General features: G+C 74.3%; 50 protein-coding genes, 1 pseudogene and 1 riboswitch. Of the genes and pseudogenes, 23 read left to right on the forward strand and 28 right to left on the reverse strand.

Features of this window, described 5'->3' with window-relative positions; genetic code table 11:
- A partial coding sequence (locus MNZ39_RS10695; protein WP_242338219.1) for an efflux RND transporter periplasmic adaptor subunit occupies positions 1 to 1,514 on the reverse strand: 1,514 nt, incomplete at its 3' end.
- Positions 1,515 to 1,528: 14 nt separating this feature from the next.
- Entirely contained in the window at positions 1,529 to 2,935 is a 1,407-nt protein-coding gene (locus tag MNZ39_RS10700) for a TolC family protein (protein WP_242338221.1), read from the reverse strand.
- 422 nt (positions 2,936 to 3,357) lie between these two features.
- On the opposite strand from MNZ39_RS10700, the gene MNZ39_RS10705 reads away from it, so the two are divergent.
- Positions 3,358 to 3,708, forward strand: coding sequence for a hypothetical protein (locus tag MNZ39_RS10705; protein WP_242338223.1), 351 nt, complete (start codon positions 3,358 to 3,360; stop codon positions 3,706 to 3,708).
- A 95-nt stretch (positions 3,709 to 3,803) separates the two neighbouring features.
- On the opposite strand, the gene MNZ39_RS10710 is transcribed toward MNZ39_RS10705, so the two are convergent.
- The 4 genes from MNZ39_RS10710 to MNZ39_RS10725 form a co-directional block, all read right to left on the reverse strand.
- Positions 3,804 to 4,232 (reverse strand): cupredoxin domain-containing protein, encoded by a 429-nt coding sequence (locus MNZ39_RS10710; RefSeq protein WP_242338225.1) that lies wholly within the window; start codon positions 4,230 to 4,232, stop codon positions 3,804 to 3,806.
- A gap of 197 nt (positions 4,233 to 4,429) precedes the next feature.
- Positions 4,430 to 5,233, reverse strand: coding sequence for a 4,5-DOPA dioxygenase extradiol (gene ygiD, locus MNZ39_RS10715; protein WP_242338227.1), 804 nt, complete (start codon positions 5,231 to 5,233; stop codon positions 4,430 to 4,432).
- A 14-nt stretch (positions 5,234 to 5,247) separates the two neighbouring features.
- The gene (locus MNZ39_RS10720; RefSeq protein WP_242338229.1) at positions 5,248 to 5,703 is read right to left on the reverse strand and encodes a hemerythrin domain-containing protein; all 456 of its coding nucleotides are present in this window, start codon (positions 5,701 to 5,703) and stop codon (positions 5,248 to 5,250) included.
- Between the two features lie 4 nt (positions 5,704 to 5,707).
- Positions 5,708 to 6,256, reverse strand: a complete 549-nt coding sequence (locus tag MNZ39_RS10725; RefSeq protein WP_242338230.1) for a YceI family protein — start codon at positions 6,254 to 6,256, stop codon at positions 5,708 to 5,710.
- Positions 6,257 to 6,434: 178 nt separating this feature from the next.
- Here MNZ39_RS10725 and MNZ39_RS10730 point away from each other — a divergent pair, with 178 nt between their 5' ends.
- The gene (locus MNZ39_RS10730; RefSeq protein WP_242338232.1) at positions 6,435 to 8,120 is read left to right on the forward strand and encodes a sigma-54-dependent Fis family transcriptional regulator; all 1,686 of its coding nucleotides are present in this window, start codon (positions 6,435 to 6,437) and stop codon (positions 8,118 to 8,120) included.
- On the opposite strand, the gene MNZ39_RS10735 is transcribed toward MNZ39_RS10730, so the two are convergent.
- From MNZ39_RS10735 to MNZ39_RS10750, 4 genes are all read right to left on the reverse strand, one after another.
- Entirely contained in the window at positions 8,083 to 8,550 is a 468-nt protein-coding gene (locus tag MNZ39_RS10735; protein WP_242338234.1) for a universal stress protein, read from the reverse strand. The genes MNZ39_RS10730 and MNZ39_RS10735 overlap by 38 nt on opposite strands.
- Before the next feature lie 87 nt (positions 8,551 to 8,637).
- Positions 8,638 to 9,624: an agmatinase gene (speB, locus tag MNZ39_RS10740; protein ID WP_242338236.1), complete on the reverse strand. Its 987-nt coding sequence runs from the start codon at positions 9,622 to 9,624 to the stop codon at positions 8,638 to 8,640.
- Positions 9,624 to 10,400 carry a 1-acyl-sn-glycerol-3-phosphate acyltransferase gene (locus MNZ39_RS10745; RefSeq protein ID WP_242338238.1) on the reverse strand — a complete coding sequence of 259 codons (777 nt, stop codon included), beginning with the start codon at positions 10,398 to 10,400 and terminating at the stop codon, positions 9,624 to 9,626. Before MNZ39_RS10745 ends, speB begins: the two co-directional genes overlap by 1 nt.
- Complete coding sequence (locus MNZ39_RS10750) at positions 10,397 to 10,924, reverse strand: GNAT family N-acetyltransferase (protein ID WP_242338240.1); 528 nt, start codon at positions 10,922 to 10,924, stop codon at positions 10,397 to 10,399. The genes MNZ39_RS10745 and MNZ39_RS10750 overlap by 4 nt, the downstream gene beginning before the upstream one ends.
- Before the next feature lie 171 nt (positions 10,925 to 11,095).
- Between MNZ39_RS10750 and MNZ39_RS10755 the strand changes: the two genes are divergently transcribed.
- The 5 genes from MNZ39_RS10755 (at position 11,096) to MNZ39_RS10775 (ending at position 15,680) form a co-directional block, all read left to right on the forward strand.
- On the forward strand, positions 11,096 to 11,878 hold the full coding sequence (locus MNZ39_RS10755) for a metallophosphoesterase (protein WP_242338243.1): 783 nt from the start codon (positions 11,096 to 11,098) through the stop codon (positions 11,876 to 11,878).
- A 146-nt stretch (positions 11,879 to 12,024) separates the two neighbouring features.
- Positions 12,025 to 13,203, forward strand: a complete 1,179-nt coding sequence (locus MNZ39_RS10760; protein ID WP_242338245.1) for a glycosyltransferase — start codon at positions 12,025 to 12,027, stop codon at positions 13,201 to 13,203.
- A complete protein-coding gene (locus MNZ39_RS10765) occupies positions 13,200 to 14,459 on the forward strand; it encodes a HAMP domain-containing sensor histidine kinase (RefSeq protein ID WP_242338247.1) in 1,260 nt (419 codons plus the stop codon). Before MNZ39_RS10760 ends, MNZ39_RS10765 begins: the two co-directional genes overlap by 4 nt.
- On the forward strand, positions 14,456 to 14,842 hold the full coding sequence (locus tag MNZ39_RS10770) for a response regulator (protein ID WP_242338249.1): 387 nt from the start codon (positions 14,456 to 14,458) through the stop codon (positions 14,840 to 14,842). Before MNZ39_RS10765 ends, MNZ39_RS10770 begins: the two co-directional genes overlap by 4 nt.
- 79 nt (positions 14,843 to 14,921) lie before the next feature.
- A complete protein-coding gene (locus MNZ39_RS10775; protein ID WP_242338251.1) occupies positions 14,922 to 15,680 on the forward strand; it encodes a class I SAM-dependent methyltransferase in 759 nt (252 codons plus the stop codon).
- Here MNZ39_RS10775 and MNZ39_RS10780 read toward each other — a convergent pair.
- The gene (locus MNZ39_RS10780; protein WP_242338253.1) at positions 15,655 to 17,169 is read right to left on the reverse strand and encodes a glycosyltransferase; all 1,515 of its coding nucleotides are present in this window, start codon (positions 17,167 to 17,169) and stop codon (positions 15,655 to 15,657) included. The genes MNZ39_RS10775 and MNZ39_RS10780 overlap by 26 nt on opposite strands.
- A gap of 234 nt (positions 17,170 to 17,403) precedes the next feature.
- Between MNZ39_RS10780 and MNZ39_RS10785 the strand changes: the two genes are divergently transcribed.
- A complete protein-coding gene (locus tag MNZ39_RS10785) occupies positions 17,404 to 17,928 on the forward strand; it encodes a YkgB family protein (RefSeq protein ID WP_242338254.1) in 525 nt (174 codons plus the stop codon).
- Positions 17,929 to 18,052: 124 nt separating this feature from the next.
- On the opposite strand, the gene MNZ39_RS10790 is transcribed toward MNZ39_RS10785, so the two are convergent.
- A complete protein-coding gene (locus tag MNZ39_RS10790; protein ID WP_242338257.1) occupies positions 18,053 to 18,982 on the reverse strand; it encodes a ketopantoate reductase family protein in 930 nt (309 codons plus the stop codon).
- Positions 18,983 to 19,115: 133 nt separating this feature from the next.
- Between MNZ39_RS10790 and MNZ39_RS10795 the strand changes: the two genes are divergently transcribed.
- The gene (locus tag MNZ39_RS10795) at positions 19,116 to 19,811 is read left to right on the forward strand and encodes a cytochrome b/b6 domain-containing protein (RefSeq protein WP_242338258.1); all 696 of its coding nucleotides are present in this window, start codon (positions 19,116 to 19,118) and stop codon (positions 19,809 to 19,811) included.
- Positions 19,808 to 20,512: a molybdopterin-dependent oxidoreductase gene (locus MNZ39_RS10800; RefSeq protein ID WP_242338260.1), complete on the forward strand. Its 705-nt coding sequence runs from the start codon at positions 19,808 to 19,810 to the stop codon at positions 20,510 to 20,512. The genes MNZ39_RS10795 and MNZ39_RS10800 overlap by 4 nt, the downstream gene beginning before the upstream one ends.
- Before the next feature lie 82 nt (positions 20,513 to 20,594).
- Here the strand turns inward: MNZ39_RS10800 and msrA are convergent, their stop codons facing one another.
- Both msrA and msrB read right to left on the reverse strand, forming a co-directional pair.
- Positions 20,595 to 21,251: a peptide-methionine (S)-S-oxide reductase MsrA gene (gene msrA / locus MNZ39_RS10805; RefSeq protein ID WP_242338262.1), complete on the reverse strand. Its 657-nt coding sequence runs from the start codon at positions 21,249 to 21,251 to the stop codon at positions 20,595 to 20,597.
- Positions 21,248 to 21,862: a peptide-methionine (R)-S-oxide reductase MsrB gene (gene msrB, locus MNZ39_RS10810; RefSeq protein WP_242338264.1), complete on the reverse strand. Its 615-nt coding sequence runs from the start codon at positions 21,860 to 21,862 to the stop codon at positions 21,248 to 21,250. The genes msrA and msrB overlap by 4 nt, the downstream gene beginning before the upstream one ends.
- A gap of 147 nt (positions 21,863 to 22,009) precedes the next feature.
- Between msrB and MNZ39_RS10815 the strand changes: the two genes are divergently transcribed.
- Positions 22,010 to 22,537 carry an RNA polymerase sigma factor gene (locus tag MNZ39_RS10815; protein ID WP_242338266.1) on the forward strand — a complete coding sequence of 176 codons (528 nt, stop codon included), beginning with the start codon at positions 22,010 to 22,012 and terminating at the stop codon, positions 22,535 to 22,537.
- Complete coding sequence (locus MNZ39_RS10820) at positions 22,534 to 23,283, forward strand: hypothetical protein (RefSeq protein WP_242338268.1); 750 nt, start codon at positions 22,534 to 22,536, stop codon at positions 23,281 to 23,283. Before MNZ39_RS10815 ends, MNZ39_RS10820 begins: the two co-directional genes overlap by 4 nt.
- 54 nt (positions 23,284 to 23,337) lie before the next feature.
- Here the strand turns inward: MNZ39_RS10820 and MNZ39_RS10825 are convergent, their stop codons facing one another.
- The 3 genes from MNZ39_RS10825 to MNZ39_RS10835 all read right to left on the reverse strand — a co-directional run bounded on the left by MNZ39_RS10825 (position 23,338) and on the right by MNZ39_RS10835 (position 25,403).
- Positions 23,338 to 23,619 carry an anti-sigma factor gene (locus MNZ39_RS10825; RefSeq protein WP_242338269.1) on the reverse strand — a complete coding sequence of 94 codons (282 nt, stop codon included), beginning with the start codon at positions 23,617 to 23,619 and terminating at the stop codon, positions 23,338 to 23,340.
- Positions 23,616 to 24,986 (reverse strand): NAD(P)/FAD-dependent oxidoreductase, encoded by a 1,371-nt coding sequence (locus MNZ39_RS10830; protein WP_242338271.1) that lies wholly within the window; start codon positions 24,984 to 24,986, stop codon positions 23,616 to 23,618. The genes MNZ39_RS10825 and MNZ39_RS10830 overlap by 4 nt, the downstream gene beginning before the upstream one ends.
- 111 nt (positions 24,987 to 25,097) lie before the next feature.
- The gene (locus MNZ39_RS10835) at positions 25,098 to 25,403 is read right to left on the reverse strand and encodes a hypothetical protein (RefSeq protein WP_242338273.1); all 306 of its coding nucleotides are present in this window, start codon (positions 25,401 to 25,403) and stop codon (positions 25,098 to 25,100) included.
- A gap of 222 nt (positions 25,404 to 25,625) precedes the next feature.
- Here MNZ39_RS10835 and MNZ39_RS10840 point away from each other — a divergent pair, with 222 nt between their 5' ends.
- The 3 genes from MNZ39_RS10840 to MNZ39_RS10850 are packed head-to-tail and all read left to right on the forward strand — an operon-like array spanning position 25,626 to position 27,144.
- Positions 25,626 to 26,285: an RNA polymerase sigma factor gene (locus MNZ39_RS10840; RefSeq protein ID WP_242338274.1), complete on the forward strand. Its 660-nt coding sequence runs from the start codon at positions 25,626 to 25,628 to the stop codon at positions 26,283 to 26,285.
- On the forward strand, positions 26,282 to 26,548 hold the full coding sequence (locus MNZ39_RS10845) for an anti-sigma factor (RefSeq protein ID WP_242338276.1): 267 nt from the start codon (positions 26,282 to 26,284) through the stop codon (positions 26,546 to 26,548). Before MNZ39_RS10840 ends, MNZ39_RS10845 begins: the two co-directional genes overlap by 4 nt.
- Positions 26,545 to 27,144 (forward strand): hypothetical protein, encoded by a 600-nt coding sequence (locus MNZ39_RS10850; RefSeq protein WP_242338278.1) that lies wholly within the window; start codon positions 26,545 to 26,547, stop codon positions 27,142 to 27,144. The genes MNZ39_RS10845 and MNZ39_RS10850 overlap by 4 nt, the downstream gene beginning before the upstream one ends.
- 28 nt (positions 27,145 to 27,172) lie before the next feature.
- On the opposite strand, the gene adeC is transcribed toward MNZ39_RS10850, so the two are convergent.
- From adeC to MNZ39_RS10865, 3 genes are read right to left on the reverse strand one after another with little or no spacing between them, the layout of a single operon-like run.
- A complete protein-coding gene (gene adeC / locus MNZ39_RS10855) occupies positions 27,173 to 28,636 on the reverse strand; it encodes an AdeC/AdeK/OprM family multidrug efflux complex outer membrane factor (RefSeq protein ID WP_242338280.1) in 1,464 nt (487 codons plus the stop codon).
- On the reverse strand, positions 28,629 to 31,799 hold the full coding sequence (locus MNZ39_RS10860; RefSeq protein ID WP_242338282.1) for an efflux RND transporter permease subunit: 3,171 nt from the start codon (positions 31,797 to 31,799) through the stop codon (positions 28,629 to 28,631). The genes adeC and MNZ39_RS10860 overlap by 8 nt, the downstream gene beginning before the upstream one ends.
- Before the next feature lie 37 nt (positions 31,800 to 31,836).
- On the reverse strand, positions 31,837 to 33,048 hold the full coding sequence (locus tag MNZ39_RS10865; protein WP_242338283.1) for an efflux RND transporter periplasmic adaptor subunit: 1,212 nt from the start codon (positions 33,046 to 33,048) through the stop codon (positions 31,837 to 31,839).
- Between the two features lie 112 nt (positions 33,049 to 33,160).
- On the opposite strand from MNZ39_RS10865, the gene MNZ39_RS10870 reads away from it, so the two are divergent.
- From MNZ39_RS10870 to MNZ39_RS10880, 3 genes are all read left to right on the forward strand, one after another.
- Positions 33,161 to 33,787 carry a TetR/AcrR family transcriptional regulator gene (locus MNZ39_RS10870; protein ID WP_242338285.1) on the forward strand — a complete coding sequence of 209 codons (627 nt, stop codon included), beginning with the start codon at positions 33,161 to 33,163 and terminating at the stop codon, positions 33,785 to 33,787.
- A 161-nt stretch (positions 33,788 to 33,948) separates the two neighbouring features.
- Positions 33,949 to 34,995 (forward strand): hypothetical protein, encoded by a 1,047-nt coding sequence (locus MNZ39_RS10875; RefSeq protein ID WP_242338287.1) that lies wholly within the window; start codon positions 33,949 to 33,951, stop codon positions 34,993 to 34,995.
- 177 nt (positions 34,996 to 35,172) lie between these two features.
- Entirely contained in the window at positions 35,173 to 36,702 is a 1,530-nt protein-coding gene (locus MNZ39_RS10880) for a hypothetical protein (protein WP_242338289.1), read from the forward strand.
- A gap of 14 nt (positions 36,703 to 36,716) precedes the next feature.
- Here MNZ39_RS10880 and MNZ39_RS10885 read toward each other — a convergent pair whose 3' ends face one another.
- Positions 36,717 to 37,232 carry a GNAT family N-acetyltransferase gene (locus tag MNZ39_RS10885; RefSeq protein WP_242338291.1) on the reverse strand — a complete coding sequence of 172 codons (516 nt, stop codon included), beginning with the start codon at positions 37,230 to 37,232 and terminating at the stop codon, positions 36,717 to 36,719.
- A gap of 133 nt (positions 37,233 to 37,365) precedes the next feature.
- Here MNZ39_RS10885 and MNZ39_RS10890 point away from each other — a divergent pair, with 133 nt between their 5' ends.
- From MNZ39_RS10890 to MNZ39_RS10910, 5 genes are all read left to right on the forward strand, one after another.
- Positions 37,366 to 37,560, forward strand: coding sequence for a hypothetical protein (locus MNZ39_RS10890; protein ID WP_242338293.1), 195 nt, complete (start codon positions 37,366 to 37,368; stop codon positions 37,558 to 37,560).
- A gap of 122 nt (positions 37,561 to 37,682) precedes the next feature.
- Positions 37,683 to 38,846 (forward strand): Xaa-Pro peptidase family protein, encoded by a 1,164-nt coding sequence (locus MNZ39_RS10895; protein WP_242338295.1) that lies wholly within the window; start codon positions 37,683 to 37,685, stop codon positions 38,844 to 38,846.
- A 93-nt stretch (positions 38,847 to 38,939) separates the two neighbouring features.
- A complete protein-coding gene (locus MNZ39_RS10900) occupies positions 38,940 to 39,515 on the forward strand; it encodes a bifunctional 2-polyprenyl-6-hydroxyphenol methylase/3-demethylubiquinol 3-O-methyltransferase UbiG (protein WP_242338297.1) in 576 nt (191 codons plus the stop codon).
- A 109-nt stretch (positions 39,516 to 39,624) separates the two neighbouring features.
- Entirely contained in the window at positions 39,625 to 40,641 is a 1,017-nt protein-coding gene (locus MNZ39_RS10905; RefSeq protein ID WP_242338299.1) for a bile acid:sodium symporter family protein, read from the forward strand.
- A gap of 7 nt (positions 40,642 to 40,648) precedes the next feature.
- Positions 40,649 to 41,482: a DUF3014 domain-containing protein gene (locus MNZ39_RS10910; RefSeq protein ID WP_242338301.1), complete on the forward strand. Its 834-nt coding sequence runs from the start codon at positions 40,649 to 40,651 to the stop codon at positions 41,480 to 41,482.
- 130 nt (positions 41,483 to 41,612) lie between these two features.
- On the opposite strand, the gene MNZ39_RS10915 is transcribed toward MNZ39_RS10910, so the two are convergent.
- From MNZ39_RS10915 to MNZ39_RS10945, 7 genes and pseudogenes are all read right to left on the reverse strand, one after another.
- The gene (locus MNZ39_RS10915) at positions 41,613 to 42,056 is read right to left on the reverse strand and encodes a Mov34/MPN/PAD-1 family protein (RefSeq protein ID WP_242338303.1); all 444 of its coding nucleotides are present in this window, start codon (positions 42,054 to 42,056) and stop codon (positions 41,613 to 41,615) included.
- Positions 42,053 to 43,009 (reverse strand): PLP-dependent cysteine synthase family protein, encoded by a 957-nt coding sequence (locus MNZ39_RS10920; protein WP_242338305.1) that lies wholly within the window; start codon positions 43,007 to 43,009, stop codon positions 42,053 to 42,055. The genes MNZ39_RS10915 and MNZ39_RS10920 overlap by 4 nt, the downstream gene beginning before the upstream one ends.
- Complete coding sequence (gene cysK / locus MNZ39_RS10925) at positions 43,006 to 43,974, reverse strand: cysteine synthase A (RefSeq protein WP_242338307.1); 969 nt, start codon at positions 43,972 to 43,974, stop codon at positions 43,006 to 43,008. The genes MNZ39_RS10920 and cysK overlap by 4 nt, the downstream gene beginning before the upstream one ends.
- A 2-nt stretch (positions 43,975 to 43,976) precedes the next feature.
- Entirely contained in the window at positions 43,977 to 45,143 is a 1,167-nt protein-coding gene (gene moeB / locus MNZ39_RS10930) for a molybdopterin-synthase adenylyltransferase MoeB (protein ID WP_242338309.1), read from the reverse strand.
- 4 nt (positions 45,144 to 45,147) lie between these two features.
- Entirely contained in the window at positions 45,148 to 45,423 is a 276-nt protein-coding gene (locus MNZ39_RS10935; RefSeq protein ID WP_242338311.1) for a MoaD/ThiS family protein, read from the reverse strand.
- A gap of 17 nt (positions 45,424 to 45,440) precedes the next feature.
- A complete protein-coding gene (thrC, locus tag MNZ39_RS10940; RefSeq protein WP_242338313.1) occupies positions 45,441 to 46,718 on the reverse strand; it encodes a threonine synthase in 1,278 nt (425 codons plus the stop codon).
- A gap of 37 nt (positions 46,719 to 46,755) precedes the next feature.
- Positions 46,756 to 46,831: riboswitch (SAM riboswitch) on the reverse strand.
- A gap of 73 nt (positions 46,832 to 46,904) precedes the next feature.
- Positions 46,905 to 47,740 (reverse strand): annotated as a pseudogene (locus MNZ39_RS10945) (nitrite/sulfite reductase); the annotation flags it as partial.

Raw genomic sequence — 47,740 nt, forward strand, 5'->3', positions numbered from 1 at the left:
GCGGCCGTGGCGCCGCCGTGGCCCGCGTGCCCGGCGCTCGCGGGCGCGGCCGCGTCCGGGGACGCGAGGGCCGCGAGCGACGCGCGCAGGCGGGACTCCGAGTCGACGAGGAAGTTGGCGCGGGTCACGACCCCCTCGCCCGCCTCGACCCCGGAGACCACCTCGACGAACGCGGCGTCGCCGTCGCCGAGCTGCACCTCGCGCGGCTGGAACTTGCCGCCTCCGCGCGCGACGAAGACGACGCTCTTCGTCCCCGAGTGGATGACCGCGTCCGCGGGGATCCGCACGCCCTCGCGGCTCGTCCCCTGGAACACCACCTCCCCGAACATCTCCGGCTTGAGCTCGCCCTTGGGGTTCGGGACCTCCACCCGCACCTTCGCCGTGCGGCTCTTCGGATCGAGGAGCGGGTCGATGAACGCCACGCGCCCGTTGAAGGTGCGGTTCGGGAACGCCTTCAACGCGAGCGTGGCGGGCGTGCCGACCTTCACGTGCCGGAGGTCGGACTCGTACGCGTCGGCGAGCACCCACACGCGCGAGAGATCCACGATCTCGAAGGGCATGTCGCCCGCGTTCACCCGCATCCCCGGGACCACGTCCTTCTTGGTCAGGACGCCCCCGGCCGGCGAGTAGAACGTGAGGGTGCGCGTGGCTTCGCCGGTGCGCTCGATGCGGGCGATCTCCGAGCGCGGCACGTCCCACAGCTCGAGCTTGCGGCGCGCGGCGGCGACGAGGGCGTCGCCGTCCGAGCTCATGCCGCCCGACGCCGCGAGCCGCCTCCGCGTGTCGAGCGCGAGGAGGTACTCCTGCTGCGCGGCGAGGAGCTCGGGGCTGTAGATCGAGTAGAGGGGCTCCCCCGCCTTCACGGGGCGCCCGATGAAGTCCGCGTAGACCTTCTCCATGAAGCCGGAGAACTTCACGTTCACGTGGTGCACGCGGGTCTCGTCGACCGCCACCCGGCCGCTCGTGCGCCACGACCCGCCCACGGCTCCGCGCTCGGCGTGCGCCACCCTGAGCCCGATGAGCTGCTGGCGCGCGGCGTCGATGGTGACCGCCGAGAGCCCCTCGGGTGCGGGCTCGTCCGGCTCACCGGCGCCGGCGCCGGTCCCCTCCACCTTCACGAGCTTCATGCCGCAGATCGGGCAGTCGCCGGGGTGGTCCTGGACGATGCTCGGGTGCATGGGGCACTGCCACTGGTCCTTCTGCGGGGCGGTGGGCGCGCTGCTCTTCGGCGCGGCGCCGGCCCCGGCCGCCTCGACCTTGACGAGCTTCATGCCGCAGATCGGGCAGTCGCCGGGGTGGTCCTGGACGATGCTCGGGTGCATGGGGCACTGCCACTGCTCCTTCGCCGCCGTGGCCGCGCCGGCGTGGGCGTGGCCGTCGCCGGTCCCGCGCGTCGCCACGAAGAAGCCGGCGCCGCCGGCGACCGCCGCGGTGGCGAGGACGGCGAGCACGAGCGCAGGCAGGCCGAAGGTGCGGCGGTGAGCGGGGCTCGGGTGGTTCGTCTCGGTGTTCATCGTTTCTCCGTGTCTCACATCCCTGAGGTCATCGAGCCGGACGAGGAGGCCGCCGCCGCGGAGGGCGCGGCCGCCGCGCTCGCCACCCCCGCGCCTCCGCCGCCCGCGGCGCCCGCCCCGGGCACCCCGCCCGTCGCCATCGCTCCGCCGGCGCCCGGGGCGCCCACCGGATCCAGGCTCACCTCCGCCTCGCCGATGGCGATCCGCTGCGCTTCGGCGACCGCCCCGAGGAACCCGTCCTCGTCCGCGACGTAGCCGGCGTTCGCCTCGAGCACGGAGGCGAAGGTGACCTTGCCGACGCGGTACTGCGCGAGCGTGCTCTCGGCGGTCGCGCGCGACTGGACGAGCAGGCCCTCGCGGAAGAGGCGGGCGGTGTCCGCGACCGCCGCGTAGGCCGTGCGGCGCTCGGCGACGCGCAGCCGGAGGACCTGCTCGATCGCCTGGGCGGCGCTCGCGCCGGCCTCGGCCCGCGCCGCGCTCTCGGCGACCGCGCGGTTCTGCTTCCGGTGCGACCACACCGGCAACCCGATGGAGACGCTCGCCAGCCACATCGGCTCGAGCTGCCCGCGCGGCATGACGCCGGCGTTCACGCTCAGATCGGGGAACCGCTCGCGCCGCGCGAGCGCGACGGACTTCTCCGCCCGCGCCGACCCGAGCCTCGCCTGGGCCAGCTCCGGGCTGCGCGCGAGCGCGTCCGCGAGCGCGGCGTCGACGGCAGGGAGCTCCGGGAGCGTGAGGTCGCGCACGCTCGTCGAGGTCGGGATGGGCTCGTCGACGGGGCTGCCGCGCAGCCGGTTCAACGTCTGGACCGCGGTCCGCTCCTGCGCCTCGAGGCCGAAGCGCCGCTGGCGCAGCCGGTTCAGCTCGAGCTGGGCGCGGAGCACGTCGGACTGGGCGCCCTCGCCGGACTCGTAGCGCGACCGCGCGAAGCCGGCCGACGTGGTCCAGATCCCCTCGAGGCGCGCGAGCAGGTCCAGCCGATCCCGCGCGAGCAGGAGGTCGAGGTAGGCGCGGCGGACGTCGGCCTCCGTCGTCAGGCGGGCGCGGGAGAGCGAGGCGCCGGCCTCGTCGGCGGCGAGGCGCGCGACGTCGGTGCGCAGGCCGCGCTTGCCGGGCCAGGGGAGGCCCTGGCTCACCATCACCTGGTAGAAGCTCGTCTCCATCTTCCCGACCATGATCTCGCCGAAGCCGTCGTTCTGGATCCCGAGGGTCAGCACGGGATCGGGCAGCGCGCCGGCCTGGGGGATGCGCTCTCGCTCGGCGCGCGCGGCGGCGTCGGCCTGGCGGAGCTCGGGGCGAGCCGCGAGGCTCTGCTCGAGGAGGCCCGCGAGCACCGGATCGCTCGGGAGCACGAGGCCTGCGCCCGCCCCGGCCGGCGCGTCCGCGCGCGCCTGAGGCGCGAGGAGGAGCAGGGCGGCCATCGCTCGCACGAGAAGTCGTCGCGGGTGGCCCGTCGGATCGTGTGGTTGCATGGTCGCTGCCCCCTTTAGCACCTGGCATGCCATGGCCGGCCGAGCGCGGATCGCGCGAAACGGCGGCCCTCCGCGCGGCCGGAGGCGCCCCGGGGCCGGTCGCCCCGGCCAGCGCGGCCACACCGTAACCCGGCGGATCACGCCTCGGAGGTCGGGCCGACGGCCGGCGTGAGGCCCCTCACCCCGGCTGTCTCGGTGTCGCGACCGCAAGCTCCGCGTGGCTCGGCCGCCCGGGGGAATCCACCGGGAGTGGCGCCGTGTCGCCCGCTTGATGCAGGAAAGAGATCGGGATCGCCCTGGTGTACCGGTAGGAGCGGCGCGGGGTGAGGCGGAGCGGCGGGGAGGCGATCGCGCCGGAACAGGAGGAAGTCATGAGACTCGTGGCAGTGATGCTGGCAGGGCTCCTGGCAGCCCTGATCTCGACGAGCGTGGGGCTTGCGGCCGACCCCACGCGCGAGGACCGCATGATGAAGTTGCCGGAGACGCCGGCCGATCACGCGGCGCTCGCGAAGATCTACGACGAGAACGCGGCGGAGTGGCGGAAGGAAGCCGACATCCACCGGAAGATGGCGGCGGAGTACAAGAAGTCTCGGGGCGATCCCAAGGACGTCGCGACGATGGAGAAGCACTGCGCGCAGCTCGCCAAGGACGCGGACAAGCTGGCGGCGGACGCGAAGACGATGGCCGATTACCACCGGCTGCGCGGCAAGGAAGCGAAGTAGGCGGCGCTCGCGGCCGGCGAGGAGGTCGGGCCGCGGCAGCTCGGAGAGAAGACGACGGCCCGGCGCGAGACCTCCGCGCCGGGCCGATCGGAGCGTTACGGGACGAAGACCACGCCGCTGACGTGGTCCATGCCGCACGCGAAGCGGATCTCGCCCGACTTCGCCGGCACGAGCTCGACCGTGACCGCCTTGTCGAGCGGCAGCGGCTGGTTGATGCCGTGGTCCTTGATGACGATCTCCTTCGCGCACGTGCTGTTCGTCTTGCGCGTCACGACGAGGCGCAGCTTCTCGCCCTTCTTCGCCTTCACCTTCGACGGCTCGAAGCCGTTGTCCGTGACGGTGAGGTTCACCGTGCGGACGCCGTTCGCGACCGTGCCCTCGGCGATGCCCTGCGCCGCGCTCGCGGGCGCCGCGCCTTCGTGCATGGAGCCGTGCATGGAGCCGTGATCGTGCTGGGCGAGCGCCGGCGCCGCCGCGAAGGCGAACGCGGCCGCGACGGGCAGGAGGAAGGACTTGGTGGTCATCGGGGACTTCTCCAGTCGGATGTGCGTTCGCCTGGGCGGACGCGGTTCGGAGGGGCTGATAGCAGGAGGCGTGCCGACCAAATTCGCGCGAACGGGCCCGTATTCCCCGGGCGGCGGCCGCAGCGGAGGGGAGCGGCCGGCCACACTGTGACCGGCGCGGTCACGCAGGAGGGCAGGATGGGGAAGGGAAGCGATCCTCAGCCGAGCACCACCGACCGCATCGACAGCGACGCCATGTCGAACCCCACGATGGGGAAGCGCACCGGCTCCCCGGGGTCGCTCGCGCCGACCGCGTACAGGAGCGGGAGGTAGTGGTCGGGGGTGGGATGCGCCGCCTGCCCGAGGTCGCTCTCGAGCAGGCCGGCGAGGGCCGTCCGATCGTGGCGCGACACGGCGTCCGCGACCTCGGCGTCGAACGCGCGCGCCCAGTCCGGCGTCGTCGTGTCTCCGCGGGACCACGCCGAGAACGCGTGACGCAGGTTGTGGACGACGTTGCCGCTGCCCATGACGAGCACCCCCTCGTCGCGAAGCGGCGCGAGGGCGCGTCCGATGGCGAGGTGCTCGTCCGGAGCGAGCCGGCCGTCGACGCTGAGCTGGACGACGGGGAGGTCCGCCTCGGGCCGGAGGTGCACGAGCACGCTCCAGGTCCCGTGATCGAGCCCCCACTCCAGGCTCGGCGACGACCGCCGCTCGCCCACGAGCCCGACCACGTGCCGCGCCAGCGCGACGTCGCCGGGCGCCGGGTAGCGGACGCGGTAGAGCTCCTCGGGGAAGCCGCCGAAGTCGTGGAGGGTCTCGGGGCGGTCGTTCGCGGTGGTGTAGGTGCCGTCCACGTACCAGTGCGCGGAGATCGAGAGGATCGCCTTCGGCCGGGGGAGCTCCGCTGCGAGCGCCCGGAAGCCGCGGCTCCACGCGTTGTCCTCGATCGCGTTCATGGGATTGCCGTGGCCCACGAAGAGGACGGGCATGCGCCCGGTCGCATGGTGGGTGGGGTCGTGCATGGCTCTCGAGCCTTTCATCTAGCCGCGCGCCGGGGGCCCGCGCTCCCTGCCCGGCGCGCGAGCTCCGCGGCGAGCTCCGCCAGGCGCGCGCACCCGAGCGTCTCCTGCAGGGCGGGGAAGAGCGTCCGCTCCTCGAAGGCGGCGTGCTCCTCGAGCTTGCGCGCGAGGCTCGCGGCGACCGCCCCTCGCGCCGGCCCGGCCGCCGCGCGCAGCTCGCGCGCGAGACGGCGCAGCACCACGTGGTCGCCGAGCGTGAACACGATGACGGCGTCCGCCTCGGAGACGCGCCGCGCCAGCTCGGGCAGGAGCACGTCCTCCTCGCCGCGGCAGTGCGGCAGGATCTCCGCGTCCCACAGGTCGAGGAGCCGCTCGGCGCTCCTCGTCGCGTCGGCCGCGCCCAGGTCCGCGATCTTGGCGAGCCAGCGGGCGTGCTCGCCGGCGAGGCGGCGCAGCTCGGGGCAGAGCGTCACGACGCTAGCCGACCTTCGCAGCGGCCTGCTTGACGGCCTGCAGCTCGATCTCGACGTCCACGCGATCCGCGACGAGGACGCCGCCGGTCTCGAGGGCCTGGTTCCACGTGAGGCCGAAGTCCTTGCGGTTGAGGGAGGTGGTCGCGGTGAAGCCGCTCCGCTCGTTGCCCCACGGATCCTTGCCGCGGCCGCCGTACTCCACGTCGAGGACGACCTCGCGCGTGGTGTCGCGGATCGTGAGGTCGCCCGTGACGCGCAGCCGCTCCGGCGAGAGCACCTCGACGCGGCGGCTCCGGTACTTCAGCGCGGGGTGCTTCTGCGCGTCGAGGAAGTCCCCGGAGCGCAGGTGGGTGTCGCGGTCGGCGACGCCGGTGTCGATGCTCGCCGCCTCGATCTCGGCCTCGACCGTCGAGCGGGAGAGGTCCGCGGGGTCGAGCGCGAGCCTCGCGTTCCAGCGCGTGAACTTGCCGCGCACCTTGGAGATCACCATGTGCCGGACCGTGAAGTGGATGCCCGAGTGCGCGCCGTCGACCTGCCAGTTCTCCTGAGCCATCTTTTCTCCTGTCGCCCTTCCGGGCTCGTTGTCCGGGGATAGGAGATTGCACCTGGCGGGCCCACGGCCCCGGGGCAGTAAACTGTCGGAAACACTGGCGATCACGGAAGGGCCGGGATCGTGAACCGGCTCAGAATGATACGATCCGGCTCACTTCGATCAGGGCGGGAGACGGCCGATGCGCGCGATGGACCTCGATCTCAGGGAGCTGCTCACCTTCGATCCCGCGGGAGGGATCATCCGGTTCGCCGGGCAGCGCGCGCTCCTGCTCGACGCGGTGGCGCTCGGCATCCTGCGCAAGGAGCTCATCGACACCCTCGGCCTCACCGCGGCGCGCGGCATCCTCACGCGCTTCGGCTACGCCCACGGCTGGCGCACGGCGGAGAGCCTGCGCTCGGAGTTCCCGTGGGAGAGCGAGCGCGAGTGGCAGATCGCCGGCGGGCGGCTCCACATGCTGCAGGGGCTCGTGGTGATCGAGCAGCCGGTCCGATCCGCCTCCGACGGCCCCGCGCCCTTCGCAGAGGCGATCTGGCACGAGTCGTACGAGGCGGAGCAGCACCTCCTCCACCTCGGCCAGGCCGACGCGCCCGTCTGCTGGACGCTCGCCGGGTTCGCGAGCGGCTACCTCTCGTTCGCGAACGGCCGCGCGATCTACTGCGTCGAGGATCGCTGCCGCGGCGCGGGGGCGCCGGCCTGCCACCTCGTCGGCCGCTCGCGCGAGGAGTGGGGAGCGGCGATCGAGCCCGACCTCGAGTTCTACGACAAGGCGTCGGTGGACCGCGCGCTCGAGGGCGTCAGCGCCGCGCTGCGCAGCGCCGAGCGGCGGCTGCGCGCCCGCCGGCAGGAGCTCTCGCGCCTCGCCCCGGGCGCGGAGGAGCGCTCCGGCCTCGTCGTGCGGAGCGAGGCCATGCACCGCGTCCTCGACCTCGCGCTGCGCGTGGCGAAGGTCGAGTCCACCGCGCTCATCACGGGCGAGAGCGGGGTGGGCAAGGAGCGGATCGCCCGGCTCATCCACGAGGAGTCGCCCCGGGCCGGCCGCCCCTTCGTGGCGGTGAACTGCGGCGCGGTCACCGAGACCCTGCTCGAGAGCGAGCTGTTCGGCCACGCCCGGGGCGCCTTCACGGGCGCGGACCGCGATCGCGCGGGGCTCTTCGAGGCGGCGAACGGCGGGACGCTCTTCCTCGACGAGATCGGGGAGGTCTCGCCGGGCATGCAGGTGAAGCTGCTGCGGGCCCTGCAGGAGAGGGAGATCCGGCGCGTGGGAGAGACCCGCTCGCGCGCGGTGGACGCGCGGGTCGTGGCGGCCACGAACCGCAACCTCGCCGACGAGGTGGCGGCCGGCCGGTTCCGCCAGGACCTCTTCTACCGGCTGCGCGTGATCGAGCTGCGAGTGCCGCCGCTGCGCGAGCGGCCGGAGGACGTCCTGCCGCTCGCGCGGGTGTTCCTCGCGGAGACCGCGCGTCGCATGAAGCGGAGGCTCACCGGGTTCACGCCGCGCGCCGCCGATCAGCTCCTCCGCCACGACTGGCCCGGGAACGTCCGGGAGGTCCAGAACGCGATCGAGCACGCGGTCGCGCTCAGCGGGGGCAGCCGCGTGGACGTCGAGGATCTCCCGGAGGAGCTGCGGGCGGCGATGCCGCGGCCGAGGCCGGCGGGACGAACGCGCCCGCTCGAGGACGTCGAGCGCGAGTACATCCTCGCGGCGGTGGAGGGGGCGGGCGGGAACCGGACGCGCGCCGCCGCGGAGCTCGGGATCGGGCTCGCCACGCTCAAGCGGAAGCTGAAGCAGTACGGGGCGGAGGGCTCGGCGTCGCGGGGCGCGGAGGTCAGCCCTGCCGGCTCGCCGCCTCGGGCGTCACGCTGATCACCACGCAGGGCGCGAGCCGGACCACCTTCTCGGCGACGGAGCCGAGGATCGCGTGCTTCAGGCCGGACCGCGCGTGCGTCGCGATCACGATCGCGTCGAACGCGGCGCGGCGGGCGAGCTCCGTGATCTCCACGGCCGGCTCGCCCACCGAGGTGACCGCCTCGACCCGCCGTACGCCGAGCTCCTCGGCGGCGGTCTTCCACGCCTCGAGCGGCCGGTCGGCGGGCGCAGAGAGGTCGTGCGCGAGCTCGCCGGTGGGCTCGAGCATCCCCTCGGGGATCGACGAGCCCGGAACGTTGCGCACGTGGAGCAGCGTCAGCTCCGCGCCCAGCTCGCGCGCGAACGCCGAGGCGACGCGCAGCGCGGACTCCGAGGTCGGCGAGAAGTCCACCGGGCAGAGCAGCCTCTTCCAGCCCAGATCCGGCATGTTCGCCTCCGTTCCTGTGCACCCGGGGTGTAGTACGCCGGCGCTCCGCGCGCGCCGCCGGGTCGGGGCGCTCCCCGACGTGGCTCCTCAGCGGGCCGCCGACCGGCCGGCCTCCGCGGTCGCGGTGCGGCGGGCCGCCCGGGCGATCGCCGCGAGCGCCAGCCCCTCGAAGAGGAGGTGGCTGGCGAGGTGGCTCGTCAGGTCCGCGTGATCGAGCGGCGGACAGACCTCCACCACGTCCATGCCGACGAGGCGCAGCCCCGCGAGCGCGCGGAGCAGCCCCAGGGCCTCGCGCGAGGACAGCCCACCGGGTACCGGCGTGCCGGTGCCGGGGGCGAACGCGGGATCGACCGCGTCGACGTCGAAGGACACATAGGCTGGCCGCTCCCCGATCGCGAGGCGGAGCTCCTCGGCGAGCCGGCGGACGCCACGCTCGGAGATCACCTCCACGGGGTGGAGGCGCGCGCCGCGCGAGCGCCCGGGGTGTGCATCCTCCGCGCCGCCCCAGCTCCCCCGGATCCCGATCTGGTGGAGCTGCCCCTCCGCCACGAGCCCCTCGTCGAGCGCGTGTCGGAACGGCGTCCCGTGGTGGAAGCGCTCGCCCCAGGTCTCGGGCCCGGAGGTGTCGAGGTGCGCGTCGACGTGGACCACCGCCACGGGACCGTGGCGCGCGGCGACGGCGCGCAGGGCGGGGAGGGCGATGGAGTGATCTCCGCCCACGAGGAACGGCACGCAGCCCGCCGCGAGCACGCCCGCGACGGAGGCCTGCACCGCCTCGCGCATCGCCGCCGCGTCGAACGGCGGGAACACCACGTTGCCGCCGTCCACCGCGGGGAGCGCGTCGAACACCTGCAGCTCGTGGCCGGGGTGGTATCCCTGGACGAGCGCGCTCACGCGCCGCACCGCGAAGGGGGCGAGCCGCGCGCCGGGCTGGTAGGTGGTGCCGCCGTCGAACGAGACGCCGAGGAGGACCGCCGCCGTCCCCGGCGGGACCTTCGCGGCGGAAGCGGTGGGCAGCCGGAAGAACGGGATCTGCCCGCCGCTCAGGTACTCGAACGCGGATGCCTGTGGCATCAGGGCTCCTTCAGGAGACGTACGACCTCCGCATGGACCGCCTGCGCGAGGTCCCGGGCGCGATCGCCGGAGGTGGGGAGGATCGACGTGCCGAGTCGGACGACGGCGCGCGCGCGGCGGCGCGACGCGACCGTCAGGTAGTGCGGGAGGAACGTGGCGTCTCCGACCCACGCCAGGCTGGGGGGATCGTAGGCGAGCGCCACGGGGACGACGGGCACGCGGGCGCGAAGGGCGAGCCCGAACATCCCCGGCCGGAACGGCAGCACGTCCGTGCCGTCCGTCGTCGTGCCCTCGGGGAAGTTGAGCACGCTCACCCCGTGCGCGAGCGTCTCCGCCGCGGTGACGAGGGCGCGCGCGCCGCTCGCCGGATCGCTCCGGCAGACGAAGACCACCCCGAGCTCGCGCGCGATCGTGCCGATCACCGGCCAGCTCGCGACGTCGAGCTTGGAGACGGGCGCGCAGGGCAGCAGGCTCGCGACCACCAGCGGATCGAGCCAGCTCACGTGGTTCGCGGCGAGGATCACCGGCCCGAACGGCAGCGGACCGTCCGCCTCCACCTCGATGCCGTGGAGGTCGAGCACGCGGCGCGCCGCGTCCCGGAGGACGAGCGCGCGCTCTCGGGCGCCGTCCTGCGATGCGACGCTCGGGAGCCCGCGGACCCGGCCGGCCGTCTCGAGGGTGGTGAGGCCGAGCCCGGCGAGGCGCGCCCCCGCGCGCGCGACGCGCCGGGAGGCGGGGTCCCGGGCGGCGGGAGCGAGCCGGACGAGCTCGCTCATGCCGCCCCCGCGATCACCGCCTGGCGCTCCACGATCCCGAGCCTGCGCATGCGCGTCTCGAGGCGCTCGAACGCGGCCCGCTCGATGCGCGACACGATCCGCCGGTCGCCCGGTCCGTAGAAGTCCTCCCGGATCTCGACGTCGCGGGCGCCCAGCGCGGCGTGGAGCGCGCGCGCGGCGACGTTGTCCTCCTTCACCGTGAACCAGCACGCGTCGACGCGCGTCCCCAGCTCGGCGACGAGCGCGCGGAGGAGCTGGACGGCGACGCGAGACCCCTGCAGGTCGGGGGCGATCGCCAGGGTCGTGCAGTACGCCTCGCGCCCGCGCACGAAGCAGAGGACGTAGCCGACCGCGCGCCCCTTCTCCTCGGCGACGAAGCAGGTGTCCGCGAAGAACTCGCAGCAGAGCCGCACGTAGTACGGCCCGAGCACCGACTCGCCGTGCCCGCCGAAGACCTCCTCCTCGAGGCGCATCAGCTCGGCGAAGTCGTGGGACCGCAGGGGTCGGATACGGCGTTCGGTCATGGAGATCCTCCAGGGGGGGAGCGCGAACGGTAGGCGGGCTCCGTGAAAAGAGCGGGACGGGCACGCGACGGGGACGTGAACCCGTCCGCGGCGCGCGAATTCACGAGGGCGTGATCGTCCCGCCACCGGCGCGTCACCTGCGCGGAGTGAGCTGCCGGGGCAGGAGGACCGGTGGAGCGAACGCTCGCGCACATCTCGGATCTGCACCTCGGCCGCGACCGGCGGACGGACGCGAACGTGGCCCGGCTGGCGGTGGCCCTCCGCGAGGCCGAGGTGGACGCGGTGCTCGTGACGGGCGACGTCACCCACCGTGGACGCCGCGCCGAGCTGGCCGCCTTCGAGGCGATCTTCGCGCCGCTCCGCGACCGGACCGTCGTCGTGCCGGGCAACCACGACCGGCTCGGCGAGGACGTCGCGCGCCGCCTCATGCCGCCCGTCAGGGTGGCCGTCGAGGCGCGGCCCGGGCTGCACGTGGTCCGGCTCGACTCCACGGCCCCCCACAACCGGGCGCTCCTCTCGGCTCATGGCGAGCTCTCGGACGGCGACATCGCCGCGGTCGATTCCGCGGTGCGTGCGGCGCCGCCGGGCACGCTCGTCGCCCTCATGCTGCACCACCACCTGCTCCCGCTCCCGGAGGATCACCTCTCGGAGCGGCTCGCGAGCTGGCTCGGCTGGCCCAACGCGGCGGAGCTCGCCCGCGGGCGGGACCTGCTCGAGGCGCTCGCCGGCCGCTGCGATCTCGTCGCCCACGGTCACCGGCACGCGGCGTCCTCCGTCGTGCTGCCGTCCCGCGCCGGTCGGCCGCTCCACGTCATGAACGCGGGGAGCACGCCCGAGCTCTGCTCCTGCCGCGTGCTCGTCCACGCGCACGGCCGGATCGTCGCCGAGCGCCGGCTCGAGCTCGACCGCCCGAGCGCGGCGCCGGCCGCCCGGCCGCTGCCGGCCGCTGCCTGATGGCGCTGGCGCTGCCCGCGCGCGACGGGCACGCCCAGGCGAGCAACGCTGAACCGTCACCTGCCCGTCGCGGCGGAGCCACGCCGGCCGTCCAGGATCTTCCGGTGCGACGCCCGCGCGCGGCGTTCGCGGAACGGGAGACCTCCTTGCCGAGCCATCCGACCCTCGCTCTCTTCGCGGCCGCGGCGGTGGGCCTCGTCTTCCTCTCGGTGCAGTGCGTGGCCCTGCGGCGGCACCTGCGGGAGCCGGCCCGGACGCCGCGCCACACCCCGCCGATCTCCATCCTGAAGCCGCTCTGCGGGCTCGACGACGGCCTCGCCGCGAACCTCGCCTCGTTCGCCGCGCTCGACTACCCGGACTACGAGGTGCTCCTCGGCCTCCGGAGCGTCGAGGACCTCGCCCTCGGGCCCGCGCGCGAGGCGGCGCAGCGCTTCCCGGGCCGCTTCCGGATCGTCTTCCAGCGCGGTGAGCCGGGCCTGAACCCCAAGGTGAACCAGCTCGTCACGCTCGCGCGGGCCGCGCGGCACGGCGTGCTCGTGGTGTCCGACTCCAACGTGCGCGTCGAGCCCGGCTACCTCGCCGGCATCGCGGCCCTGCTCGAGGACGAGGCCGTCGGGCTCGTGACGCACCCCATCGCCGGCGTGGGCGAGGCGCGCGTCGGCTCGCTCCTCGATCACCTGCACCTCGCCGGCTCGGTCGCGCCGGGGGTGGTGGCCGCGAAGCGGCTCGTCGGTCGCGACATCGTGGTGGGGAAGTCGATGGCGTTCAGGCGGCGCGACCTCGAGGCGCTCGGGGGCTTCGAGGCGGTGAAGGACGTCCTCGCCGAGGACTACGTGCTCGGGCTCCTCGTGGGCCGCGCGCTCGGGAAGCGCGTCGCCGTCGGGCAGCGGCCGATCCAGAACGTGAGCGAGCGCCGGACGGTCCGGGACTTCGCGGCGCGCTACGCACGGTGGAGCGTGCTCCAGCGGCAGGCAGTGGGACCGTTCGTGTACTCCGCGCAGGCGCTCCTGAACCCGGTGCTGCTCGCCTCGGCGGCCGCCCTGCTCGAGCGCACGCCGGCCTCGCTCGGGCTCCTCGCGACGACCTGCGCGGCGAAGGCCGCGCTCGACGGGGCGTCGGCGCGGGCGCTCAGGCCGTGCGGCTTCCGGGTGCGCGAGCTCGCGCTCGTCCCGGCGAAGGACCTCGTCATCGGTGGGGCCTGGATGTGGGGACTCCTCCGCCGCGACGTGGCCTGGCGGGGCACGCGCCTCGTCGTGCGGCGCGGCACCCGCATCGAGCCCGCGACCCTCGCCGCGGTCGAGTGCGAGACGGCGGTGCGCGCGTGAGCCTCGCCTCCTCGCAGCCGCTGAGCCTGGGCGCCGCGGGTCGCCCGCCGGAGCGCGCCGACGGGACCCCCGACGCCGAGCGCGACGGGTCGCCGCCGTCACTCGGTCGGCTCCTCACCGGGGACGCGTGGGTCGCGCCCGAGGAGCGGGTGCAGGACGTGGCGCAGCTCTTCTTCGGACGGCCGGAGCTGGAGGCCGTCGCCCTCGTCGCCGACGAGCGCCCCGTGGGGCTCCTCACGCGCGGCCGGCTCCTCGTGAAGCTCGCGCGCAACTTCGGCCACGAGCTGTACGCGAAGAAGCCGGTGACCCGCATCGCCGACCTCGCCCCGCTCGTGCTGCCCCACGACGTCCCGCTCGCCACCGCGGTCGAGCGCGCGCTCGAGCGCGACGCGGCGTCGGTCTACGACGAGGTGATCGTCGTGGACGCGCTGGGCCGGTACCTCGGGTACTCCTCCGTTCGCGAGCTGGTGCAGGAGCAGGGCGCGGCCCTCGAGCGCACCGCGCTCGAGCGCGAGGCGGCGGTGGCGCGCGCGAGCGATCTCGAGAAGGTGGATGAGCTCCGGTCCCGGTTCCTCGCCCACGCCACCCACGAGCTCCGGTCGCCGGTGAACGCCATCGTGGCGCTCGCGGAGCTGGTGCGGATGGCCTGCGAGCGGGAGAACCTCGAGCAGGTGCGGGCGAAGCTGCCGATGCTGCTCCGCGCGGCCGCCACGCTCCGCGGCACCGTCAACAACATCCTCGACCTCTCGAAGGTGGAGGCGGGGCGGATGGACGTGTCGATCGGCCCGGTGGACCTCGCCGAGCTCGTGGCGGAGGTGGCGGCCACGGCGCGGCTGCTCCTGGGCGAGAAGCCGGTGAGGGTGGAGGTCGAGGCCGCCGGGGCGCCCGTCGTCGCCTCGGACGCGCAGAAGGTCCGCCAGATCCTCGTGAACCTCGTGTCGAACGCGGCGAAGTTCACCGACCGCGGCGCGATCCGCGTGAGGGTCGGGAGGGGGGAGGGGGGCGGCGCCGCGGTGTCCGTCGCCGACACCGGGTGCGGCATCGCCGAGGCGGATCTCCCGCGCCTGTTCGTCCCGTTCGGCCAGCTCGAGGACGCGGCCACGAAGTCGCACCCGGGGACGGGGCTCGGCCTCGTCATCACCCGCTCCCTCGCGGAGCTCCTCGGCGGCCGGGTCGAGGTCGCGAGCCGGCGAGGCGAGGGCAGCACGTTCACCGTTCACCTGCCGGGCACCCCGCCCCCGAGGAGAGCGCCATGAGCCGAGCCAGGATCCTCGTCGTGGACGACGACGAGATGCACCTCGTCTGCACGAAGGAGCTGCTGGAGGCGGAGGGCTACGAGGTCCTCGTCCACGTGGGCGCGTTCGGCGCCACGCAGCAGGTGCTCCTGAACGCGCCCGACCTGGTCCTCGTGGACGTGAACATGCCGGCGCTCTCCGGCGAGGGGCTCGTGGCGGTCCTCCGGGGGCGGGAGAAGACGCGCGGCGTGCGCATCCTCCTCCACTCGTCCAACGACGAGCAGGCGCTCAGGAAGGTCGCGGCGAGGCTCGCGATCGACGGCTGGGTGCCGAAGGGCGATCCGGGAGAGCTGCGTCGCAGGGTCGCCGACGTGCTGCGCTCCGGCCAGGCAAGACCACGCTGATCGACCGCGCCTCGGCGACGGGGCTCTTCCGGGGGTCACGCCTTGACGCGTTCGCGCGGGGGCGCTCAACTCCGGGTCCATGACCTTCGCAGTCGCGGCCGACGCGTACGACCGGTACATCGGGCGTTACTCGCGCGAGCTCGCGCCGCGCTTCCTCGACTTCGCGGGCGTGCAGGCGGGGCCCGTGCTCGACGTGGGGTGCGGGCCGGGCGGGCTCACCGCCGTGATGGCGCAGCGCTTCGGGGCGGTGAAGGTCGCGGCGGTCGATCTCTCCGAGTCGTTCGTCGCCGCGTGCCGCACGCGCGTCCCGGGCGCCTACGTACGCCTCGCGTCCGCCGAGGCGCTCCCCTTCGCCGACGGCACGTTCGAGGCGGCCCTGTCGCAGCTCGTGCTGACCTTCGTCAAGGAGCCGGACCGGATGGCGGCCGAGCTGCGCCGGGTGGTCCGTCCCGGCGGCGTCGCGGCGGCCTGTACGTTCCAGGCGGAGGGCTTCGCCCTCGTCCGGACGTTCTGGGAGGCCGCGAGGCGCTTCGACCCGAACGCACCCGACGACGCCCGGCTCCCCTTCCGCCGCATGCCGGAGCTCGTCGCGCTGTGGGAGCGCGCCGGCCTCCGCGACGTCGCGACCGGCCACATCGACCTCGAGGAGCGCTACGCCGACTTCGACGATCTCTGGGCGCCGTTCGCCTTCGGGATCGGGCCGGCCGGCGGCTACCTCGTGGCCCAGCCCGAGGAGCGGCGCGCCGCGATCCGCGAGGCGTACCGCGAGCTCCTCGGCGCGCCGACCGCGCCGTTCTCGCTGCCCGCGCGCGTCATCGCGGTCCGCGGGCGGGTCTGACCGCGTCGCTCGCGGCGGCCCGCGCCGGGCCGTCGCACTCGCCGAGCACCCGCAGCCACTCCGACACCTGCCCGAACACGAGGAACGCGTCGTGGACGCGGCGCTGCCCGTTCTGCCCCCAGACGAAGCGCTGCTTCGGGTCCGCCAGCATCTCGTCCAGGACCTGCGCGAGCTCCTCGGGGTCGTCCGGGTGCGTGACGAGCCGGCCGTCCACGCCGTCGCGGATCTGCTGGCGCAGCCCCCAGGCCTGCGTCCCCAGGACCGGCACCGCCTTCCACATCGCCTCGGTGGCCGTGAGCCCGAAGCCCTCGCGCAGCGAGTTCTGCACCACGACCGTGGAGCAGCGCTGGAGGGCGTTCACCATGAGCGCGTTCTCCTTCACCGAGGCCATCGGCAGCGTCAGGACGGCCACGTCCGCCTGCGCGCCCGGCTCGAGGGCCCGGTACGCGGCGGTCAGCTCGGCCAGCACCTCGCGCGCCTCGGGATCGTCCTGGATCGCCGCGGGGTCCGGCCCGGCGAGCACGAGACGCACGATCTCCAGGCGGCGCCGGTGCCTCGGAGGGTGAGCCCCGTCGCCCGCGCGGCGCTTCAGGGCGAGGAACCCGTCGAGCAGCGGCCGGAACCCCTTCAGCCGATCCCAGCGGGAGACCTGGGTCACCACGGGGCGGAACAGGAGCCCGATGTCGCTCGGCTGATCCGCCGGCGCGAACGTGCCGTCGGACCGGAGCCGGAGCGCCGGGTGCGCGAACGGCGGGGTCAGCACGGGGTGGGCGCCGGCGACGAGCGCGGAGTTGCAGAGGACACCCACGAGCTTGTGGGGGGAGAGCTCGCGGTTCTTGTGGCCGAGCGGGTCGATGGTGGGGCGCATCACCGAGGCGCGCGCTGCGAGGAACCCGGGGACGTACTCGGGGGCCGAGAAGATCGCGTGATCGTGACGTTCGGCGTACGGCCGGAGGAAGGTCCACGCGGCGCTCGCGATGGGCGACTCCACCTCGAGGCCGATGTGGCAGCGCCAGATCGCGTGCAGCCCCGGCATCGCCTTCAGGAGCGCGCCCGCCCCGAGCGGCTGCGGATCGTGCACGACGAGGATGTCGCCCGGCGCGAGGAGCGGACGCAACGCGTGGGCGCACTCGCTGCTCACGCTCTCGTAGAGCTCCCGCTCCGAGGGACCGAGGCGCGGGTCGCCCTCTCCGTGGAGGAGCGCGTGGAGGCGCTTCGTGAGCGCGAAGAACTCCGGGCGGTCCGTCCGCATCACCACCCACTCGGTGGCGACCCCCAGCTCTCGCATGATGGAGATGAGCCGGGGCATCATCTCCGCGACGCCGCCGCCCTGCCGCGTCGAGCTCAGCATCCAGACCCTTCGCCCGGCGAGCTTCGGGACGCACGGCTCCGCCTCGGACCGAAGCTGCCGCACGCCTTCGGCGAGATGCAGGAACCGGGTGTAGTCGTCGAGCCCGACGTGCTCCTCGAGCTCGACCCGTTCGATCATGGCGCGCCTCGAGCAAGGGCCTGCTGGCCCGGGTGAACCCATCCCACGATCACCGCCGATCATTGTCACTCGCCCGACCCGCTCGCGCACGACCTCGGCGGAGCAGGTCGCTTCCCGATCCGTGTCCGCCGTGTCCGGGCGGCGCTCGCGCGCGACGTAACGGATCCCGCGGCCGGAGACACCCGGCGCCATGACCCGGGCAGCGCCCGCGATCCCGAACCCTCGGAGGACCAGATGGACAAGCGAAACCCAGCAGACGTCGAGCACCGCATCGCGAAGATCGAGGCCGCAGGCACCGCCATCCTGCGCTATGGAGTCGTGTTCCTGCTCCTCGCGTTCGGCGGGCTGAAGTTCGCCGGGTTCGAGGCGAAGGCGATCCAGCCGCTCGTCTCGAACAGCCCGTTCATGAGCTGGCTGTACGCGATCCTGAGCGTCCAGGGCGTCTCGAACCTCGTCGGCGTCATCGAGCTCGCGGCGGGGCTCCTCATCGCCTCGCGGCGCTTCTCGCCCGTGGCGTCGGCGATCGGCAGCGCGCTCGCGACCGTCATCTTCGCGACCACGCTCTCGTTCCTCTTCACGACGCCAGGCGGGCTGTCGCCGCAGGGCCCCGCGTTCGGCTTCCTCGTGAAGGACCTCGTCCTGCTCGGCGCGTCGGTGTACACGGCGGCCGAGGCGCTGCGCGCGGCCCGGGGCCGGACCGCGGTGGTCGCCCCGGCCCTCGCGGGGCTCGCGAAGCCTGCGTCCCACGCGGCGTCCTGAGCACGAGCGGCCGCAACGGGAGAGAGCCCGCCACGCCTCCCCCCGGAGCGGGCTCCCCCGGTCCGGCCGGCCGCGCACCTCGCGCGGCCCGGCCGGTCCGGGCCTTTGCGCGCCTCGGAGCGCCTCAGCCCGGGATCCCGGCGAGCCGCTCGAGCGCCGCGATCATCGTGCCGAGGAGCGCGTTCACGGGCGTCGCGATCCCGTGTCGCCGGCCGAGCTCGACGACCGCGCCGGCGAAGATCTCGACCTCGGTCTTCCGCCCGGCCTCCACGTCCTGGAGCATGGAGGTCTTCCCGCCCGGCGCGAGGGTCGCGAGGATGGGGAAGATGCGCTCCACGTCCTCGGGGCCGAGCGCGATCCCCTCGCGCGCGGAGAGCGCCACCACCTCCAGCGCCGCGGCGCGCGTGAGCTCGCGGATCTCCGGGACGGCGCCGAACGCGCGATAGGGGACCCGCAGGACGGCCGAGACCTGGTTCACCCCCACGTTGAGCATGAACTTCCACCACTGCTCGCGGAGGATGTCGGCGGGGACCACGGCGGGGATGCCGGCGCGCGCGAGGAGCGCCTCGACCGCGACCACGCGCGGATCGCCCCGGTCGTTGGAGGCCGCGCCGAAGACGAGCCGGCCGATGTTCGCGTAGCGGACGTGGGTCCCTTCCCGGACCACGTCGTTGCCGACCACGAAGGCGTGCAGCACCTTCTCGGCCCCGAACGCGCGCGCGAGGGCCGCCTCGCTCGTGATGCCGTTCAGGAGCGGGAGGATGATCGTCCTCTCGCCCACCCGGGAGCGAACGTCCTCGATGGCGGCGGCGAGCTGGGGGTGCTTCACCGCGACGAGCAGGAGGTCCGCGGGCGGACCCGGCTCGCCGGGCGCGATCACCCGCACGTCGATGCGCCGTCCATTCACGGTGAGTCCCTCCCGCAGGAGGCGCTCGCGGCGCTCACCGCCCGCGACGACGGAGAGGTCCGCGCCGTCCGTGTCCTGGAAGCGCTCGGCGTAGGCGCTGCCCACCGCCCCCGCGCCGCAGATCACCACGCGCTCGAGCGTTCGCATCGGCGCTCCCGGGGCGCCGCGGGGAGTTGATGGCATTAGAGGATTCTAGCCGATGGGCTCTGGCGGCCCGCCGTACGCCGCACCCCCGCCCGGCGCGTAACGAAACCCCGCCTCCCTCGTACCTCCCGAAGCGATGCCTCGCTCCAAGCAGCCCTGGCTCATCCGGACCACCCACTGGGCCAACCTCGTCTTCCTCGTCGTCATGGCCGGGAGCGGGCTCCGCATCCTGGCCGCGTACCCCTTCCTCGGCGAGCGCGGCCGGGACTACGGCTGGTATCTGCTGCAGGGCATGCGCCCGCCCGACGCCCTGACGATCGGCGGGTGGCTCGCCGGGGCGCGACACTGGCACTTCGCCTTCGCCTGGCTCTTCGTCGCGAACGCGCTCGTCTACGGCGTGTATCTCTTCGCGAGCGGCGAGTGGCGGCGGCGGCTCTTCTCCCCGCGCCGCGACGCGCGGAACGCGTGGGGCACCCTCCTCCACGATCTGCGGCTGCGCAGGGAGGCTCCGCCGCCGGTCGGCCTCTACAACGGCATGCAGCGGCTCACGTACACGGGGGTCCTCGCGGCCGCTCCGCTCCTCGTCCTCTCGGGCCTCGCCATGTACAAGCCGGTGCAGCTCTCGCTCCTCACCGCGCTCCTCGGCGGTTACGACGCCGCCCGCGCCATTCACCTGCTCGTGCTCGCGGGGCTCGCGCTCTTCACCGTCGTCCACGTGGTCCAGGTGGTGCTTCACCCGCGGACGCTCGCCGGCATGACGGTCGGGCGGGACCTCGGCCCGGAGGAGCGCCGGGCTCCGCGGGAGACGCGGCTCCCGGAGGAGGCGCCATGAGCTCGACGCGACGGAACTTCCTCTCGGGTGGGCTCCGCTCGGCCGGGCTCCTCGCGCTCGGCGGGCTCGCGTGCGACGGCGATCGCCCGCACGCGGGGTTCCTCGGCCTGATGGAGAACGTCAACGAGCGCTTCCAGCGCGCGCTGTTCGATCCGGGCCGGCTCGCCCCCGAGCTCTCCGAGGGGGAGGAGAGCGCCCCCGAGGACTTCCCGGCGTACAAGATCTCGAGGGAGCTCCCCGTCGCGCCCGCCGGCTGGGCGCTCGCGGTGCGGGGACTCGTCGCGCGCCCGCTCACCCTGTCCGTCGCGGAGCTCCGGCGCCTCCCGGCCACGCGCACGCGCGTTCGCCACCACTGCGTAGAGGGGTGGTCCGCGGTCGCCTCCTGGGACGGCGTCCGCCTCGCCGAGCTCGCCCGGCTCGCCGGCGTCGACCGGCGGGCGCGCTACGTCGAGTTCCGTTCCTTCGACTCCGGGTACTGGTCGTCCTGGGACCTCGAGAGCGCGCTCCACCCGCAGACGATCCTCGCGTACGGGATGAACGGCGCGCCGCTGCAGCGGGAGCACGGCGCGCCCTTGCGCCTCTACTCCGCCGTGAAGCTCGGCTACAAGATGGTGAAGTACCTCACCGAGGTGAGCTTCCTCCCGGTGCGGACCGGCGGGTACTGGGAAGACCAGGGCTACGAGTGGTTCGCAGGCGTGTGACGGTGGCGCCGCCCGCCACGGGCGGCCCCCAGTCCGGTAGCGCGGCGCGGGGACGGCGTCGCGGGGCCTCCGCGGGCTGCGCTCACTTCGCCCGCGCCCGGTGCGGCACCGGGCAGGAGAGGGCGCCGTGCTTCTCGTCCCACTGCTGGTGGTAGTCCTCCGCCACCCAGAACGGGCCGGCCGCCGCGATCTCCGTCGTGATCGGGTCCGCGAGGTGCTTCTGCTCCTCGGCGCGCGAGGCGAGCGCCGCGGCCTGCTGCTCTGGACCGAAGGTGAAGATGGCGGACCGGTACTGGCTGCCGCGATCCGGGCCCTGGCGATCGCCGCTCGTCGAGTCGTGGGTCTTCCAGAAGAACGCGAGCAGCTCCGGGTAGCTCACCTTCGCGGGATCGTACTCGAGGAGGACCGCCTCGGCGTGGCCGGTGGTGTTCGTGCACACGTCCTCGTAGCTGGGGTTCCGGGCCCGCCCGCCCGTGTAGCCCACCGCGGTCGCCACGACGCCGGGCACCTTGCGGAAGCGCTCCTCCACGCCCCAGAAGCAGCCCTGGGCGAAGATCGCGAGCTGGTTCTTCCCGGAGGCGACGAGCGCCGTGCCGTGGCCGACGTGGCCCGGCTTCGTGCCCACGCTGGGGTTGCCGATCTGGCCGTCGCCTCCGCGCCCGGCGCGGGCGGGAGCGCCGAGGAGCTGGACCGTCGCGACGGCGGCCGCGAGGGCGCCGAGGAGCAGGGCAAGCTTCACGGGCTCGTCCTCCCGTCGCTCGAGGGCGCCGTGGCGTCCACCGACTCGAACATGGGCAGGAACCTCGCGTACCCCTCCTCGGCCAGCCGCTCGACCGGGACGAAGCGCAGCGCCGCGGAGTTCATGCAGTAGCGCAGCCCCGTGGGCGGGGGCCCGTCGTCGAACACGTGGCCCAGGTGCGAGCCGGCCTGCCGCGAGCGGACCTCGGTCCGCGTGAAGAGGAGGCTGCGATCGCTGCGGGTCGAGATGCTCGCGGGATCGAGTGGACGGGTGAAGCTGGGCCAGCCCGTGCCGGAGTCGAACTTGTCGAGAGAGCTGAAGAGCGGCTCGCCGGAGACGACGTCCACGTAGATGCCGGCCCGGTGCTCGTCCCAGTAGGCGTTGCGGAACGCCGGCTCGGTGCCCTCCTGCTGCGTCACCCGGTACTGCTCGGGAGAGAGGCGCCGGTGGAGCTCCTCGTCCGACGGCTTCCGGTAGGTCGACATCTTCGAGGTCTCCTGCGCGACGGCCGGGCGGGGCGCCGCTTCGGTCCCGCCCGCTCGAGCCCCACAGGCGAGGGTGGACAGCCAGAGGAACGCGAAGACGGCTCCCGGATGGCTCGCGTGCGGCATGTGCTCGCTCCGTTCGTTCCCTCCAGGAACGTGCGCTCCTGGGGTGCTCCGAGTACGCGCGACCGGAGGCGCCGGTTACTCGCGGCGGCTGCGTAACCCGGAGCCCTCGGCGCACGTATGCGGGGTCAGGTGAACGAGGAGGCCCTGATGGAGGCCTACGTCGCGGGAGACGCGGGAGCGTTCGAGCGCCTGTTCCGTTCTCTCGCGCCGTCCGTTCACGCGTTCTTCGTGCGATCGGTCGGGCCTGGAGCGGTGGCCGAGGATCTCCTGCAGAGTACGTTCTTGAAGATGCACGTCGCGCGCGCGAGCTGGCGGGGAGGGGAGCGGCTCCGCCCCTGGGTCTTCACCATCGCAGGGCGCGTGCGGATCGACTGGCTGAGAAAGCAGGGGCGCGAGGTGCAGGAGGGCGACGACGAGGTCATGGATCCCGGGGCGCGTGATGCGGGAGAGGCAGTCCTGGCAGGGCAGCGGGCCGAGCGGGTGCGGGTCGCCCTGGAAGGCCTCGCCGAGCCTCAGCGCGTCGTGGTCTACCTGCACCGCTTCGAGGAGCTCGGCTTCGCCGAGATCGGCCGCGTGCTGGGCATCTCCGAGGGCGCCGCCAAGCTGCGGGCGTTTCGCGCCTACGAGCAGCTTCGCGTCGCCCTCGCGGATCTCGTCGCGGAGGACCGCTCATGACCGGCCGCGAGCACGTCGGGGGCGACGCGCCGGGGCTCGCCGCGCTGGCCCCCGACGACCCGGAGCGGATCGCCGCCGCGTTGCACGCGAAGGCGTGCGCGGAGTGCGCCCGCGCGCTCCGGGAGGCGGAGCGGCTCCAGGTGCTCATCGAGCGCTCGGACCCCGTGCCGCTGCCGGCGGGGGCGCTCGAGCGGGTGTCTCGCTCGATCGTCGCCGAGCTCCGGCGCGAGGCGCGCAGGCGTACGATCGGGTCGAGCGCCGCGGCCTGCGTGGCCGCCCTCGTGTTCGTGGTGATCGCGCGGAGCCGCTCCGGCGCGATCGATGACTGGGGCAGGGCCGGTCTCGTGCTGGCGCTCGCCCTCGCCCTCGCCGCGGCGGCGAACCGGAGGCCGCTGCTCGTCCTCGGGGGGAGCGTGGTCGCGACGATCCTCGCCGGGATCGCCGCTGCCGGGACCCCCATCGCCGGCGCACCGGGCGCGGACTGCCTCGCGAGCGAGCTCGCCGCTGCGGCGCTGGTGCTGGGGGCGGTCTGGCTCGCGCTCCGCGGGGGCTCCACCTCGCCGGCGCGCCTCGCTGTCGCGGGGGTGGCGGCGGCCGGGGCGCTGGCCGGCGACGCCGCGCTCCAGGTCACCTGCGGACTGCAGAGCGAGGTCCCGCACCTCCTGGCCTTCCACGTGGGCGGGGTGCTCCTGGCCGCGGCCGGCGCGAGCCTGCTCTGGCGGCGGCCGCGCCTGCGCGTCGCGTGACGCGGGGCGCGGCCCGGAGCGCTTTCTTCGCAGGCCCGCCGAGCAGAGAACGCGTCACGCCGCGCCCGGGGGGCGGCGCTTCCAGTCGCGGAACGCGCGCAGCAGGCGCGTGCGCGCCTCCTCCGGGAGCGACTCCTCCGAGAGTCGGCCCGCGGCCCGCAGCGTCGCGCGCAGCGTCTGGACGTGAGCCTCGCACCCGGGGCAGACGGCGAGGTGCAGCTCGAAGCGCGTCCGCTCGTCGGGCGCGAGCGCGTTCTCGAGGTACTCCGTGACGAGCTCGACGAGCTCGCGGCACGTCAGCTCGCCGGGGAGCTCGCCGGTCGTCGCGCCGCTCACGACAGGGCGTACCGCGGGAGCGCCATGACGACCGACTGGAGGCCCTCGGCGAACGAGGGGTGCACGACCTCCATGTCGACCAGCGCGCGCACCGGTGCGCCGGCCTGCATGAGCGCCGCGAAGACGTGGATGAGCTCGCCCGCCTCCGCGCCCACGATGGACGCGCCGACGATCCGCTCGCTCACCGGATCGACGAGCACCCTGAGGACGCCCGCCTTCTCGTCGGTCTCGATCGCGCGCGCGACGCTGCCGAACGGCAGGGTCGCGACCTCGTACCGGACGCCCTTCTCCTTGGCCTCGTGCTCGGTGAGCCCCACGCCCGCGACCTGGGGGTCGGTGTACGCGGTGTACGGGATGAGTCGATCCTTCCGGCCGCGGCCCGGCTTTCCCGTGAGGACGTCGAACAGGAGCCGGTGGTCGTCCCAGGCCGCGTGCGTGAACTGCGGGCCGCCCGCGCAGTCGCCCACCGCGTAGACCCCCGGCGCGCTCGACTGATAGTGATCGTCCACCTCGACGAAGCCGTGCCCGTCGAGCTTCACGCCGGCCGCGTCGCAGCCCAGGTCGTCGGTGTTGGGCCTGCGGCCGGTGGCGACGAGGAGGTGGGAGCCCGTCACCGCGCGCCCGCTCGAGAGCCCCACCGTGATGCGTCCGGGCTCGCCGGAGACGCGCTCGGCGCGGACGCCGAGCGCGAGCGCGAGGCCCTCGTCCCGGAAGAACCCCTCGATCGCCTCCGAGATCTCGGGGTCCTCGTGGCCGAGGAGGTGCGGGGCGGGCTCGACCACGGTCACGTCGGCGCCGAAGCGCCGGTACGCCTGGGCGAGCTCGCACCCGATGTAGCCGCCTCCCACGACCACGAGGTGCGACGGGAGCTCCGTGAGCTCCATCAGGCGCCGGTTGTCGAGCCAGGGCACGCCGCCGAGGCCGGGGATGGGCGGCTCGATCGGCCGGGCGCCCACGTTCAGGATCACGACCGCGGCGCGGTGGCGCTCGCCCGCGACCTCCACGGTCCGCTCGCCGACGAGCCGCGCATGGCCGCGGACCAGCCGGAGGTTCGCGCCGGCGCCGGCGAGGCGCTTCGCGATGCTCTCCTGCCAGCGGCGGACGATCGCGTCCTTCCGCGCGATGACCGCGGGGAGGTCCACCTTCACGGCCCCGGCCTGCACGCCGAGCCGGCCCGCCGTCCGCGCGACGTGTGCGGCGCGGGCGCTCGCGACGAGCGTCTTCGTGGGCGTGCAGCCCGTGTTGGTGCACGTGCCGCCGAGCGGCCCGCGCTCCGCGAGGAGCACCCGCTGGCCGTGGCTCGCGAGGCGGGTGGCGAGCGGCACGCCCGCCTGGCCGCTGCCGACGACGATCGCGTCGAGGTCCATGGGGGTCTCCCGGGGCACGCGCACGGGACGTCCGCACGCGAGCGGTGTGGGAAAAGCTGGCCACCGTTACGCTCCCGAGCAGGGCGCCTGGCCGCGCGGCCGGGGCGACGCTCAGGCCGCCCGCCGCCCATGCCAGCTCACCGGGTGGCCGGCCTCGAGCGTCGGGCACGGGTCGCCGGCGAAGTACGCGCGCGCCTCGAGCCGCCCGGCGTGGCCGAGCGCCACCGCCGCCTCGCGGCGGTCCAGGAACCGCCCCGCGACGGTGAGGAACCCCGCCTGCCACTCCTCGAGGTCCGCGTCGAGGCCGTCGGGCAGCAGCGTCACGTCGTGGAACGGGCCGGTGGCGACCACGGCGCCCGTGATGCAGCTCCGGAACGCCGCCTGCTCGAGGTCGTGCTCGTGCTCTGCGTGCGCCATGACGTCCTCGCTCTCCTCTCGTCGTAGAGGCGCGGAGGGTCACCTCCGTTACACGAGCGGCGGCAGCTCGGCGGGCGGGCGCCCGTGCATTGGCGCCTGCCCCTTGCGCACGAGGTGGAGTCGCCCGACTCCGAACGGCCGTCCCCGTCGAAGCACAGTGGCCCGGCGCCCTGCGAGCTACATCCGGCGCGACCCGCGTTCCTGGCAGGGGAGGTGCCGCGGATGGAGCCGCCGTGCGTTTCGGAGCCGGTCGGGTGCGCAGCCGAGGAGCGAGAGCTCGCGGCCCTCCGCGCCGGCGACGAGGCCGCGTTCCTCGCCCTCGTGACGCGCCATCACGGCGCGATGGTGCGGGTCGCGGCGACGTTCGTGCGGAGCCAGGCGGTGGCGGAGGAGGTCGTGCAGGAGGCGTGGCTCGGCGTGCTCCGGGGGCTCCACCTCTTCGAGGGGCGCTCGTCGCTCAAGTCCTGGATCTTCAGCATCCTCGTGAACTGCGCGAAGGCGCGGGGGCTGAAGGAGAGTCGCTCGGTGCCGATGTCGTCGCTCGGACCGGACGACGAGGAGGACGCGCCGTCGGTGTCGCCGGATCGCTTCCGGGGAGACGAGGACCGGTGGGCCGGCCACTGGTCGGAGCCGCCCGAGCCCTGGCCCGACGCGCGCGCGGAGTCGAGCGAGCTGGTCGCGCTCGTGGCCGAGGCGCTCGAGACGCTCCCGCACGCTCAGCGAACGGTCATGTCCCTGCGCGACGTCGAGGGCTGGGAGGCCGGCGAGGTGTGCGCGCTGCTCGGCATCACGGAGGTGAACCAGCGCGTGCTGCTGCACCGCGCCCGCTCGAAGGTGCGCGCCTTCCTCGAGGCGCGCATGGGACGGGAGGAGGCGCCGTGACGGCCGCGGTCCCCGATCTCTCCTGCCGCGAGCTCGTCGAGCTCGTGACGGACTACCTGGAGGCGACCCTGCCGGTCGAGGAGCGGACCCGCTTCGAGCTGCACCTCACCTACTGCGACTGGTGCCGCACCTACCTCGCCCAGATGCGCCGGGTCCTCGAGCGCGCCGGCGAGCTCACCGAGGAGTCCGTCGCGCCCGAGGCGCGCGACGCGCTGCTCGCGATCTTTCGCGACTGGAAGAAGGGCTCCGGAGGCGGCGCGTGATCGCCTTCAAGTTCCTCGCCGCGGGCGCGCTCGCCCCCTTCACCCGCTTCCAGTGGCCCGCGTCGGGCGAATGGGTGAGCGCCGCAGCCCATCGGCCCGAGCTCTGGATCCACGCCTGCCGCGCGGGCGATCTCCCGTACTGGCTCGCCGACGAGCTCTGGCGGATCGAGCTCGACGGCCCGGTGAGAGAGGCCCGCTACCAGGTCGCGGCTCCCCGCGCGCGGCTGGTCGCGCGCGTCGCGGCCTGGGATCGGGCGCTCGCCGGGGACTACGCGCGGGCGTGCGCGCTGCGCGCCCGCGACCTCGCCCTGCCGCACGTGCCCACCGCGGCGCGGGACGCGCTCGCGCGAGCGACCGAGCTCGACGCGATCGCGGACGTCGCGAGCGGCGCAGGCCCCGCCTCCCGCGCGGCGGAGCTCGTGGCCGACGCCGCCCAGAACGCGCTGCACGTCGGCCCCGCGACGACCTCCTACATCGCCGCGACGCTCGCCTCCGCGCTGGGCGGCGGGCTCGCGGCGTTCGAGGCGGAGCGCGCGTGGCAAGCGCGGTGGCTCGCCGAGCGGCTCCGGGTGGGGGAGGTGGACTCGGGGCCGTGAGTCACCGGGCCCCGGACGGCATCCGCGATCACGGCGCCGGAGACGGCGGCGTGCTCGCGGCCGCGGCGTGGGCGGAGCGCTCGAGCCAGCCGCCGCCGAGCGCCTTGTAGAGGGCGACGAGGTTCCCGAGCCGCGCGAGCCGCGACTGGATGAGCTGCTGCTGCGCGGCGTACAGGTCGCGCTGAGCGACGAGCACGGTCACGTAGCTGTCGACGCCCTTGCGGTAGCGCAGGTCGGAGATGGCGTAGCGCCGCTGCTCGGCCTCGACGCGCGCCGTCTGGGCGGCGAGCTGATCGTCGAGCGACGCCCGCGCGGCGAGGGCGTCGGCGACCTCGCGGAACGCGACCTGGATCGCCTTCTCGTACCGGGCGACCTCGATCGACTTCCGCACCTCCGCCGCGTCGAGGTTCGCGCGGTTCCGGCCGCCGGTGAAGAGCGGCAGGGTGAGCTGGGGCGTGAAGCTCCAGAGCCCGGAGCCGGCGCCGAAGAGCCCGGAGAGCTCGCCGCTCGCGGTGCCGCCGAACGCGGTGAGGGTGATGGAGGGGAAGAACGCGGCGCGCGCGGCGCCGATGCTGGCGTTCGCCGCCCGGAGCGCGTGCTCCGCTCCGAGGATGTCCGGCCGCCGCTGCAGGAGCTCCGACGGGAGCCCGGGCGGGAGGTCGGCGAGGAGCGGCGCGGCCTCGAGCGGCTCGGGGGCGGGGAGCCCCGCCGGCAAGGGCTGGCCGACGAGGAGCACGAGCGCGTTCTGCGCCTGCTCGCGCTGCTGCGCGTACGCGGCGAGGTTGAAGCGGGCCGAGAGCACCTGCGACTCCGCCGTGCGCAGGTCGAGCTCCGAGGTGCGCCCCACGTCGTAGCTGCGCTTCGTGAGGTCGTAGGAGGCCTGGAGCGTCTTCAGCGTCTGCCGCGCGAGCGCGACCTGATCGTCGAGCGCGCGGGCGGCGAGGTACTGGGTGGCGATCTCGGCGACGAGCGAGAGGTGGGCGCTCCGCCGGGCCTCCTCGGTCGCGAGGTACTGCTCGAGCGCCGAGCGCTTGAGGCTGCGGACCCGCCCGAACAGATCGAGCTCGAACGCGGTGACGCCCGCGCCGACCTCCCACTGCGTGCTCGTGGAGGCGCGGCCGGTGGGGCTGAGGTCGGCGTCGACGTGCTGGCGCGTGGCGCTCGCGGTGCCCGCCACGGTGGGGAGCTGCTGCGAGCGCTGGATGCGGTACTGCGCGCGCGCGAGCTCGACGTTCAGGGCGGCGACGCGGAGGTCCCGGTTGTTCTCGAGCGCGAGCGCGATGAGGGCCTGCAGGCGCGGGTCGCCGAACACGTCGCGCCAGCCGAGCTCCGCCGGCGCTGCCCCGGGCGCCGCGGCGCGCGCCGCCTCCGCGGCGGCGCCCTCGGGCCACTGCCCGGCGACGGGAGCCTCGGGGCGGCGGTAGCGCGGCGCGAGGGTGCAGCTCGCGAGGAGGACCGCGGCCGTGGCCGCGGCGAGCGGGGCGCTACGCATGGAGCGCCTCCCCCTCGGTCCCCCCGTCCCCCTCCTCGTCGCCCTCCGCCGGCGCGGGGGCCGAGGTGACCCTGGCGCGGCGCCCGATCACGACGAAGAACACCGGGATGAAGAGCACGCCGAGCACCGTCGCCGAGATCATGCCGCCCGCCACGGCGAAGCCGATGGCGTTCTGGCTCCCGGCGCCCGCGCCGCGCGCGAGCGCGAGCGGCAGGACCCCGAGGATGAACGCGAGCGAGGTCATGAGGATCGGCCGGAGCCGCATGCGCGCGGCCTCGAGGGCGGCCTCCACCACGCCTCTCCCGCGTTCGCGCAGCTCCTTCGCGAACTCGACGATGAGGATGGCGTTCTTCGCCGAGAGCCCGATGGTCGTGAGCAGGCCGACCTGGAAGTAGACGTCGTTCGCGAGCCCGCCGAGGAGCGTCGCGAGCACCGCGCCGAGCACGCCGAGCGGCACGACGAGCATGACGGCGGCCGGGATGGACCAGCTCTCGTACAGCGCCGCGAGGCACAGGAACACGACGAGCAGCGAGATCGCGTAGAGCGCGGGGGCGTTCGCGCCCGACAGCCGCTCCTCGTACGAGAGCCCGGACCACTCCGAGCCGACGCCGGTGGGGAGCTGCTTCACGATGGACTCCATGGCGGCCATGGCCTCGCCGGTGCTGTGACCCGGCGCGGCCTCGCCCTGGATCACCACCGCCGGCGTCCCGTTGAAGCGCTCCAGCTTCGGCGAGCCGTAGGTCCAGCGACCGCTCGAGAACGACGAGAACGGGACCATCTGGCCCTGGCGGTTCCGGACGTACCAGCGCTCCACGTCCGCGGGCTGCATCCGGAACGGCGCGTCCGCCTGCAGGTACACGCGCTTCGTGCGGCCCTTGTCGATGAAGTCGTTCACGTAGGAGATGCCCCACGTGGAGGACAGGGTGGCGTTCACGTCGGCGAGCGACACGCCGAGCGCCGCGGCCTTCTGCTGGTCCACGTCCACCTTGTACTGCGGCGTGTCCTCGAGGCCGGCGGGCCGGACCTTGGCGAGGGCGGGGTGCTTGGCGGCGAGGCCGAGGAGCTGGTTGCGCGCCGCCACGAGCTGCTCGTGGCCGAGGCCGCCGCGGTCCTGGAGCTGGAGCTCGAAGCCGGTGGCGTTGCCGAGCTCGGAGACGGCGGGCGGGACGAACGCGAACACCATCGCGTCCTTGATGCCCGAGAACGCGGCCATGGCGCGGCCGGCCACCGCCTTCGCCTTGAGCCGCGCCTCCTTGCGCTCGCTCCAGTCCTTGAGCTTCACGAACGCGACGCCCGCGTTCTGGCCGCGGCCGCCGAAGTTGAAGCCCACGATGCTCATCGCCGACTCGACCGCGTCCTTCTCGTCGTGCAGCAGCTGGTCGGACACCCGCAGCATGATCTCGCGGGTGTGCTCGAGCGTGCTCCCGGGCGGGAGCAGCACCTGCACGAAGAGCTGGCCCTGGTCCTCCTCGGGGAGGAACGCGGTGGGCACGCGCAGGAAGAGCGCCGACAGCGCGGCGACGATCGCGACGTAGGCGATCATGGCCCGCCCGGTCCGGCCGAGCAGGGCGCCGACGAGCCCGCGGTAACGCGCGCTGCCGCGGTCGTACAGGCGGTTGAACGCGCCGAAGAGGCCGCCCCGCTCGAGGCCGTGGCCCTTCGCGACCGGCTTCAGCATGGTCGCGCAGAGCGCGGGGGTGAGCGTCAGCGCGACGACGACGGAGAGCGCCATCGACGAGACGAGCGTGATCGAGAACTGGCGGTAGATGACGCCCACCGAGCCGCCGAAGAAGGCCATCGGGACGAACACCGCGGCGAGCACGAGCGCGATGCCGACGAGCGCGCCGGTGATCTGCCCCATCGACTTGCGCGTGGCCTCCCGGGGCGAGAGCCCCTCCTCGCTCATCACGCGCTCGACGTTCTCGACGACCACGATGGCGTCGTCGACGAGGAGCCCGATGGCGAGCACCATGCCGAACATGGTGAGCGTGTTCACGCTGTACCCCGCCGCCGCGAGCACGCCGAACGTGCCGAGCAGCACGACCGGCACCGCGATGGTGGGGATGAGCGTCGCCCGGAAGTTCTGGAGGAACAGGTACATCACGAGGAAGACGAGCAGGATCGCCTCGAGGAGCGTCTTCACGACCTCCTCGATGGAGAGCCGCACGAAGGGCGTCGTGTCGATCGGGTAGACGACCTTCATCCCCGGCGGGAAGAACCGCGACAGCTCGTCCAGCCGCGCGCGCACGGCGCTCGCCGTGGCGAGCGCGTTCGCCCCGCTGGCGAGCTTGATGCCCATGCCGGCCGCCGGGCGGCCGTTGTAGTAGCTCTCGATCTCGAAGGTCTCGCCGGCGAGCTCGACGCGCGCGACGTCGCCGAGCCGCACCTGCGAGCCGTCCGGGTTCACGCGCAGGAGGACGTCGCGGAACTGCTCCGGAGTCTGGAGCCGCGTCTGCGCGGTGATGGTCGCGTTGAGCTCCTGCCCCTTCACGGCGGGCGCGCCGCCGAGCTGGCCGGCCGAGACCTGGGCGTTCTGCGCCTGGACCGCGCCGCTCACGTCGAGCGGGGTGAGGCCGTAGTTCGTGAGCTTCTCCGGGTCGAGCCAGATCCGCATGGCGTACGCCGACCCGAACGCCTGCACGTCGCCGACGCCCGTCACGCGGCTCACCTGGTCCTGGAGCGTCGAGACGACGTAGTCCGCAAGGTCGTTGCGGCTCATGCTGCCGTCCTCGGAGACGAAGCCGGCGATCATGAGGAAGTTGTTCACCGCCTTGGCGACGCGGACGCCCTGGCGCTGCACCTCCTGCGGCAGCAGCGGCATCGCGAGCTGCAGCTTGTTCTGGACCTGGACCTGCGCGATGTCCGGGTTCGTCCCGGCGTCGAAGGTGAGGACCACGCTCGCGTTGCCGGCCGAGTCGCTCGTCGCGGACAGGTAGCGCAGGTGATCGAGGCCGTTCATCTTCTGCTCGATCACCTGGGTGACCGTGTCCTCGAGCGTCTTCGCCGACGCGCCGGGGTAGCTCGCGTTGACGCTGATGACGGGCGGCGCGATCGCCGGGTACTGCGCCACCGGCAGGGACAGGACGGAGAGGACCCCCGCCAGCATCACGATGATCGCGATCACCCACGCGAAGATGGGGCGATCGATGAAGAACCTGGCCACGGGTGTCCGATCTCCTGGGGAGGGTGCGACCGCGCTGCTAGCGGGAGGCCTGCCGCGTGGACGCGGCGGGGACGGGGACCACCTCGGCCCCGGGCCGGACCTTCTGCAGGCCCTCGACGATCACCCGATCGCCGGCCTTGAGGCCGTCGGTGACGAGCCACGTGTCGCCGATGGTGCGGTCGGTCACGAGCTGCCTGAGCTCGACCTTCTTCTCGGCGTTCACGACGAGCGCGGTCGGCTGGCCCTTCTGGTCGCGCGTCACGCCGCGCTGCGGGACGAGGATCGCCTGCGGGTTCACACCCTCGTTGATGCGCGCGCGGACGAACATGCCGGGGAGGAGGTCGCCGCGCGGGTTCGGGAAGATGGCCCGGAGCGAGATCGATCCCGTGCCGGCGTCGACCGAGACGTCGGAGAACTGCAGCGTGCCGTGCTGCTCGTACTCCCGCCCGTCCTCGAGCACGAGCGAGACGCTCGCCTGGTTCTTCCCGGCGCTCTGGAGCTTCCCGCTCTCGAGGTCGCGACGCAGCCGCAGGGCGTCGGTGCTCGACTGCGTGACGTCCACGTAGAGGGGGTCGAGCTGCTGCACCGTCGCGAGCAGCGTCGCCTGCGCCTGCTGCACGTAGGCGCCCTCGGTGACGGCGGAGCGCCCGATGCGGCCGGGCACCGGGGAGGTGACGGTCGTGTACCCGAGGTTGATCCGCGCCGCCTGCACCGCCGCGCGCCCCGCGGCGACGTCGGCCTCCGCGCTCTTCAGCGTCGCCACCGCGTCGTCGTGCTCCTGCCGGCTCACCGCGTTCGCCTCGACGAGCTCCGTGTAGCGCTGCGCCTGCAGCCGCGCGGACGCGACCTTCGCCTCCGCGCGCGCGAGCGCGGCCTTCGCGCTGTCGAGCGCCGCCTGGTACGGCGCCGGGTCGATCCGGAAGAGCGGCTGCCCCTCCTTCACGTCGCTGCCCTCCGTGAAGAGCCGCTTCAGCACGATCCCGTTCACGCGCGCGCGCACCTCGGCGACGCGGAACGCCGACGTCCGGCCGGGCAGCTCCTTCACGAGCGTCACCGAGGTCGGGGCGAGCGTCACGACCCCGACCTCGACCGGGCGGGCCGCGGCAGGCGGTCCCTTCGCCTGGGTCCGCTCGCAGCCGGAGAGGGCGAGCGCGAGGGCGGCGACCGTGGCGAGCGACGCTCCGGCACGGAGGGGGAACGGGAGCGCGCGTCGCGGAGCGACGGGCGAGGTCACGGAGAGAGGAGTCATTTCGCGGCTTTCGTCGATCCGTTCACGCCGGACGAGCGCTCCGGCGAGCCGCAAGACATACTGTCGCACCTGTTGACGGTCAAGACTGAACCGTTCAGTATAGAGCGTGCGAATGAGCGAACCTGGCGCCAGAACAGCGGAATTCTCCCCCGCGAAGCGGCGCCAGATCCTGTCGGGGGCGCGCGCCACCTTCGGCGAGCTCGGCTACGAGCGGGCCTGCGTGGACGTCATCGCAGCCCGCGCCGGGGTCTCGAAGGCGACGGTCTACAACCACTTCGGCGACAAGAAGGGCCTCTACGTCGCCTGCCTCTCGGAGGAGGTGGACGCCCTGCGCGAGGGGATCCGGGCGTTCCTCGCCGAGCCCGCGGGCGAGCTCGAGCAGGCGCTGCAGGAGACCGGCGAGAAGGTGATGGGGCTGCTCCTCTCGCCCGCCGTGGTGGGCCTCTACCGCCACGCGCAGGCGGAGTCGTCGCGCTTCCCGGAGATCGGCCAGACGCTCTACGACCGCGGCCCGGGCTCGCTCTACGCCATGCTCTCCGCGTACCTCCAGCGCTGGAAGGAGCGGGGCGTCCTCCTGCTCGAGGACCCCCGCGCGGCGGCGGTGCAGTTCGTGAGCCTGTGCCAGTCCGACCTCGTGCTGAAGGCCCGGCTCGGGATCCTCGAGCGGCCCGCGGACGCGGCCGTGCGCGAGGCGGTGCGCGGCGCGGTGCGGACGTTCCTGCGCGCGTTCGGGCGGTGACGCCGGCGCGCTGGAGCCGGGAGCGCGGCGCGAGCGCGATGTCGCAGTCCCGGTCGTGTCGGGCTCCGGAATCCCACATTCACTCCTGGCCGTAGCGCACTGTCCGTCACCCGTGGCGCACGCGCGGTGGTATTCGTCTCGGCTCGCGAGGAGGAGCCGCCATGACGCACGCCACCTTGAGTCGACGAGTGCTGCCGCTGGTCTTCGCCCTGTCGCTCGGCGCCTCCTCCTGCAAGACCTCGGAGGCGGCGAGCGGAGCAGACGCGGCGTGCGGCGCCGCGGGGCAGTCGTGCGCGGGCGGCGTCGTCTGCTGCGCCGGCCTGACCTGCGATCCCTCCACGGGAACGTGCGCCGCGCCTGCGTGCGCGGAGGCGAGCGGGTCGTGCGCGAACGGCGAGACCTGTTGCAGCGGGACGGCGTGCGTGAACGGCACCTGCACCCGCGGTTGCCCTCCCGTGCCGATGATGTGCCTGGCGACCGGGATGCCTTGCCGGCAGAACGCAGAGTGCTGCGCGGGCGCCTGCTACAACGGCTCCTGCGCGTCGCCTTGGGACTGGATGTGCATCCCGCAAGGAGACGTCTGCCAGTTCAGCGAGCAGTGCTGCGACCACGGCCGGTGCGTCGCCGACCGCGCCGGGATCCTGCGGTGCTTCGCCTGCCTGGCAGAGGGTGCGCGGTGCACCGGTACCGCCGACACGAGCTGCTGCGGCGGATCGACCTGCCTCCCGACGGGCGGCCAGGGCAAGTACACGTGCGTCGCCGCGCCGCCCGTCCTGTGCGGCCTCGTGGGAGAGAGCTGCACCGCGAGCGTCGAGTGCTGCGCGGGGCTTTCGTGCGACCTCCCGGCGGGCGCCACGAGCGGCGCGTGCAGGCCGCCGTCGTGCGCCGCGGCGGGCGGGAGCTGCACCGTGACCGGCGACTGCTGCTCCGGCGTCTGCGAGATCGTCGCCGGCGCCACGAGCGGCACGTGCAGCCCGTCGTCGTGCGTCGCGGAGGGCGGGAGCTGCACCGCGACCGGCGACTGCTGCTCCGGCGTCTGCGAGATCCTCGCCGGCGCCACGAGCGGCACGTGCAGCCCGGCGTCCTCGTGCGCCGCGGCGGGCGGGAGCTGCACCGCGAACGGCGACTGCTGCTCCGGCAACTGCGAGGTCCCCGCTGGCGCCACGAGCGGGAGCTGCGTGTGCAGCGGGGAGATCGTGGGGTTCTGAGCATCCACGACCCGCGATCGGTCCGCGGCGCGTACCGCCCGGCCGCGCGGCGGTGGGCCGTGGGCGTGAGACGGCGAGGTTCGGCGCGCGGATCCCCAGCTCCTCCGCGGTTGCGCGCGGCACGGCGCCGGCACGGCCGTCGCAAGCCCGCGCGATCCCCCACACCCAGAGGCGCACATGTTCCCGAGAACCGTCTCCGCTGCATCCGTCCGAAGCCTCGCCCCGGCCGCCGAGCTGCCCGAGGCCGCCCCGCACCCCGGTCCGGAGCTCCGTCGCGACCCGCTTCACGCTGCGAACGGCGTCGCGCCGCTCCGCGCCGTCGCGCCGCGCTCGCCTTCCGACCCGCTGTCGTTCGCGGGCCTCGCCGCCTGCATCGCGGACGCCCGCACGGCGGCCCTCGCGGGCGGGGACGGCCCGCCGGATCCGACGACCTTCGCCTCGCTCAGGGCGCGGCTCGAGCGGGCGGCTGCGAAGCTCCCGCCGAGCTACCGGCGCGAGGTCGCGGACCCGCTCCTGCGTTCGCTCGATCGGCTCGGCGCGCGCGGGTTCGCCCGCGTCCTCGCGGAGGATCCCGAGCGCGAGGGGGCCGCGCGCCTCCTGCTCGACGTCGCGCAGGCGGTGCTCCAGCACGGGGAGGGCTACGCGGCGCGCGCGACGGCCGCCTTCCAGGAGGTCGTGAGCGATCTCTACGAGGGGTTCCTGTCCGCCGAGGACCGCCGCGGCGTGAAGCCGCCCGATCACGGCGTGGTCCCGCCGCTCGTGCGATGGGGCAGCGCCGAGACCGGCCCGTACACCTGGCCGGCGACGGCCACGGAGACGCTCGGCGTGGAGGCGGCGGTGGTGAGCCTCCCGGCGGCGAACGCCTCGGCGGGGATCCTCGCGTGGCCGGCCCTCGCGCACGAGACGGCGGGACACGACCTCCTCGAGGCGGACGACGGGCTGCGCGACGAGCTCGCGCGGGTGGTGCGAGAGCGGCTCCTCGGCGAGAAGATGGGGCTCGCCCTCGCCGACTACTGGGCGGACCGCATCGAGGAGACGGCGTCGGACGTCCTCGGCGTGCTGAACATGGGGCCCGCGGCGGCGGTCGGGCTCGTCGGGTACTTCCGGGCGATGAACGGGGCCGCGGGCGGCGCGGGGACGTTGCGGAACGTCGGGAGGACGGAGGATCCGCATCCGGCGGACATCGCGCGCGCGTACCTCGCGGCGGAGACCGTGCGGCTCCTGTCGTTCGAGGGCGCGACGCGGTGGGCGGACCGCCTGACCGCCGAGGCGGATCGCGACCTCGGGAGGATTCGCCTCGGCGAGTTTCCGGTCACGGCCGGCGTCGCGAAGGCTTCGGCCGCCGTGGTGGCGCGCGCGATCGCGCAGACGCGGCTCCGCGCGCTGGACGGACGTGCGTTCCGCGACCTCCAGGACTGGCGCGACCAGGACGAGGCCGTCGTCGCCGAGCTGCGTCGAGAGCTCGAGGGAGCAGGGGCGCGGACCGGGAAGGCGCGCGTCGAGGCGGGGAGGTACGCGGAGGGGGCGTACGCCGCCCACGCGGTCGCGGCGGGGGTCTACGCGGCGATCGGGGGGACCTCGAGCCCGGAGCAGGCGATGACCGGGATGATCGGCATGCTCGCCGGGATGCACGACCGGAACGCCGCGTGGGGGGCTCCTCGCGTCGCGCCGTCGTCCGGCGCTCCGGCCGGCCCGCGCGTCGCCTGACGCGGGTCCCGCCGTCACTCCGCGCCGGGCGTCCGGAGCTCGGCGGGATCGATCGCGAGCTCCACCACCGTCCGGCGGAAGCCCATCCCCTCGAACATCGCGAGCGCACGGCCGTTCCGCGCCGCGACCTGGATGACGACCTGTGGGGCTCCGCGCCGGCCGAGCTCGCGCACCAGCGCCTCGAGGAGCAGGCGGCCCGCGCCACGGCGGCGCGCGCGCGGCGCGACGTAGAGATCGACGCCGACGCCGCAGGGGTCGCGCAGCGTGTTCCAGTCTCGCCCCTCGAGCCGGCCGTACGCGTACCCCACGAGCTGCTCGCGCCCGCGCGAGCGCGACACCGCCGCGAGCACCACCGCCTTCCGGCTCGCGAGCTCGCGCGCGAGCCAGGAGGCGTAGCCCTCCTCCATCCCCGGGCTCGCGAAGAAGCGCCGGGAGTCCATCCGGTTGTGGAGGCGCGCCAGCGTCGCCCCCATCCGCCCGAGCGCCGGCGCGTCCTCGGGGCGGGCCCGGCGGATCTCGATCTCGCTCATCCCACCACGGTAGCCCATGTGCCTCGCCGCCGGCGGGCGCCGGGTCGCGCTCGCCCCGGCGGTGAGTCCCCGAGCGCCGCCGAGACGGGCCGGTCCGTGCGGTAGGATGGCTCGCGACGAAAGGGGTGATGGGATGGCCGCAAAGATGCCACGCCTCGGGGATACCGCCCGGCGCTACCTCGACGACACCGTCCGCGCTCGCCTCGCGAGCCCGGGCCTCGAACGCTACCGTGTCGAGCGGAAGGGCGGCGCCGGGGCGATCGTCGTCGCCGTGCTGGCGCTGGTCGCGCTGATCGGGGCGTTCGTCTGGCTCTCGACGAGGCCGTAGCCGCGACGCGGCGGCGTCGGGGAATGCGACGCCGTCACCGAGGGTGAGGAGCTCCGGGAGTGGCGCCCGGGTCACGGCGCCCCCGGTTGCAGGGCGCGCCCCGTCCCGTCCATGCTGACCACATGACCCCCGCCACCGAATGCCGGGCCCGCCTCGACGCCCTTCGCGACACGCTCCGCGCCCAGGGGCTCGACGGCGCGGTCCTCGTCCACGCGACCGACGTCTTCTACCTGGCCGGCACGCGCCAGAACGCGGCGCTGTGGGTGCCGGCGGGCGGCGACGCGGTCCTGCTCGTGCGCAAGAGCCTCGAGCGCGCCCGGGCGGAGAGCCCGCTCGCGGACGTCCGCCCGTTCCCGGCTTCGAAGGAGCTCGCGGCGGCGCTCGGCGGGCCGCGTCGGGTAGGGTTCACCTTCGACGTCGCCCCGGGCGCGGTGGAGCGCTTCTGGGCGCGCGCGCTCGGCGCGGAGCTCGCGGACGTGTCGATGGCGCTCCGCGTGCAGCGGAGCGTGAAGTCCCCCTGGGAGCTCGAGCGCATGCGCGAGACCGCGGCGCTCCTCTGCGGCGTCTTCCGCGAGATCCCGTCCTTCCTCCGCCCCGGCATGCGCGAGGTCGATCTCGCCGCGGAGCTCGAGTACCGGATGCGCAAGGCCGGGAACGAGGGGAGCCCGCGGCTGCGCGGGTTCAACCAGGAGTTCTTCATGGGGCTCGCGCTCGCCGCCGGCTCCGCCACCGCCCCGAGCTACTTCGACGGGCCGGTCACCGGGCGCGGGCTGTCGCCGTCCTCCCCGCTCGGCGCGTCGGTCGAGCCCGTGCCGGGGGACGTGCCGATCCTGCTCGACTACACCGCGATGAAGGCGGGCTACGTCACGGACATGACCCGCATCGCGGTGTGCGGCCGGCTCGCCCCCGAGCTCGCGCGCGCGTTCGAGGTGGCGCTCGCGATCCAGGAGGAGGTCGTGAAGGGGCTCCGGCCCGGCGCGATCCCGTCGGAGCTCTGGGCGCGCGCGAAGGCGCTCGCCGAGCGGGAGGGGCTGGGCGATCGCTTCATGGGACCGCCGGGGGCGCAGGCGCGCTTCGTGGGCCACGGCGTCGGCCTCGAGCTGGACGAGCTGCCGGTGCTCGCGCCCGGGCTCGACGTGCCGCTCGTGCGCGGGCAGGTGCTCGCCGTCGAGCCCAAGTTCGTCCTCCCCGGGCTCGGCGCCATCGGGATCGAGAACACCTGGGCGGTGGGCGAGGGCGGCGGGGAGCGGATCACGGAGCTGCCGGACGCGGTGATGGTCGTCTGATCGTACCGGTGGGGCGCTCGCCTGCGGCTCGCCCCTCCCGAGCCCCCGTTCCCTCCGGCGCTCTCGCGGCGCGCCTCGACTAGAAAGAAGAGGGTGGCCGAGGGCGATCGCGAGCGGTGGGACGCGCGGTACCGGGACGAGGACGCGATCCCCGAGCCCTCGCCGCTCCTCGACGCGCTCGACGCGCTCCTCCCGCGGCAGGGTCGGGCGCTCGACGTCGCGGGCGGCTCGGGCCGGAACGCGCTCTGGCTCGCCCGGCGCGGGCTCGAGGTCACGCTCGCCGACGTCTCGGAGGTCGCGCTCGAGCGCGCGGCGCGCGAGGCGCGCCGGCGCGGGCTCTCGCTCGCGACCCTCCGGATCGATCTCGAGGCGTCGCCGTTGCCGCACGGCCCGTGGGACCTCGTCCTCTGCACGTACTTCCTCCACCGGCCGCTCCTCTCGGCGATCCCGGCGGAGCTCGCGCCGGGAGGACTCCTCGTCGTCGCGCACGCGACGCGGAGGAACCTCGAGCGCCACGCGCGCCCGGGGCCGGCGCACCTCCTCGAGGACGGCGAGCTCCCGACGCTCGTCCGCGGGCTCGAGGTCGTCCGCTACGAGGAGGGCTGGCTCGAGTCGGGCCGCCACGAGGCGCGGCTCGTCGCGCGGAAGCCCGCGGCGGCCGCCGGGTGAAGAAGGCCGCGTGGCGCGCCCCGCGGGAGGCCAGGGGAATGGGCGCGCTTCCAAGTCACCCGGCTGGACCCGGCCGCTCGTGCTACTCGTTGTCGGTGGAGGTCACCGCGTGATCGAACGGCTGCGCCGCCTCGCCCGGGACTGGTTCCTCGCCGGCATGGTCTCGGCGGTCGTGCTCGCGACGCTGCTGCCGGAGCTCGGCCGCAGCGGGGGGCCGCTGCACGCCGACCGCGTCGCGAACGCCGGCATCTTCGGCATCTTCTTCTTCCACGGGCTCGCGCTCTCCCGCGACCGCCTGCGCGCCGGCATGATGCGCTGGAAGCTGCACGCGGTCGTGCAGGCCATGACCTACGTGGCGTTCCCGATCGTGGGCCTCGTGCTCGCCGCGGCGTTCGGGCGGTTCCTGCCGGAGGACCTGCTGCTCGGCTTCTTCTACCTCTGCGCGCTGCCCTCCACGATCTCCTCCTCGGTGGCGATGACGGCGGTCGCGCACGGGAACGTCCCCGGCGCGATCTTCAACGCGACCCTGTCGAGCCTCATCGGGATCATCGCGACGCCGCTGCTCGTGAGCGTGTGGGCGTCCACCTCGGGCGAGTCGCTCTCCGTCGGACGCGCCGTGCTCGACATCGCCACCTTGCTGCTCCTCCCCATCGTCCTCGGTCAGCTCCTCCGCCCGGCGCTCGGCGCGTGGTTCCAGCGCTGGCACCGGCACGCGAGCACGTTCGACAAGCTCGTGATCCTGCTGCTCGTCTACGTGTCGTTCTCGGACTCGGTCCGGGCGGGGCTCTGGACGAAGCACGGCGTTTCCGTGCTCGCGATCGCGGTCGCGGGGGCGGCGCTCATCCTCGCGGTGGTCCTGACGCTCTCGACGCGCCTCGCGCGGCTCGTCGGGCTCGACAAGGAGGACGAGATCGCCGCGGTGTTCTGCGGGTCCAAGAAGACGCTCGCCTCGGGGGTGCCGATGGCGAAGCTCATCTTCGGCGCGCACCCCGGGCTCGGCCTCATCGTGCTGCCGATCATGTTCTACCATCAGCTCCAGCTGTTCGTCGGCTCGATCCTGGCGGAGCGCTACGCGCGGCGCCTCCAGGGCGCGCCGTCCCCGGCCCCCGCGGCCGCTCACGAGTGAGGCACGCATGGACGAGACCCCGAAGACCACGCTCCGTCGGCCCAGCAGGGCGCCGCTCGTCGTCGCGATCCTCGTCGTGCTCGGCGCTGCCGGCTTCTGGGCGAGCCGGCGCTTCGGCGGGCGCACCGAGCAGACCCCGCCGGCCGCCGCGCCCGCGTCGCCGGCCGGCGAGACCTCGCCCGCGGCGTCGCCGGCAGCCCCGCCGGTGCGGGCGGCGGACCTCGGGCCGAACGTCAGCGACCCCGAGGCGCGCGCGCTCGCCGACACGGTCTCGCAGAGCGAGCTCTACCGGCGGACGCTCGCGCAGGGCGAGGTCGTCCGGCGCGCCGCCGTGCTCCTCGACAACCTCGCGGAGGGCGTCTCGCCCCGGAAGCAGCTCGACCCCCTCCGGCCGGAGCGTCCGTTCTCGGTGCAGCGGCGTGGCGCCGAGACCGTCATCGACCCGGCCTCGTACGCGCGCTACGACGCCTTCGGCGACGCGATCGCCTCGGTGGACGCCCGCGAGGCGGCGCGCGTCTACCGCTCGCTCCACGGGGTCCTCCAGCTCGCCTACCGCGCGCTCGGCTATCCGGAGGCGTCGCTCGACGACGTCACCGCGCGCGCCCTCGGCCGGCTCGCGGCGGCGCCGGTCGTCGAGGGGGACGTTCCGGTCGTCGAGCGCGAGGGCGTGTTCCTGTTCCAGGACGAGCGGCTCGAGACGGCGCCGCAGGTGGAGAAGCACCTGCTCAGGATGGGGCCGCGAAACACGCGCATCGTGCAGGGGAAGGCGCGCCAGCTCCTCGAGGCGCTCGGGATGCCCGTGCCCCCCGCGCTCGATGCGCCCTCGCCGGCGACGCGATAGGCGGGTGTGGGCTCGGCCTCGCTAGCAGTCGAGGTCGAGCAGTCGAGGTCGAGCAGTCGAGGTCGAGCAGTCGAGGTCGAGAGGTCGGGGTCGAGAGGTCGGGGTCGAGATCGATTCGACTCGCGGCGGGCTAGTCGAGCTTCGCCTCGACGAAATCGCCCGCGTCGAAGCGGTAGCGCCGCGCCTCGTCGACGCGCCCTCCCCGGACTCCGAGGACGAGGTACTCGGCGCCGGGCAGGAGCTGCTGGCCGTCCACCACCGCGTCGGCCCGGTCCTTGGCGGAGAAGTAGGCGCCGACCTCCACGTGCGAGTGCCACACGGCCACGATCTCGCCGCCGCTCGCCTCGAGCTCCTCGTGGACGCGGAGCTGGGCGCGCGGATCCATGAGGTAGCTCTCGCGGCTCGTGCGCGGGAACCTCGCGGGATCGAGCGCGTGGTAGCGGTCGGCGACGTTCGGGAGCGAGAGGGCCTCGAGCGCGTCGCCGCGGCGGACGACGAACCCGCACACCTCGCGCTCCGGGTCCGCCTCGCTGAGCTTTCGCAGGCGCGCCAGCAGCTCCGGGCCGTAGGTCACCAGGTGATCCTCCGGTCCCAGCGGCGCGGCTCGAAGTAGCGGTCGGCGCGGTCCGGCAGGACCGTCACGACGTTACCCCGCTCGCCGGCCGCCGCCATGCGCTCGGCCACCTGGAGCGCCCCGGCCACCGCGGCGCCGCTCGAGTGCCCGACGCGCAGCCCCTCCTCGCGACCCAGGCGCTCGGCCATCGCCCAGCCCTCCGCGGTGGGCATGGAGATCTTCCCGTCGAGCTCGGCCTCGTCGTAGATCGCCGGCACGATCGAGCTCTCCATGTGCTTCAGCCCCTCGAGGCCGTGGAGCGGCTCGGCGGGCTCGACCGCGTGGCAGCGCACCCCCGGCGCGAGCGCGCGCAGCCCGCGCGAGGTCCCCATCACCGTGCCGCTCGTGCCGATCCCGGCCACGAACGCGGCCACCCCGCCGTCGAGCGCCTCGGCGATCTCCACCGCGGTCCCGAGCTCGTGGGCGCGCGGGTTCTCCGGGTTCCCGTACTGGTCCGGGTAGAACCAGCGATCCGGCTCCCGCGCCACGAGCTCGCGCACCTGGCGGATGGCGCCGTCGGAGCCCTCGAGCGGATCCGAGAACACGAGCTCGGCGCCGAACGCCTGCGCGATGCGCTTGCGCGCGGCGCTCACGTTGCGCGGCATGACGAGGGCGCAGCGGACCCCGAGCGCCGCGCAGATCCAGGCGTAGGCGACGCCGGTGTTGCCGCTCGTGGAGTCGACGAGGGTGCGCCCGGGCCCGAGGCGCCCGTCCTGGAGCGCGGCCTCGATCATGCGGAGCGCGGGGCGGTCCTTGACCGAGCCGCCGGGGTTCATGAACTCGCACTTCGCGTAGAGGCGGATGCCGGGGAGCTCCGCCCCGATGCGGCGCAGCCGCACGAGCGGCGTGCTCCCGACGAGCCGCGCCACCGTCTCGACGGGCGCGGCGCCGTGGCGGAGGCCGGGCGCGGTCATCGCGCGGCCTCGCGCGCGAACCACTCCGCCGCGGAGAAGTAGCGCTCGCCGGTGTCGGGCAGCACGGTTGCGACGCGGTGGCCCGCGCCGAGCTCGCGCGCCACCCGGATCGCAGCGACGACCGCCGCGCCGCTCGAGGTGCCGACGAGGAGCCCCTCCTCCCGGGCCAGCCGGAGCTTCATCGCCCACGCCTCCTCGTCGCTCACCCGCTCGACCCGATCGTACGCGGCCGGGTCGAGCACGCGCGGGACGAAGCCCGCGCCCAGCCCCTGGATCCGCGTCGGGCCGGGAGTCCCGCCGGACAGGACGGCGCAGGCCTCGGGCTCGACCGCGACCATGAGCGTCCCGGGGCGCTCCCTCCGCAAGACCCCGGCGACGCCGGTGAGCGTCCCGCCCGTCCCGACGCCTGCGACGAAGGCGCCCAACGGCCCGCCGAGCGCGTCGAGGGCGAGGAGGAGCTCGCGCGCGGTCCCGTCGCGGTGCGCCTGCGGGTTCGCCGGGTTCTCGAACTGCTGGAGGAGGAGCGCGCCGGTCTCTCGCGAGAGCTCGCTCGCCCGCGCCACCGCGGGCGGCATGCCCGCCTCCGCGGGGGTGAGGACCAGCTCCGCCCCGTACGCCTCGAGCGCCTGCCGGTGCTCGAGGGAGGTCGAGTCCGGCATGACGAGCGTGAGCCGGTAGCCCTTCACCGCGCAGACGAGCGCGAGCCCCAGCCCGGTGTTCCCGCTCGTCGGCTCCACCACGCGCCCCCCGGGCGCGAGCCGGCCGTCGCGCTCGGCCGCCTCGATCATGGCGACCGCGATGCGGTCCTTGACCGAGCCGCCCGGGTTCATGGACTCGAGCTTCGCGAGCACCTCCGCCGCGCCGGGAGGGACCACGCGGCGGAGCTTCACGACGGGCGTGCCGCCCACGGCGTCGAGGATCGTCTCGAGCGGCGGGGCGGCGCGGGGGCGCGCGGAGGCGGGCACGGTCAGTACCGCGGCACGGTGGGGTCGATCTCCTCGCTCCAGCGGAGGATGCCGCCCTCGAGGTTCCACACGCGCTTGAACCCTGCCTCCTGGAGCTGGCGCACCGCCTTCGCGCTGCGCACGCCGCTCTTGCAGTAGAGGACCACGTCGCGCGCGCTGTCGAAGGTGCGGAGCGCGTCGGCGAAGGAGGAGAGCGGCGCGAGGCGCGCGCCCTCGATCCGGCCGATGTCCCACTCGTGCGGCTCGCGCACGTCGACGAGGTCGAGGTCGGCGCCGCCGCGCCGCCGCTCGTCGAGCTCGGCGACCGTGAGGACGGGCACGCCGGCCGTCTCGTCCTCGCCGCCGCGGATCCCGCAGAATTGCTGGTAGTCGATGAGCTCCTCGATCTCGCGCGTTCCGCAGGCGGGGCAGCGCGGGTCCTTGCGGAGCTTCACCGTGCGGAACTGCATCCCCAGCGCGTCCACGAGGAGGAGCCGCCCGACGAGCGGCTCGCCGATGCCGGCGATGAGCTTCACCGTCTCGGTCGCCTGCACGAGCCCGACGAGGCCCGGCAGGATCCCGAGCACGCCGCCCTCCGCGCAGGAGGGCACGAGCCCGGGGGGAGGCGGCTCCGGGTAGAGGCAGCGGTAGCAGGGGCCCGCGTCCGTGCAGAACACCGTGGACTGGCCCTCGAACCGGTAGATCGAGCCGTAGACGTTGGGCTTGCCGAGCAGCACGCACGCGTCGTTCACGAGGTAGCGCGTCGCGAAGTTGTCGGTGCCGTCCACCACGAGGTCGTAGTCCCGGATGATCTCGAGCGCGTTCTCGGAGGTGAGCCACGCCTCGTGCGCGACCACCTCCACGTGCGGGTTGAGATCGCGGATCCGATCGCGGGCGGACTCGACCTTCTTGCGGCCGACGTCCTTCGTGCCGTGCAGCACCTGGCGCTGCAGGTTCGTCGCGTCCACCACGTCGAACTCGACGATCCCGAGGGTGCCGACGCCCGCGGCGGCGAGGTAGAGCCCGATGGGCGAGCCGAGGCCGCCCGCGCCCACCATGAGCACGCGCGCCGCCTTGAGGCGGCGCTGACCCTCGACGCCGACCTCCGGGATGATGAGGTGGCGGCTGTAGCGGAGGATCTCCTCCTGCGACAGCGGCGGGAGCTCCTGTGCGGTGCGGCCGATGGACATCTCGCTAGCCTCCTGCGATGGCGGGGACGACCACGATCTCGGCGCCGTCCGGCACGGGCGTCGCGAAGCCCTGCTGGAACCGGATGTCCTCGTCGTCCAGGTAGAAGATGACGTAAGGGTACGGCTCGCCCTTCGCATCGCGAAGCCGGGGGCCGAGCTCGGGAAAGCGGCCCGCGAGGTCGCCGACGACCTCTCCGACGGTGGCGCCGCGCGCCTCGTGGACGGTCTTTCCGCCGGCGGCCTTCGCGAGCACGGCGGGGAGCCTCAAGGTGATGGGCATCTTCGTCTCTCCTCGGATCAGGCGTCCACGAGCGCCGCGACCTCGCGGAGCTTCGCTGAGATGACCGGCGTCTCCGGCAGGGCGGGGACGACGGCGTCGATGGTCTTGAGACCGTTTCCGGTGATGCAGAGCACGAGCTCGTCCTGCGCGCGCAGCTTACCCTCGCGCGCGAGCTTCAGCGCTGCGGCGACGGTGACCCCGCCGGCGGTCTCGGTGAAGACGCCGGTGGTCTCGGCGAGGAGGCGGATGCCGCGCACGAGCTCCTCGTCGGTGACCGCCGCCGCCGCGCCGCCCGAGGCGCGGATCGCCCTCGCCGCGAAGGGCCCGTCCGCCGGGTTCCCGATGGCGATCGAGCGGGCGATGGTGCGGGGGACCACGGGCTCGATCGCCTCGCCGCCCTTCTCGAACAGGTTCACGATGGGCGCGCACCCGGCGGCCTGCGCCCCGTACATCCGCGGCAGCGGCCCGTCCACGAGGTGGGCGCCGGCGAGCTCGTGGAAGCCCTTGTCGAGCTTCGTCACGAGCGAGCCGCCCGCCATCGGGGCGATGACCGCGTCGGGCAGCCGCCAGCCGAGCTGCTCCGCGATCTCGAAGGCCATGGTCTTCGAGCCCTCGCCGTAGTAGCTGCGCAGGTTCAGGTTCACGAGCCCCCAGCCGAAGCGATCCGCCACCTGGGCGCAGAGCCGGTTCACGTCGTCGTACGTGCCGCGCACGCGCACGAGGCGCGGGCCGTAGACGGCGGTGCCCACGATCTTCGCGAGCTCGAGGTCCTCGGGGATGAAGATCCAGGCGGCGAGCCCGGCGCGCGCCGCCTGCGCGGCGACGGCGTTCGCGAGGTTGCCGGTGGACGCGCAGCCGACCGTGTCGAGGCCGAGCCCCGCCGCGGCGTTCAGCGCCACCGCCACCACCCGGTCCTTGAACGACTGGGTCGGGTGGGAGACCGCGTCGTTCTTCACGAGCGCGCGCCGCACGCCGAGCGCGCGGGCGAGCGCCGGCGCGTCCACGAGCGGCGTGAAGCCGGTGTCGAGCGAGAGGACGGGCTCGCCGAGGATGGGGAGCCACTCGCGGTAACGCCAGATCGAGCGGGGCCGCGCCTCGATCTGCCAGCGCGTGGGCAGGACGCGGTCGCTCTCGTACGCCGGCTCGAGGGGCCCGACGCACTCCTCGCACACCGCCACGGGGCGAGGCTCGAAGCGCGCGCCGCAGCGGCGGCAGACGAGGGGGGACAGCTCCGGACGGTGCGGATCCGCTGAAGCGGACGCCGCGCGGGGCGCGGCCGCGAGGGACGAGGACATGCTGGAGACTTCCTTCTCCCTCGCCGGACGGCACTGCAGGCAGCCGGGGAGGGGCTTTTTAGCGGTTGGTTTAACGTGGCCGCAATACGCCGCAAATCGCCACGGACTCCGATCGCCGCGGCTGCGGCGATCGGTGGTCATCCTATTTAGCGGACGAGCCTCCCGTCAAGCGGAGGATCTCCATTTTCAGGCGGCGCACTCGCCCGCCTGGGTCTCGGGGCTGAAGTCGTCGCTCGCCCCGGGCTCGACGAAGTCCTCCGGCGCGGCGTCCTCGAGCCTGAGCGCCTCGAGCGGAGCGACGACGGCCTTCACGCGATCGAGCGCGCGGGAGAAGAACGGCCCGGCGGCCTCGCCCTCGCGCCGCTCGGCGAGGTACAGCGCCGTGAGCCGCTCCACGGCCTCGGGGACGCGCCGCGCGGGCACCTTGCCCGCCAGCTTCCCGAACGTCGCGACGCCGTCCTCCGCGCCCCCGCCGACGAGCACGAAGTACTGCGGGACCGCCCGGCCGCCGAGCTTTCGCGCGCTCCCCTGCAGGCCGATGGCGGCGAGGTGGTGCTGGCTGCAGCCGTTCGGGCAGCCGGAGACGTGGACCGGCAGCGCGGCGGCGAGGCCGGGCGCGCCGAGCCGCTGCCGGACGCGCTCCTCGACGAGCCGCGCGATCCCGCGGGTGCGCGTCACGGCGAGGCGGCACACGTCCGCGCCGGGGCAGGCGACGACGTCCGCGGCGCTCCGCGCGCCGTCGCGCCCGAGCCCCGCCGCGGCGAGCCGCGCGAACAGGGCGGGGACCTCGTCGGACGGCACCCAGCGCACCAGGACCTTGCCGTCGCTCGCGAAGCGGACGGCGCCGTCGCCGTGCGCGAGCGCGAGGTCCGCGAGCACCTCGAGCTGCGCGGCGGTGACGTCTCCCTGCGGGAGCGACACGGTGACCGCGGAGAAGCCGGGCTGGCGCTGGGGCCGGACGTTCGTCGCGCGGAACGCGGCGAGCGCCGCGGGCGACGGCGCGAGCACGGGCAGGACCGCCG

The sequence above is a fragment of the Anaeromyxobacter sp. SG66 genome (genome assembly GCF_022690805.1).
In the GTDB taxonomy this organism is placed as follows: Bacteria; Myxococcota; Myxococcia; order Myxococcales; family Anaeromyxobacteraceae; genus Anaeromyxobacter; species Anaeromyxobacter soli.

What these genes read in the sequence shown, in the direction of transcription:
- MNZ39_RS10830 (WP_242338271.1), bottom strand. Translation starts at nt 24,986, where the DNA reads ATGGACCTCGACGCGATCGTCGTCGGCAGCGGCCAGGCGGGCGTGCCG.
- MNZ39_RS10820 (WP_242338268.1), top strand. Translation starts at nt 22,534, where the DNA reads ATGACCGGCCGCGAGCACGTCGGGGGCGACGCGCCGGGGCTCGCCGCG.
- thrC (WP_242338313.1), bottom strand. Translation starts at nt 46,718, where the DNA reads ATGTCCTCGTCCCTCGCGGCCGCGCCCCGCGCGGCGTCCGCTTCAGCG.
- MNZ39_RS10840 (WP_242338274.1), top strand. Translation starts at nt 25,626, where the DNA reads ATGGAGCCGCCGTGCGTTTCGGAGCCGGTCGGGTGCGCAGCCGAGGAG.
- MNZ39_RS10700 (WP_242338221.1), bottom strand. Translation starts at nt 2,935, where the DNA reads ATGGCCGCCCTGCTCCTCCTCGCGCCTCAGGCGCGCGCGGACGCGCCG.
- adeC (WP_242338280.1), bottom strand. Translation starts at nt 28,636, where the DNA reads ATGCGTAGCGCCCCGCTCGCCGCGGCCACGGCCGCGGTCCTCCTCGCG.
- MNZ39_RS10705 (WP_242338223.1), top strand. Translation starts at nt 3,358, where the DNA reads ATGAGACTCGTGGCAGTGATGCTGGCAGGGCTCCTGGCAGCCCTGATC.
- MNZ39_RS10735 (WP_242338234.1), bottom strand. Translation starts at nt 8,550, where the DNA reads ATGCCGGATCTGGGCTGGAAGAGGCTGCTCTGCCCGGTGGACTTCTCG.
- MNZ39_RS10790 (WP_242338257.1), bottom strand. Translation starts at nt 18,982, where the DNA reads ATGCGAACGCTCGAGCGCGTGGTGATCTGCGGCGCGGGGGCGGTGGGC.
- MNZ39_RS10880 (WP_242338289.1), top strand. Translation starts at nt 35,173, where the DNA reads ATGTTCCCGAGAACCGTCTCCGCTGCATCCGTCCGAAGCCTCGCCCCG.
- MNZ39_RS10895 (WP_242338295.1), top strand. Translation starts at nt 37,683, where the DNA reads ATGACCCCCGCCACCGAATGCCGGGCCCGCCTCGACGCCCTTCGCGAC.
- msrB (WP_242338264.1), bottom strand. Translation starts at nt 21,862, where the DNA reads ATGCCGCACGCGAGCCATCCGGGAGCCGTCTTCGCGTTCCTCTGGCTG.
- MNZ39_RS10875 (WP_242338287.1), top strand. Translation starts at nt 33,949, where the DNA reads ATGACGCACGCCACCTTGAGTCGACGAGTGCTGCCGCTGGTCTTCGCC.
- MNZ39_RS10750 (WP_242338240.1), bottom strand. Translation starts at nt 10,924, where the DNA reads ATGACCGAACGCCGTATCCGACCCCTGCGGTCCCACGACTTCGCCGAG.
- MNZ39_RS10770 (WP_242338249.1), top strand. Translation starts at nt 14,456, where the DNA reads ATGAGCCGAGCCAGGATCCTCGTCGTGGACGACGACGAGATGCACCTC.
- ygiD (WP_242338227.1), bottom strand. Translation starts at nt 5,233, where the DNA reads ATGCACGACCCCACCCACCATGCGACCGGGCGCATGCCCGTCCTCTTC.
- MNZ39_RS10775 (WP_242338251.1), top strand. Translation starts at nt 14,922, where the DNA reads ATGACCTTCGCAGTCGCGGCCGACGCGTACGACCGGTACATCGGGCGT.
- MNZ39_RS10935 (WP_242338311.1), bottom strand. Translation starts at nt 45,423, where the DNA reads ATGCCCATCACCTTGAGGCTCCCCGCCGTGCTCGCGAAGGCCGCCGGC.
- MNZ39_RS10800 (WP_242338260.1), top strand. Translation starts at nt 19,808, where the DNA reads ATGAGCTCGACGCGACGGAACTTCCTCTCGGGTGGGCTCCGCTCGGCC.
- moeB (WP_242338309.1), bottom strand. Translation starts at nt 45,143, where the DNA reads ATGTCCATCGGCCGCACCGCACAGGAGCTCCCGCCGCTGTCGCAGGAG.
- MNZ39_RS10795 (WP_242338258.1), top strand. Translation starts at nt 19,116, where the DNA reads ATGCCTCGCTCCAAGCAGCCCTGGCTCATCCGGACCACCCACTGGGCC.
- MNZ39_RS10745 (WP_242338238.1), bottom strand. Translation starts at nt 10,400, where the DNA reads ATGAGCGAGCTCGTCCGGCTCGCTCCCGCCGCCCGGGACCCCGCCTCC.
- MNZ39_RS10730 (WP_242338232.1), top strand. Translation starts at nt 6,435, where the DNA reads ATGCGCGCGATGGACCTCGATCTCAGGGAGCTGCTCACCTTCGATCCC.
- MNZ39_RS10835 (WP_242338273.1), bottom strand. Translation starts at nt 25,403, where the DNA reads ATGGCGCACGCAGAGCACGAGCACGACCTCGAGCAGGCGGCGTTCCGG.
- MNZ39_RS10785 (WP_242338254.1), top strand. Translation starts at nt 17,404, where the DNA reads ATGGACAAGCGAAACCCAGCAGACGTCGAGCACCGCATCGCGAAGATC.
- MNZ39_RS10865 (WP_242338283.1), bottom strand. Translation starts at nt 33,048, where the DNA reads ATGACTCCTCTCTCCGTGACCTCGCCCGTCGCTCCGCGACGCGCGCTC.
- speB (WP_242338236.1), bottom strand. Translation starts at nt 9,624, where the DNA reads ATGCCACAGGCATCCGCGTTCGAGTACCTGAGCGGCGGGCAGATCCCG.
- MNZ39_RS10920 (WP_242338305.1), bottom strand. Translation starts at nt 43,009, where the DNA reads ATGACCGCGCCCGGCCTCCGCCACGGCGCCGCGCCCGTCGAGACGGTG.
- MNZ39_RS10780 (WP_242338253.1), bottom strand. Translation starts at nt 17,169, where the DNA reads ATGATCGAACGGGTCGAGCTCGAGGAGCACGTCGGGCTCGACGACTAC.
- MNZ39_RS10725 (WP_242338230.1), bottom strand. Translation starts at nt 6,256, where the DNA reads ATGGCTCAGGAGAACTGGCAGGTCGACGGCGCGCACTCGGGCATCCAC.
- MNZ39_RS10870 (WP_242338285.1), top strand. Translation starts at nt 33,161, where the DNA reads ATGAGCGAACCTGGCGCCAGAACAGCGGAATTCTCCCCCGCGAAGCGG.
- MNZ39_RS10885 (WP_242338291.1), bottom strand. Translation starts at nt 37,232, where the DNA reads ATGAGCGAGATCGAGATCCGCCGGGCCCGCCCCGAGGACGCGCCGGCG.
- MNZ39_RS10815 (WP_242338266.1), top strand. Translation starts at nt 22,010, where the DNA reads ATGGAGGCCTACGTCGCGGGAGACGCGGGAGCGTTCGAGCGCCTGTTC.
- MNZ39_RS10910 (WP_242338301.1), top strand. Translation starts at nt 40,649, where the DNA reads ATGGACGAGACCCCGAAGACCACGCTCCGTCGGCCCAGCAGGGCGCCG.
- MNZ39_RS10710 (WP_242338225.1), bottom strand. Translation starts at nt 4,232, where the DNA reads ATGACCACCAAGTCCTTCCTCCTGCCCGTCGCGGCCGCGTTCGCCTTC.
- MNZ39_RS10890 (WP_242338293.1), top strand. Translation starts at nt 37,366, where the DNA reads ATGGCCGCAAAGATGCCACGCCTCGGGGATACCGCCCGGCGCTACCTC.